The sequence below is a fragment of the Cohnella sp. 56 genome (assembly GCF_037963805.1).
GTDB lineage: Bacteria > Bacillota > Bacilli > Paenibacillales > Paenibacillaceae > Cohnella.
This window is the reverse complement of the sequence record NZ_JAZDQE010000008.1, coordinates 1-57,671: the sequence shown is the minus strand read 5'-3', so window position 1 is coordinate 57,671 and position 57,671 is coordinate 1. Positions and strand designations below refer to the sequence as shown.

At 60.2% G+C, this 57,671-nt stretch carries 32 protein-coding genes (1 of these 32 running past the window's edge); 1 reads left to right on the top strand and 31 read right to left on the bottom strand.

The features are described from left to right. Positions 1–419, bottom strand: partial view of a TetR/AcrR family transcriptional regulator gene (locus VQ071_RS15305; protein ID WP_340514939.1) — the 5' portion only. It extends 169 nt beyond the left edge of the window; the window shows 419 of its 588 coding nt (coding positions 1–419); the start codon lies at positions 417–419; the stop codon falls past the left edge of the window. Continuing rightward, a complete protein-coding gene (locus VQ071_RS15300) occupies positions 397–1,155 on the bottom strand; it encodes an MBL fold metallo-hydrolase (RefSeq protein WP_340514937.1) in 759 nt (252 codons plus the stop codon). The genes VQ071_RS15305 and VQ071_RS15300 overlap by 23 nt, the downstream gene beginning before the upstream one ends. Before the next feature lie 329 nt (positions 1,156–1,484). Here VQ071_RS15300 and VQ071_RS15295 point away from each other — a divergent pair, with 329 nt between their 5' ends. Beyond that, positions 1,485–1,988 carry a M15 family metallopeptidase gene (locus VQ071_RS15295; protein WP_340515146.1) on the top strand — a complete coding sequence of 168 codons (504 nt, stop codon included), beginning with the start codon at positions 1,485–1,487 and terminating at the stop codon, positions 1,986–1,988. Between the two features lie 201 nt (positions 1,989–2,189). Here VQ071_RS15295 and VQ071_RS15290 read toward each other — a convergent pair whose 3' ends face one another. The 29 genes from VQ071_RS15290 to VQ071_RS15150 all read right to left on the bottom strand — a co-directional run. Next, a complete protein-coding gene (locus tag VQ071_RS15290) occupies positions 2,190–7,892 on the bottom strand; it encodes a family 16 glycoside hydrolase (RefSeq protein WP_340514936.1) in 5,703 nt (1,900 codons plus the stop codon). Positions 7,893–7,909: 17 nt separating this feature from the next. Continuing rightward, entirely contained in the window at positions 7,910–8,731 is an 822-nt protein-coding gene (locus VQ071_RS15285; protein WP_340514935.1) for a carbohydrate ABC transporter permease, read from the bottom strand. Between the two features lie 23 nt (positions 8,732–8,754). Continuing rightward, a complete protein-coding gene (locus VQ071_RS15280) occupies positions 8,755–9,633 on the bottom strand; it encodes a carbohydrate ABC transporter permease (RefSeq protein WP_340514934.1) in 879 nt (292 codons plus the stop codon). 122 nt (positions 9,634–9,755) lie between these two features. Further along, entirely contained in the window at positions 9,756–11,168 is a 1,413-nt protein-coding gene (locus tag VQ071_RS15275; protein WP_340514933.1) for an ABC transporter substrate-binding protein, read from the bottom strand. Between the two features lie 71 nt (positions 11,169–11,239). Beyond that, positions 11,240–12,820: an extracellular solute-binding protein gene (locus tag VQ071_RS15270; protein ID WP_340514932.1), complete on the bottom strand. Its 1,581-nt coding sequence runs from the start codon at positions 12,818–12,820 to the stop codon at positions 11,240–11,242. A gap of 37 nt (positions 12,821–12,857) precedes the next feature. Beyond that, positions 12,858–14,696, bottom strand: a complete 1,839-nt coding sequence (locus VQ071_RS15265; RefSeq protein WP_340514931.1) for a sensor histidine kinase — start codon at positions 14,694–14,696, stop codon at positions 12,858–12,860. Next, entirely contained in the window at positions 14,680–16,131 is a 1,452-nt protein-coding gene (locus VQ071_RS15260) for a response regulator transcription factor (RefSeq protein WP_340514930.1), read from the bottom strand. Before VQ071_RS15260 ends, VQ071_RS15265 begins: the two co-directional genes overlap by 17 nt. Before the next feature lie 187 nt (positions 16,132–16,318). Continuing rightward, complete coding sequence (locus tag VQ071_RS15255) at positions 16,319–18,988, bottom strand: GH116 family glycosyl-hydrolase (protein WP_340514929.1); 2,670 nt, start codon at positions 18,986–18,988, stop codon at positions 16,319–16,321. Between the two features lie 13 nt (positions 18,989–19,001). Next, positions 19,002–20,108: a glycoside hydrolase family 172 protein gene (locus VQ071_RS15250; protein ID WP_340514928.1), complete on the bottom strand. Its 1,107-nt coding sequence runs from the start codon at positions 20,106–20,108 to the stop codon at positions 19,002–19,004. Positions 20,109–20,297: 189 nt separating this feature from the next. Continuing rightward, positions 20,298–20,510, bottom strand: coding sequence for a cysteine-rich CWC family protein (locus VQ071_RS15245; protein ID WP_340514927.1), 213 nt, complete (start codon positions 20,508–20,510; stop codon positions 20,298–20,300). 16 nt (positions 20,511–20,526) lie between these two features. After that, positions 20,527–24,348 (bottom strand): phospholipid carrier-dependent glycosyltransferase, encoded by a 3,822-nt coding sequence (locus tag VQ071_RS15240; protein WP_340514926.1) that lies wholly within the window; start codon positions 24,346–24,348, stop codon positions 20,527–20,529. A 158-nt stretch (positions 24,349–24,506) separates the two neighbouring features. Beyond that, the gene (locus VQ071_RS15235) at positions 24,507–31,265 is read right to left on the bottom strand and encodes an S-layer homology domain-containing protein (RefSeq protein ID WP_340514925.1); all 6,759 of its coding nucleotides are present in this window, start codon (positions 31,263–31,265) and stop codon (positions 24,507–24,509) included. A gap of 734 nt (positions 31,266–31,999) precedes the next feature. Continuing rightward, on the bottom strand, positions 32,000–32,830 hold the full coding sequence (gene ypfJ / locus VQ071_RS15230; protein WP_340514924.1) for a KPN_02809 family neutral zinc metallopeptidase: 831 nt from the start codon (positions 32,828–32,830) through the stop codon (positions 32,000–32,002). Between the two features lie 482 nt (positions 32,831–33,312). Next, positions 33,313–36,054 (bottom strand): discoidin domain-containing protein, encoded by a 2,742-nt coding sequence (locus VQ071_RS15225; protein WP_340514923.1) that lies wholly within the window; start codon positions 36,052–36,054, stop codon positions 33,313–33,315. Between the two features lie 128 nt (positions 36,055–36,182). After that, positions 36,183–38,639: a glycoside hydrolase family 31 protein gene (locus tag VQ071_RS15220; RefSeq protein ID WP_340514922.1), complete on the bottom strand. Its 2,457-nt coding sequence runs from the start codon at positions 38,637–38,639 to the stop codon at positions 36,183–36,185. Between the two features lie 103 nt (positions 38,640–38,742). After that, a complete protein-coding gene (locus VQ071_RS15215) occupies positions 38,743–39,438 on the bottom strand; it encodes a DNA-binding response regulator (RefSeq protein ID WP_340514921.1) in 696 nt (231 codons plus the stop codon). 793 nt (positions 39,439–40,231) lie between these two features. Further along, entirely contained in the window at positions 40,232–41,695 is a 1,464-nt protein-coding gene (locus VQ071_RS15210) for an ABC transporter substrate-binding protein (protein WP_340514920.1), read from the bottom strand. Positions 41,696–41,888: 193 nt separating this feature from the next. After that, complete coding sequence (locus tag VQ071_RS15205; protein WP_340514919.1) at positions 41,889–42,758, bottom strand: carbohydrate ABC transporter permease; 870 nt, start codon at positions 42,756–42,758, stop codon at positions 41,889–41,891. Next, positions 42,755–43,678 (bottom strand): carbohydrate ABC transporter permease, encoded by a 924-nt coding sequence (locus VQ071_RS15200; RefSeq protein ID WP_340514917.1) that lies wholly within the window; start codon positions 43,676–43,678, stop codon positions 42,755–42,757. The genes VQ071_RS15205 and VQ071_RS15200 overlap by 4 nt, the downstream gene beginning before the upstream one ends. A 93-nt stretch (positions 43,679–43,771) precedes the next feature. Continuing rightward, positions 43,772–45,088: a response regulator gene (locus VQ071_RS15195; protein ID WP_340514916.1), complete on the bottom strand. Its 1,317-nt coding sequence runs from the start codon at positions 45,086–45,088 to the stop codon at positions 43,772–43,774. Between the two features lie 13 nt (positions 45,089–45,101). Next, positions 45,102–46,898, bottom strand: a complete 1,797-nt coding sequence (locus VQ071_RS15190; RefSeq protein WP_340514915.1) for a sensor histidine kinase — start codon at positions 46,896–46,898, stop codon at positions 45,102–45,104. Positions 46,899–47,158: 260 nt separating this feature from the next. Continuing rightward, positions 47,159–48,358 carry an Rpn family recombination-promoting nuclease/putative transposase gene (locus VQ071_RS15185; protein ID WP_340514914.1) on the bottom strand — a complete coding sequence of 400 codons (1,200 nt, stop codon included), beginning with the start codon at positions 48,356–48,358 and terminating at the stop codon, positions 47,159–47,161. Between the two features lie 494 nt (positions 48,359–48,852). After that, complete coding sequence (deoC, locus tag VQ071_RS15180; RefSeq protein ID WP_340514913.1) at positions 48,853–49,545, bottom strand: deoxyribose-phosphate aldolase; 693 nt, start codon at positions 49,543–49,545, stop codon at positions 48,853–48,855. 67 nt (positions 49,546–49,612) lie between these two features. Beyond that, positions 49,613–50,563: a sugar-binding transcriptional regulator gene (locus tag VQ071_RS15175; RefSeq protein WP_340514912.1), complete on the bottom strand. Its 951-nt coding sequence runs from the start codon at positions 50,561–50,563 to the stop codon at positions 49,613–49,615. A 55-nt stretch (positions 50,564–50,618) separates the two neighbouring features. Next, positions 50,619–51,551 (bottom strand): cupredoxin domain-containing protein, encoded by a 933-nt coding sequence (locus tag VQ071_RS15170; RefSeq protein ID WP_340514911.1) that lies wholly within the window; start codon positions 51,549–51,551, stop codon positions 50,619–50,621. Positions 51,552–51,581: 30 nt separating this feature from the next. Then, positions 51,582–52,493 (bottom strand): TIGR03943 family putative permease subunit, encoded by a 912-nt coding sequence (locus VQ071_RS15165; protein ID WP_340515145.1) that lies wholly within the window; start codon positions 52,491–52,493, stop codon positions 51,582–51,584. Between the two features lie 20 nt (positions 52,494–52,513). Further along, a complete protein-coding gene (locus tag VQ071_RS15160; RefSeq protein ID WP_340514910.1) occupies positions 52,514–53,593 on the bottom strand; it encodes a permease in 1,080 nt (359 codons plus the stop codon). A 21-nt stretch (positions 53,594–53,614) separates the two neighbouring features. Next, positions 53,615–54,841 (bottom strand): HupE/UreJ family protein, encoded by a 1,227-nt coding sequence (locus VQ071_RS15155; protein WP_340514909.1) that lies wholly within the window; start codon positions 54,839–54,841, stop codon positions 53,615–53,617. A 167-nt stretch (positions 54,842–55,008) separates the two neighbouring features. Beyond that, a partial coding sequence (locus VQ071_RS15150) for an S-layer homology domain-containing protein (RefSeq protein ID WP_340514908.1) occupies positions 55,009–57,671 on the bottom strand: 2,663 nt, incomplete at its 5' end.

The following is a 57,671-nucleotide window of genomic DNA, read 5'->3' as shown; positions in this document are numbered from 1 at the left end:
GCCGTGTCTCCTTGCAGCCCGTATGTCTGGATCGTGCGGACGATGAGGCCGACAACCCTTCCGCCTGCGTCGCGGAGCACCCGGTCTTCGGGATCGGGCGCGCGCTGCACGGCTTCGTACAGGCCGGGATGCTGCCGGGCGAATGACAGATATGCGCGGCTCATGGCGCGAAGCGCTTCGTCGCCGGAAGTCTCGGCAAGCACGGACTCGAAGCTCTCGGCCATCTTGACGAGACCCGACAGCGCCAGCTCCCGGCGCAGATCGGGCAAGCCGTTCACGTGGTTGTAGAGCGAGGGCGAGCGGATCTTCAGCCGCTGTGCGAGCGAGGCCAGCGTGACGGATTCGAGACCGTGCGCGTCGGCCATCTCCGTCGCGGCTTGCAGCAGGGCCGCCCGGTCAAGGCCGATTCGCGGTGACATGGCTGGCCCCTCCCTTCTCCGGCGACTGCAGGCGGCGCTCGGCCGCCTGAATCGCGGCGGTCAGCACCTCGCGCGGATTCGCAAGCATTCGGCCGTGTCCGACGGCGAGCAGCGTCGGCTTCAGCTCGAGCAGCCGTCTCGCGGAACGAAGCGCTTCTGCCGGGCTCCAGGTGGCCAGTGCCGGGAACGGGAACAGCGGCTGCATCTGACCCGACACGGCGATGCCGCCGCGCACCTGCAGCGCGTCTCCGGCGATCAGCGCGCCCGTCCGCGTGTCCAGAAAGGACATCGAGCCGGGCGTGTGGCCTGGCGTCGCGACCGCGAGCAGCGAGCCGACCCGGTCCCCGTCCGCGAGCAGCGTATCCGGGCGGGTGCGGATGGCGCCCGGCTTCGGCACGCCTCCGCGCACGGAGGATGGCGTCTCGTCAGGCTCCAGCGTCCGGTCGCCGGCGAGCAGCTTGGCCTCTCTGGCCGATATGAGCACCTCGGCCTCGGGCAGCGCCGTCTTGAGCCGATCGAGCGCGCCGATATGGTCGCCGTGTGCGTGCGTCAGCACGATGCGGCGAATCGGCTTGCCGATGCGGGCCGCTGCCGACAATATGCCCTTGGCGCTGTACGGAAGCGCCGCGTCGATCAGCGTCAGGCTGTCCTGCTCCTCCGTGAAGTAGGCGTTCACAGGGAACAGCCGCGGCATAAAGGATAGCTGATGCAGCATATTGTTTGTTGTGATTTTCATATTCGCAGCCTCCGCTCCATTAACTAATGTTATTAGTTTTAATATAACTAATATCATTAGTTTAAGCAAGCACCTTTTTACAAAATGGATGCTCGTCATCATCGACTCGCGAGCTTGGGAATAGAAACCGCGGCCTTATATAATAAACGTATTGCGGTTGGCCGTTCAGAGAATAATAGAAAGAAAAAGATAGTGTTGGAGAGGAAAAAATGATGAATATGGAATCAATCGCGTCGACACGCACGCGGGGACACGCCGCCCCCTCCCGCGCCAGACTCCGTCTGCTTCTCGCCGCTTGTGTCGCAGTCGTCCTCGTCTGGACTGTCGGCATGCCCCACGTTCGGCGGCTGCTGCCTGCGGACCTTTGGCATGAGGTGCCTCCAGTCTCCGCACTGCACCCGGTTGTGGCCGCGAAGATGAAGACGCTTGAGACGGAAGCCAAGGCGCGGGGCATACGAATCTTGATTACGGACGGCTTTCGCAGCTCGGCCGAGCAGGACGCGATCTACCGTCAGGGACGGAGCGATCCGGGCGCGGTCGTCACCAATGCCAAGGGCGGCCAGTCGTATCATAACTACGGCCTGGCTATCGACTTCGCGCTCCGCAAGAAGAACGGCGACGTCATCTGGGACATGAACTACGACGGCAACGGCAACAAGCAAGCCGACTGGATGGAGGTCGTCGCGATCGCCAAGCGGCTGGGCTTCTCCTGGGGCGGCGACTGGAAGAGTTTTCCCGACTATCCGCATCTGCAGATGGACTTCGGATTGTCTATCGGCGAGCTGCAGCGCGGGTATCGGCCTCCGGAGGATCTTCAAGTCGCTGTACTATAGTGCCCGCAGCAATACCTGCGGGAGACAGGCCGATGGATGGAGCCGACGCAGCAACCGGCATGATCCGGGGAAGCCGAGAAAGGTCTCGCGGCAAAAACGAGAGCCCCCTCTTGATTGCAGGAGGCTCTCGTTCTTGCCAAGTCTCGGCGCCTAAATCCAATTCTTTTTTAAAATCGTTCAATCGTATCGGTGTTCTGTTCTTTACGAATCGATCTTGGCATAATTCAAATTGTCAAAATGGCTGGTACTGCTGTAAGCAAACAGTCCGATCTTGCCGCGCGAATATTGCTTGTCCGTGACATCGATACGCAGGACGTTATTCAAATATACCTTGATTCTCGGTCCGTCGGCCTCTACCTTGATGTTGTAGACGGTATTCGTCGCTACCGGTAAATAGTAGGCGCCCAGCACGGCATAAGGCTTCGTCGCCAGCTTCAAAATACCGCCGCTGTCCAGTCTGTCGAGAATGACGGTATAACCGCCAGTGCTGTAGTCGTTAAGACGGAATCCAAGTCCCGCAGCAGTGCCTGAATCGATGGTTACGTCTGCAGACACGGTCATATTGTCGCCGATCACGTCCTCATAAATTTGCTCGCCGCCTGCAGTCGTAGCGATGCCTTGCCTGTTATTCGAGCCGTTCGACCATGTCCCTCCTACTGCCCGCCAGCCGGTCATGGACGAAGAGGAAAAGCTGTCCGTATAACTTCCGGGCGATTCAAGAAACGCCGCCTTCAGATTGTCCACGGTGCCGGTCGCGCTGTAAGCGAGCAAGCCGAATTTCCCTTCCTTATAGGTGGCCGCCGAATAGGATTCGAGAACTTTCGTGCCGTCCACATAGACCTGGATATGCTCACCGGATGCGATTACTTTAACATGGTAGGTCTGATTGGCGTTCAGCGTGTACGATGCGCTGGCAATCAGGACATAGGGCCGCTCGGCAAGCTTGACCACACCTCCGCCCTGGCTCAGGATCAGATCGTAGCCCTGGGTAGCGGCGCCATTCAGGCGGAAGCTGAGCCCCGCGTCGCCCGAGGCAAGCGCAACGTCTCCTTCATAAATAAAATTGTTAGCGCTCGCCGCGTCGTTCGTCAGGATCGCCGTGTTCCCGGCGCCTGTATTGAACTGCAGCTTGTGCGACGCATTCGTCCATACCCCTGAGGCGGTCCATCCGTCCAGGCTGTTGTCGTCGAAATTGTCGTTCAAAGGAATCCCGGTCGCCTCGACATCGTCGAATTCGGCGGTCGACTGAAAGGCCATCAAGCCGAACCGTCCGCGCGAGTACTGGTGATTCGTTGCTACGTTAATCTTCTCGACACCGTCCAAATATACTTTGATACGCGACTGCTCCGCCACCACTTTAAGCACATACGTCTTGCTGGCGCTGTAGGTATACGAAGCGGTGCCGATCGCACCGCCGTAGGGTCTTGCGGCAAACTGTATATTTCCCCCTGTGTCGATGGATACATCGTAGCCTTGCGTTCCCGCTTCATCCAGGCGGAAGCTTAGTCCCGCCGAAGCGCCGCTTTTCAGCTTGATTTTGGCGCTGTATACGAAGTCGGCGGCCTCCGCCATATTGTTGACGCTGTAGGCGAAGCCTTTCGGACTGGCGACCTCAACGCTTCCGTTCGCCGGAATATCGTACCAGGCCCCTGCATAGATGGACCAAGTGTTCATAAAATAAGCATCGGTGCTGAAGTCTTCGCTCACGAGCTTGACATTGACGGTCGCCGCAGCGGTATAGGCCCCATCGGCTGTCGCAGCCGTAACGACAGCCGTTCCTTCGCGGAAGCCGGTAACGACCCCGTTCGGGGAGACGGCGGCGATCGACGGATCGCTGGACGTCCAGGTCACATTCAGGTTCGCCGCGTTCGCCGGGGCGACGCTGGCCCGCAGCGTCTCTTTGAAGCCCGGCGTCAAGGTCAGCGAGCTTTTGTTCAGCGTGACGCCGGTGACAGGCCGGAGCAGCGTCGTCGACAGATTGTCGAACGCGACGGCGCCGTTGTCGTAGCCAAAGATGCCGAAGCGGTCGCATGCGCTGCACGGATTGTCTCCGTCTCCCGGGAAAAAGTCGGGGAGCGTCGTCGTGAAGACCGGCGTCGACATATTGTCCAGGTAGACCGCCGCACTCGTGCCGCTCACGACCAGCTTGACATGATAAGTCTGTCCGTATGCCAACCCGCCAGCTACAGGGCGATAGTCCACGATGCTGTAGGGCCGCTTGATGATCTTGATCGTGCTGTCGCCCTTGTCGATGACGAGATCGTACCGCTTCGTACCGTCGTCGTTCGACCAGAAGGTCAACCCCGCCGCGCCGCGCGGCGTACCGGACTGGGTAGCGATCGACAGGTCGCCTTCGTACGTAAAGCTTTGCGCCCGAGGTCCCCGGTACAGGGCGTAGGCGTCGTTCGCGCCTGCCGTATCGACCTGTCCTTTGCCGGAAGCGGTGGACCATGTTCCCGAGAACGTCCTCTCCCAGCCCGCCAGATCGCCGGACGAGAAATCGTCGGCCAGCAGCTGCGAGGTCGAGCTCTGCACGCTGCCGTAGCCGATCGCGGTCGAAGCGTTGTGCGGCGAGACGAAGCGCGCATGCACGAGATAAGGCATCGTGCGGCTCCCCGGCACAACGTCGAACGTCTGCGTCACCGTACTGCCGGCGCCAATCGTTATGCTGCCGGTGCCGGACGACAGCGCCGCGCCGTCGGCAAGCAGCGACAGCGTTCCTGTCACACTCCCGCCGCCATAGTTGTGCAGCGTCACCGTTCCCTGCTGCGCATGACCTGTCGTCAGCGCGGCCGGCACTGCAACGGTCACGCCCACGTAATCGGCGAAATCGACGGACCATTCCAGATGGCCCCCGCCGATGACGGCGATCGGGCGTTCAATCGTCGTCGAGCCGTAGGTCACGCTGAGCGTACCCGATTGGCCGAGCGGCAAATTCGTAACTGTTACCTCTCCGCCCGGACCGGTCGATGCCGAGTGCGGCGCCGCCAGTTGTACGTTTACCGATGCCGACACCGGACTGCCATTGTTTTTCGCCGCGACCTTCAGCTTGAACGGGCCTTCCAGAAATGCCAGACCGCCGGCGTAGCCGAGCCCGTGCGGGATATAATCCTCGTTGAATTGCAGCAGCCCGTTCGGACGCAGGATGCCTTTGGGTGCGTCCGGCGCCAGCCGAATGTCCTTCTGCACGAATTGGTCGACGGCGCTGAAGCCGTTGTAGCCGCTCCCGTCCGGCGCCTCGCTCAGTCCGCCGAAGCCTTGGAAGGAACGCTCGCCGATGTTTTTAAGCAGCGAACGCGCGTCCCATGCCGTCTCCTTCGGCGAATTCGGAATGCCGGGATTGAGGCCGACGACGAATTGCAAATTGTTCTCAGCCAGCTTCTGATACTCGGCGTCCCCCAGGAAATTGCCGATTTCCAAAATGTTTTTCGCGATCATGCCGTACAAGGAAGTAGCCCCGTGCGCGATCGACTGAAAATACTTGACGTCCCTGTACGCCGGATCGGCATACGCGGCTACCGGATAGATGCCGAGCGGGTTGTCCGCGGCCGTCTTCTTGATGTAATTCTCGCCGTAGGTGCGCACGACATTGTACCATTTGGCTACGTTCGCATGGCCGGGCTCCAGCTCGATCAGATCGATGAACCCCTTCAGGTTCGTCGGCTCGATGTATCCGAGCAGAATGCCGTACGCCTGTATCCATTCCTTGACGAAGGCGTTGTCGTAGCCCTCGAATTCGTAGAAGTTGCCGTAAGCCGGACCGACCGGATTGTTGAAGTCGGTGAATTGGCGTTCCGCCACGGAGTCGGCCAGCTCGATCGCCGTATTCTTATAGTTCGAATTGCCCGTCAGCCTGTACAGCAGCGTATTGGCCCATAAATAGGTCATTTTTTCTTTGGTTTTCATCGAAGTCGGCATCGTCCACGACGCATCGGGAATGTAATATTCGATGCGGGCGCCGCGCGACGTGAACGTCAAGCCGTTGCCGTCTCCGTGGTAGTCGATCTCGGACAGCGGATTGTAGCCGTCCGGCGAGTCCTGCCGCGCCTGAATCATGTCGTAGGCGGCGGCCGCCGCGTCCAGATAATCGCTGTCCGACGTAACCTGATACGCCCGTGCCAGCGCCGTCATCGCGTAGATAGCGTCATGCAGCGTCAGCACCTCGTAGCCGCCCCAGGGATTCGGATACAGATCGTGCACGAATCGGCCGTCAGGCTGCTGGGCAGCGGCCACATAATCGGCGCCGTCGGCAATCAGATTGTACAGCCGCGTCTGGTTGGCCGACGACAATTGCCCGTTGAAGTTGTCGTAAATGTCGATCAGCGCGTTCGTAGCGATAATCATCGACGTTAACTCGCGAATGTCTCCCGAGCTGTCCAGCCAGCCTTTCTTGCCCGGTACCGCCCGCGCTTCGAGCTGATCGAGCGCGATGGTGATCAGTTGGTTGTTGTCCGTCAGCACATGGTCTCCGATATCGAATTCTGAAGACACAAGGTCGTCCAATTGTACATGAAGGTTGGTGCCGGCTGTCTTAAAATCGCTGAAATCGAGCACCCACCAATAGCTGCCCCACTTCTCCAGGCGGCTCGAAACGGTGCCGCTGCCGAGCGTCGTGCCGCCCGATTTGATCTGGAACGTTCGGCCTGCCGGATCGACATCGGGATTTGCTTTGGCGCTGCGCAAATAAATTCGCTTGATGCCGTCGGTATGATAACCGACCTGGCTCTCCAGCATGCTGACGTCCTTCTCCATCGGAAGCGCCGAGGTCAGCCGGAAATCGTCCGCCACGATATGCGCGCGGCCTCCGCTTCCATTATCGACGAGAGCAATATGGACCGTCTCATTTTGGTAAGCGGTTACATCCCACGCTTTGACGGACATATAATCGTTATTTTCCCCCGTCTCCTTGTACAGCATCACATTGTCGGAATCCCGCACGAGCGCGACGTATTCGTTCGCCGCATCTTCCTGTCCCGCCATGCGGAAGGTGATGTAATTGTTGTCGATCGTAAACGAGTCGGATGCGATCAGGCCGACGAAGCTATCGTCGATAATGGTTTTGTTGCCCGGGAACAGCTTGTAGTTCGCAGCGAGCGAGCTCGAGCTGAAATTGTCGGCATACACGTTCGACACATAGGCGCCGCCGGCGAAGTTGTTGAGCGTCAGATCGTCGAACGTCACTTTTGCCGTGTTGGCGGTAACGCCTGCATAAACGCCGTCCGGCTGGAAATAGAACGGCTGCGAAGGCTGGTTCACATCCGTGTAATTGAACACGTTCGTACCGCCTATGTACACTTTAATGACGACATTGCCGCCCTGGCTGTAGCTCTGCACCTTGACGGTATAATCGGTGCCGGTATTAAGCGTATAGGGCTGCGTATGCAGCAGGTTGCCCTCTCCCATATACGGGAATTTGACCAGCGCCAGCTCGTCCGAGCCCGGGTACAACAGCAAGCCGTAAGCTTTCATATTGCGATCGTCCGCGCGGAACTTCAAGCCGGCGGTCGCCCCGCCGTCCGCAATGTTGATGACGGCCGACAGCTCCATATCTGCCGAAGCGGCCGCATTCAGACGTTGTACGAACATGTCGCCTTCTTCGCTCTGGCGATTCAGATTGAGCTTGCCGCCCGAGATCGTCCAGCGGTCCTTCATGACGCCCGTAGCCAGGAAATAGTCGCCCTGCTTGTTGCTATCGACAGCGGCGAGATTGGCGGATGTCGCGGGCGCCTCGCCGGACGTCGTATGAACCGTCCAGCCATTGCCCGGCCCCGTCAATCCGCCGGTCTCCAAATTGCCGTTTTTGATGATCGACGCCGCATAAACAGGCCGGGAAGACGAAGGGCCGAAGCCGATCGTCCCCCAGGCGAGCAAGGCGCACAAACCGATTTTCAGGAAAGATTTCATTGTCCTGTTCCTCCTTGTTATTTGAGGCCGGAAATCTTCAATCCTTCGATAATGTATTTCTGGAAAACAAGAAATAAAATAATGATCGGCAGCGCCGCGATCGTGCTGCCGGTCAGCCACAAGCCGATCTCCGAGCCGTACTGATTGCGGAAATAAGCGAGCAACTGCATGATCTGGAACAGCTTCGGATTCGAGATCGTCATAATCGGCCATACGAACGAGTTCCACATGCCCAGAAACGAGCCGACGCCGACGATGACGAACGGCGGATGGGACAGCGGCCAAAATATTTTCGTATACACCTGAAAATAGGAAGCCCCGTCAATGATCGCCGCTTCTTCGTAAGAGCTCGGAATGTTCAAATAAAATTGCCGGATGAAAAAAACACCGTAAACCCCGACGATAAAGGGAAGCATGAGGACGAGCACCGAGTCGACCAGGTGCAGCTTGCTGACGATAATGTACGAAGGAATCAGGATGGAGATCGCCGGAACGAACAGCGGTATCATCACGTAAGCCCACAGCAGCTTCTTGAAAGGAAACGTCATCCGCGCGAAAGCGAACGCCGCCAGCGAGTTGAAAAACAGCGACAGCACCGTAGTCACGCCGGCAACAAAAAAAGTGGTGGCCAACGAACGCAAAAACGCTTCGTCACCGAAAAGCGCTGCATAGTTGGTCGGGTCCCAAACCTTCGGGAAAAAGCGGAAGGGTACCGCCAATATTTGCGAATCGCTCTTAAATCCGGCGATAATCGCCCACAGCAGCGGAAACAGCGCCACGAAGGCGATCAACAGGCCGAACAGCCGCAGTACGATTCCGTCGCTAGACCGACTGGTCATAAGGGTAAACCTCCTTCATGGCGCTACTCCTGGGCCTTCTGCGAATTGATCAATTTGAATATAAACGCGGACACCGTCCCGAGAATGACGAACATGACGAGCGATGCGGCAATGGAAAAGTCGAGATCGGAGTCGATCAAATAGCGCCGGTAAATGAGCAGCATCGGCGTTGTCGTCTTGTCCATCGGCCCTCCGTTCGTCAAAATGAGCGGCAGATCGAAAAACTGCAGCGTGCCGATGACGCCGGTCACGATAATGAATACGAACAGGTTGCGCATGAGCGGAACGGTAATAAAAATCGTTTGTCTCAGCGGGCTTGCGCCCTCCAGCGACGCCGCTTCGTAATAAATTCTCGGAATATCGTTCAGCCCGGCGAGAATGAGCAGGGAGTTGTATCCAAGCGAAACCCAGATGGCCGGCAGCACGACGGCAAAATCGACGAACTTGGGATCGATCAGCCAGGCGATCTTCTCGATGCCGAACCATCCGGCAATCGAGTTGAGCAAGCCGCCTTCGTAATAGTACATAAAGGAAAATAGCAGGCCGGTGACGATGCCCGACATCACGTAGGGAATGTAGATGCTTGTCTTGACGAAGGAAGCGGTTTTCCCTTGCAGTCTGCGGAGGAGGAGACCGAACAAAAACGCGAGCAGCACCTGCGAAGGCAGCAGGATCGCCACGAACTTCAGCGATACGAGCATGGCGTCCCAAAATTTGTTGTCGGACAGCACGCGGGCGTAGTTTTTCAGACCGACAAAAGTGGACTCCGTGTAGAAGCTCCAGTTGAAGAAGCTGACAACGGAAGAATAAATGAGCGGCAGAATCACGAATGTCGTAATCGTAATCAGCGCCGGCAGCAAAAAAACGTAACTCTGCAATGCTTGTTTTTGTTTGGCCTTCATGGTTGCCTCACCTCGTTAAAGCGCATAAAAAACAGGGGGGTGAAAACAACGGGCCGGCAGCCGTACACAAGCGGGCTCCGGCCGTTGCTTTCTGGCGTAGAAGTCAGGCTCGAACGATCAGGTCAGGCGTTCGGCCGTTTCGCCTGGACATCGTTCTTCTTAATGAAGTCGTTGATTTCCTTTTCCGCCAGGGCCAGCGACTTGTCGATGTCCATGCCCTCGATGATGACGCGATCGATCGCGCTGCCCATCGCGAGGCGAATATCGAACGGGTAAGACGGCTCCGGCAGCGCGTAAGGAATGATTTTTGCCATGATCGCCTGGAAGAACGGGTCTGCGCTCGCCTCCGGATCGCTCTTGACGGCGTCGTTCAGCTTGTTCGTAATCGGGAACCTGCAGTAGCCCGCCGCTTTGAAGAAATCGAGCATCGGCTCGTTGTTGTCATAGAGCAGCCAGGAGATGAACTCGGCCGCCGCTGCCGGATGCTTCGCTTTGCCGTCGATGCCGAGGAACCAGCCGCCCATCGATGTCGTCGTGACACCTGTCGCGCCGTCCGGCGTCGGCATCGACGATACGCCGATGTTTTTCATATCGACCTGGTCCTTGTAAGCGCCGCGAAGCTGGCCGAGCCCCCACGAGCCGGAGAGCTGCATCGCCACTTTGCCTTCGCTGAGCGGCTTCAGATCGGACCAGCCGGACAGCGGCTGCTTAGGTACGATCTTCTCGTCGTAGAGCCGTTTCCAGAACTGCAAAATTTGCTTGTGCTTGTCGTCGTTGACCGTAGCCGTCGACCAGTCGTCGGAGATGGCGCCGGTACCGAGCATATATTCGAGCTCCCACGAGACGATGCCCGCTTCGGCGGCCGGGCCGGCCATCTGGAAGCCGTATTGGCCTTCCTTGGTCAGCCTCTTGCCGTATTCGATCAGCTCGTCCCAGCTTGCGGGCGGCTTCTCCGGATCGAGTCCGGCTTCGGCGAATTTATCTTTTCGGTAGTAGAACACGCCTGCCGGCTCGACGAACAGCGGGTACGCATAGTGCTTGCCCTTATACGTAACGGCTTGCCGGGCGATCGGGAACAGATTGTCGAACGCATCCTGGCTGAGATAGTCGTCGAGCGGCAGCATCAGGCCGTTCGTCGCGTACTTGCCGATTACGTCCGTCCACGAGCTCTGCACGATTTCGGGTGCCGTTCCGGCCGCTTGCGCCGCTTTCAGCTTTTGCTGATAAGGCTCGCCGTTCGGCACGATTTCCAGTTTGATGATCGTACTGTCGCTTTGCGCATTGAATTCGGCGACCCACTTTTTCCACCATTCGTCCATATAAGGCTCGAATTGCAACGCCCAGAACGATACCTCGACTTTTTCCTTGGGTGTCTGGTCAGTCGTCTTTGCCGTCTGCGCCGAAGCCGGCGCGCTCGCGGACGGGCTTGGGGAGCCGGCCTCGTCGCTTTTGCCGGCGCAGCCGACGAGCAGCGCAAAGAACACAGGCAACGCAGTGACTGCGGCGAAAGTTTTACGTTTTTTATCCGATCTCATATTTTCGGTCATCCTCCATTACATACATATTGATCTCAGGACTCTCTCGCTTGCGGAGAGCCGCGCAGGTGCTAAGGCATGCCCACCGCGCGTTCGTTCGCGATGCGAATCGCTGCGCTGCCGCCCCGCTCGTTCAGCACCTGCCGAACCATCTGCCCGAAGGCGGCGTCGATGTCGGGATATTTGCCCAGCACCGCGTTGTTGAAAAATGCCTGGGTCAGATCCGTGTAATTGAATTGGTCGAGCGCAGGCTCGTAAAGATAGTTGATTCTCGCGCCTTTGTCCTGCTGAATATATTTCTGGTAGATCGCGATATGTTTCTTCTCCAATTCGACGAGCGGCTTCGCCAGCGACGGATTATCCCAGCCCCCGTCGACGTCCCACGAGACGAGCAGCTTCAGATTGGTCGTCGGCTTCTCCACGTTGAGGGATCTCGGCAGTCCGGCAGCGCTTTCAGGTTTGCGAATATCGATGTAGCGGCCGTCTTCCTTGCGGAAATCCTCATTCTCGATGCCCCAACGCATAAGCTCGAGCCCTTTGTCGGATAGCAAGAAATCGTACAGCTTCAGACTGCGATCCATTTTTTCGTCGCTCATATGCGCCCCGAACAATGTCGCAGAGTAGTGGTTGAATTGGTTCGTCATCACCAGATCGCCGTAAGGTCCCTGCGTGATCGGCAATAAATCCACGATCTCATAAGGATCGGACACCGACTTCGCCATCTTGTCGAATAAGGTGACCTGCATGCTGGTCGCCTCCAACTGCGCGCCGACGACGCCGACCTGCCCGGCGGCGAATTTGTCGCTGGCTTGTTCCGGTCCTTCGGTTGCGAAGTTGAGATCGAGCAGACCTTCGTCGTACAGCCGTTTGACGAACTTCGTGTATGCCAAGTATTTCTCCGAAATGTACGACGGAATATAACGCCCGTTTTCCTGAATCCAACCGTTCGGCAAACCGAACAGGCTTTGCAGAAACAGCAGACCGACGCTGCCCGGACTGAAAGGAATCGTATCGGACTTGCCGTTGCGATCCGGGTCTCCGTCGCGCATCGCCGTGAGCAAATTCACGAATTCGTCGAGCGACGTCGGCATATTCGCGAAGCCGAGCTGCCGCATATAATCCGTTCGGACGAGCATGCCGACGGACAGATGCTGGTTTTCCGGCTGCCAGGCCAACCGGGGAATCGAGTAATGCTTGCCGCCGATTTTCATGTAATCGTACTGCTTCATGACTCTCTCAATATTCGGATATTTTCCGAGATCGTCCGGAAGCGGCTTCAGAATGCCGCTCTCCGCCCATTTGATATACACGGACTTCGTCGACAGATCGTCAAGCGCCGGATAGTAAAACAGATCGGGCACGTCTCCCGAAGCGACCATGACATTAAGCTTGTTGGCCGCATCGGACCAGTTCAAGCTGACGAAATCAAAATTAATGCCGAACATCTTTTCGAGCCGATCCGCAATATTGTCCTTCCCCCACTTCGAACTTTCCATCCAGGCGATACGGAGCGTTTCCGTCGGCGCGCGCTCGACGATGCCTCCGTTCGTCGATTCGTCGACGGCGGAATCCGACTTGCAGCCGGCGCCGCACAGCAGCCATGAGACCGCTGCCAACATCGCCAGGCAAAATTTTATAGCACGGTACTTCATGCTGTCCCTCCTTCTTGTGCTACGTCATTATCGTACCTTAACCCGTCTGCTGCGAGGATGGACTGAGTTCTGCTTCGACATGTCTTATTTTCGGTATTTCGATCCTTACGGTCGTACCGCTGCCGGCCTCGCTGTCGATCGTCATGCCGTAAGCCGGTCCGTAGATAAGCGCGATTCGCTTGGCGATGTTCTCGAGTCCGATGCTCCGGTTGTCGCCGTGAACCGAAAAGGAGGATCCGACCGCTTCGAGCATCCGCCTGAGCGACGCCAGCTTTTCCGGCGTCATGCCGATTCCGTTGTCCTCGACGAGAATGACGATGCGTTCGTCCTTCGCGGATACCGTCAGCGTCACCGTTCCTTTGTCGTAGCTTTTTTCCAAGCCGTGATAGAAGGCGTTTTCGACGATCGGCTGCAGCAGCATCTTGATCGTCCGGCACGCAAGCAGCTCCTCCTCGATGTCCGCCACAAAGGAGAACCGCTCCTGAAACCGGATATTCATAATTTTGAAATAGGCATTCAAAATATCCAGTTCTTCCCGCAAAGCAACGAAATCGTCCGCCTTGATGCTGTAGCGAAAGATGTGCGCCATCGCCGAGGAAATTTGCGCGATCTCGTCCACGTCCCGGTACTTCGCGATGCTGCGGATACATTCAAGCGTGTTGTACAGAAAATGCGGGTTGATCTGGCTGTGGAGCGCGTTGACCTCGGACTGCTTCTTCTCGAGCTCTGTGGCGTACAGCCGCTCCTGCGTCTGGAGCAGCGATTCGTTCGCCGCCTCGATTTTCCGCAGCATGCCGTTAATATGGAGGGAGATGATGCCCACTTCGTTTTTGCCGCGCACCTGGAGCCGGTAGCCGCCCTCCCTGCGGCTCGCCTGGACGATGTCCGCGAGCAGATGAGAGATCTGACGGTATATAACGCGAATGAGGAAAAATCCGGCAACGAGAAAAAAGAGCATCTCCAAAATGCTGATCACAAGTCCGCTCTGCTTTAGCCCCGCCGTGTCCGTGGTGATGTCTCCAATCGGGATGGACAAAAAAATCGTCCAGCTCTCATCGTTCATCCGGGTGAACTTCAGCAACTGCTTGTCCGATTGGCCGGATGCTTCTCCCTTGGAACGGATCTGCGCCAGCTCGGCGCTGAAGTTGCTGGTGAGCGAATCGCCCAGCATGCGCACCCGGTTGGTCGATATAATCGTATCGTTGAGACTAAAAGCCAGCACGGAACGCTCCGATACCGATATCGAATCGACGAGCGCCTGCAGATTGTCCGCGCTGCAGATGAAGACGCCGATCGCGATCGGCTCGAACGAGAAATCTCCCGGCATCGTTTTGAAAATAGGCTGTACGTAAGCGTAATAAAAAGCGTCGCTGTCGGGGTCGCGATAGGGTCCCGTGAACAGCGGCTTTTTGAGCGCATTTTCCTTCCCCAGCAGTTGCTGCGCATCGATTGCCTTGACGATGTCGCCGGTCACGTCCTTATATTCATCACCCGCGTTGGCTCCTATATAATGATCGAGACTTTCAAGGACGCGGATGCCTTTGATGTAATCGGTCGAGTGGATAACATTGGAGATGTAATCGACGACAAGCGGAAAATATTCCGCCTGCTTCGACTTGTCCGGCGAATTCAAATACTCCTGCAGCAATCGGCTGTAGGCGATTTCGTTGGATTTGTTCTGAACTTCCTTTTGCGTCGCTTCTACCCGGCCCTGCACCTGCTCGATGATGGACGAGAAGTAATCGTCCGCTTTGTTTCTTGTGATCAGGTCAAAGTTGACGTAATAATACGCCTGAAGGATGACGTTGGTCAGAATGGCCGTTAACGCGAGCAATACAAACAAATAGATCAGCTTGACGTTATAGAGCTTTTTCATGCTGGAATTCGCCCTTCCGGTATTGGGCGGGACTGACGCCGACATTTTTCTTGAACAGCTTGCTGAAATAAAAATAATCCTTGAAGCCGACCTTCTCGGAGATTTCGGCCATGCTGATATCGGATAGCAGCATGTACTCCCTGGCTTTGTCCAGCCTGAGCTCGTTGATGTATTTGGTGAACGTTTGACCCGTTTTTTTGCGGAACAACTCGCATAAATAAGTCGGACTGATATGGAAATCGCGGGAGAGGTCGCCCAGATAGAGGTCTTCGCTGAAATGGGCGTGAATATGGCTGAGCAGCCTGCCGAAATCCTCGTCGGAGGCGGTCGGCTTCGATTGGCCGCTTGCATAGCCGCCGCAGGCGTGACTTAAATAAGCCACGTAGTCGTCGATATTTTTGTGCTTGGCAGCCAATCCGTTGTAGGTGAGCGGCTCCAGCGCCGCTTCGGCAAACCGTTCTCCGTACTTGTAACGGTACAGCACCGACAGGCTGTTGTGAAAATATTCGACTGCTTCGATCCCGAAGCCGGGCTGCTTGAACGTCGCCGGGAGCGAGCGGCACAGATCTCCGAGTTCGTCCGCGCGGCGGGCGGTGGCGGCCGTGAAAAACCTGTCGACCAGTTGCTTCACCGCCTCCGTATCCGCGCGGGTATAGCGGCGCAGCGGACGATCGGCATCGAGAAAGCCGGAGGCATATGCCTTGAAGGCTTGATTCAGCAGCTTATTCCAGTTGGTCAAGCGCGCTGCCGTCTCGCTGAAGCCCGCCCCGGTAGAGCCGTCCGACCGATTGGCCTGGCGCAGCAGCTCGCCGACCGCTTCTTCAACGGCTTGCACGGCCGCAGGCGCGAAGTTCAGCAATACCATGTACTGCCCGTGTCCGACCTTCAGAATGAAGCTGGACACGTCCTTGATCGCCATGGCGGCGGCGATGTCGTTCGGGGCGACGCCCGATAGCAGGCATGCCTGGAAGCTTGCATAGCGGCTGCCAGGTCCGATCTCGCTTTGCTCAAACAACGCCTCGAAGTCGAACAAATCGGCGCCGCGTTCGGAGACCGACTTTTCCGACAGATGGACGACAAGCTTCGAAGCAAGCTTTTGCAATTCATCCTCATTGATGGGCTTGAGCAAATAATCGAACGCGCCGTACTTCAGCGCGCTCTTCGCGTATTCGAATTCAGCATAGCCGCTGACGATAATAAATTCGGAGGTAATGCCCCTCTCGCGGCATATTCTCATCAAGTCCAGGCCCGAATAGACCGGCATGCGAATATCCGAGAACACGACATCCGGCTTCAGCCGCTCGATCGTCTCCAGCGCAGCGACCGAATTCGTCGTCTCGCACACGACGGTCAAACCCGCCCGCTCCCACGCCAGACTGCTTTTTAGCCCCATGAGCGCCCATTGCTCATCGTCCACCAACAACACCTTGAACATGCAGCGTCTCCCCCTTTGTGCTGTAGCCTTTCCCTTCGCTGCCGGAGAGTCTTATGAATGCACACCGATTTGAATGCGCATACATTTTCATTAAAGCATAGATGTCCGATATCGAAAAGACCGCGATTGCCGCCGATTGTGGCTGTATCGCGGTCCTTCGTCCATCTGACTGTCTCCCCGTCAACGCTTAACCGATGCGGATCGCCAATCGCTGGCCTGCCTTCAGCGTGAGCGGCTCCTCGAAGCAAACTTCGCCATCGGCATCCACCCGGCAGGCAACAGGGTGCATGGCGGACGGTTCGGCAAAGGCCGCTCCGTCTCCGACAAAAGCCTGAATGCGGCTCGTTCTCGTCAGCTTGGGACTGCGGAATAAATTCAGCGTCAGCTGTCCGTAGCGCAGATCGAGGCCGATCTCGCGATCCGCGATCGTGGCCTGGCCCCAGCCCTTGCCCATCGACCAGAAGCAGCGGAACGTCGAGACGCCGGCTTCGTCGTCGGACTCAGGCATTGCCGCCGGATCAAAACCGATTGCGCCGGCGCGCATGTCGTAGGAGAAGCCGCTCAACGCCAGCAGCAAGCCGTACGATGCCATCGAGCGAACGTAGTTGCTGCCGCATTCGAATTCATTCCACGGATTGCGACGTTCTCCGTCGTATCTGGCGCGAATCGCTTCCACAATATCGAGCCCCTCCCTCACGAGCCCTTCATGGATCATATGACAGGCTGCCTGGTACTCGAATCCGTTCATGCACTCCCCGGCATAAGGAATCGGGATCAACGGGCTGTTGCCGTGCGGATAGGTGCAGATCATGACGCCTTTCTCGTCGTTCAGCGCATAGATGCGGCAAGCGTTGGCATATTCCCGCATCGGGCCGACAAAGTTGTAGCGATAGATGGCCGACAAAGCCGATCTGACTTTCTCCCGGTCGAAAATATAGCCGAGCCCCGTAGTATGCGCGAACCATTGGCCGATCACCTGATCGATATGACAGCCTTCCGCCACCTGGTACTTGACTTGTCCCAGCTCGGGATCGACCGGATATCGCGTATCTGTCAGATCGAGCTTCTGATAAAAGTAGTCGCCGTTGAACAGATGCCGATCCACCCAGTCGCTGCCGCGCCGGAACAGTTCCCGGTATTCGTTCCCGTCCGGATCGCCGACCGCATCGGCCATTTGCGCGGCGGCCAGCAATGCCGCATGGTAATAACCGTTCAGCCACGAGCTCGGTCCGTACAGCTCCATATCCAGCGTATGATGCTGGGTTCCTTCAAGCACGCCGTCCCGATCCGCATCCCATTTGTCGGCGTTTTCTTCGGACCAGGCGTACGCGAGCGAACGCTTGACCCTCGGCCACTGCCGGCGCAGCCATTCGTCGTCGCCGGATATTTTCCACTCGCGGTAAAAGCGGACGATACTGCCGAGCTGTCCGTCGGCGGCGGCATGAAAGTCGAGCTTGTCGCGTCCCTCGGGCGGCAGCATCATGCGGAAAGCCATCCGTCCGCTCTCGAAGTAGCAGTATCGGTATTCCGCCTCGCGCATCGTGCGGGCGAGATGGGGGAACAGGAACGGCGTCACTTGCTCGTAGTTCCACACATGCGTGCACGAGCCTTCGCAGGAGCCTTCCTTCATGTGATTGCCTTCAAAGCCGTACAGCGTGCCGTCTGTCAGGCGGGCTACGGTCGGCGACTTGATCACCGACAAATTGGCGGATACGGCATCCAGCACCGATTCCGGCAACGAAGAGGAAAATAGCGTGTCGCGGAAGGAGAAGGTGTGCGCTTCGAGCTCGTCCAGCCGGCTCCATACGTGGGCGGCGATATCGATGGAATCGCCAAAACGCGTTGCATAGTGGTTTTTCCAGACGGGAGGCTTGTCGGCTCCCGGGTTCCAGTAGTTGGCGTAATTCGGGTAATGCCACGTCAGCACGTAGCGGAAAATCCGGCTCTCGCCCGGCGGAATCGACTGCCTGCCCGCCAATGTCGCCGTATCCTTATGGTTGTGAATGACGTGCTCCTGCTTCTTCCGTTCGTCGTCGTAGTCTCGCGGCTTGAACGGTCCGGGCTGGTTGAACTCCTGCCAGAATACGGTGACGTTGTCGAACCAGATGCCCCGGAACCAATAGTTCTGATGGCTTGTGTCGTCCATATCCGTACTGATCGTCAAGCTGCCGTACTCCGGCTCTTCTTCGCTTATCGTCGACGTGCCCAAGCGGACGCCGCGGAACCCTGCCCGCTCCTCATAGCTGTTGACCGCTCCGCCTGCGGCCGGATTGGCCATGCAGCCGGCCACCGTCACGTCCAGCGTCTCGTCGGACACATTTGTGATCTCGTAAGCGAGCACGGCAGCGGGGAGCGACGAATCGTCGTCCGCGTGCGGAATGAACGGGCTGTACGCCGTCAGCTTCGCCTGCAGCGGAGACGTCCCGCATGAAGCCGCACGGCCGCTCCGTTCTGCCCTGTGTCCGGACGTTCCCGATTGGTCTTCGTCGTCCGAAAATGTCACTTCCGCCACCGGGTACTGCCCCTTGAACGCGGCTGTCCGAAAATGCGGAAAGCCGGACATCGACTCCCGCTGCACGCCGTGCCCATAGCCCGCGTAAGGCGTATCTCCCGTTCCGTGATACGGCGGCGCCAAATCTCCGTGCAGCACCTTGGCGAAAATGACCTTTTCCGCCCTTTCGGCCTTGACTGCAAAAAAGGAAAACCCGTTGCTGCCGCCTTTATTGGGGCGATTGAAAATTTCCCAATCGACGAGCCGGCCGTTGCCGGCCAGTCCGATGCTGCCCGTACCGATGCCGCCGAGCGGGAACGATATTTCATTTGTATTTTTCCCCGTATACGTGAATGGTTGTCTCATCGACGTCAGCTCCTTAAATGACTTCGATCTCGTCCCGGGTCGGGAACGGCGGGAACGGCGCGCAAGGAATCGTCTGGTACCAATAGGCGACCGAAGCCATATCGTCCTGCCGCGGCAAATACCGCGTCTCGCCCCGCCAGCCAAGATCCTGAAGCGTCACTCTGAGATCGCTGTCGAATCGGATCGGGTCCATCACATGCCAGCGATACATGGAAAACCGCTGCTGGGAAACGTACAGCCCGTCGGCGGGAAGAATCTGGTGAAGCCCCATGTACGGAGTCGTATAGGACGTATACTTTCCTTCCACATCCCAATCGTAGGCGCCGCCGAAGTAATCCTCCGTCCCGGTTCCGCAGATCGTCGGAAACTCGCCGTCCCCGTCCATAAAAAATTTGATTTCTCCCTCGCCCCACCACTTGCCCGCGCCGTTCAAGCCGACAAAAAGCGCTGTCCCGACATAGTGCCCTTCCCCTCTAATGCCGTCGACAATCGTATAATCCTGCATATAAGGAACGGGATTGGTCCGCCGAAATTGCGCATGAAAATAAGCCGCATTATCCGGCACTGCAGTCAGCGTATAGTTGATTTGGAAGTAAAGACCGTTTTCCTTCGGCCCGATATTTTCGATCGTCATCTTGCAATGCTCGCGGAACGGCATCTCCCAGAAGCAATTCAGGCCGCGATTCGGATTGACCGCGACAGGGACGGAGCTGATCTGGGCGTGCGGCCCCGTAAAAGGTCCGCGTGTGTTCGATTCCCAGCCCAAAGCAAAAAAATCGCTCAACGGACTTTCCACCGAAGGCGATTCCAAGCCATCCCAATAAATACGCAAAATAAAGTCGCGGCCGACATAGCCGCCGAACCACATGCTCTGAATCGCTCCCGGTCCGTCAACGTCCGCGATGACTGCCGTCGTACCTGCCGGAATGGCGATGCTGGGCGATATTTTCCAGCCGCGTCCCAGCTCCCGCGCACAATGCGAGCCGGTTCCCTGCTCGGCCATCCCGCCTTTCCCCTTCTCCCCTGTCGGGTTCTCGGGACTGATTGAACGCGTTTTTGCTTTGGATAAAAGGGACAGGCTGCCGAGATTCATGCCCAATCCGTTGAACGATGCCGTCATACAATAACCCCCGTTTGTCAGTGTTGAACTCTAACTTATTACACGGACAAGGGGGATTCCATGGACTCGATTCGGAAAGGACATGTAATAAATTCGGCTAGTTGTTCCGGCTGGCGCGGCGGCTTAGCGGCGGCCATGCCGGAGGCGCGCCTGAGTCACGACGAGGGAAACGGGCCGGCGGACAGGCGGCTAGACCTCGGATCGACCGCGCTGCGCGCCGGCGCAGGCGGCGCAGATGCAGACTCGGCCTTGCAGCGCGTCGGGTACGCGCGCCAGCACGTCTGCGCATATCACTACGCTCATGCACCAGCAGGACGTCGCTGCTCTCCCCTCCGCGATCGCGCAGCCGTTCGGCCCGCCGCAGAGCGGGCAGACGGCCGCTTTTATTTCCGACCGGTCCATATCCGCCCCTCCCCGCTCAACTGTTGAAGATCCACGACTGGAACCAGCGCAGCGTGTGCGCGACGTACGACTTGTCCACGGTCATGCCCGAGAGGATCGGATAGAACAGGACGAACAGCAGCAGCACGACGCCCAGATAGCCGTAGACGTGGCCGCGCCTTATCCAACCGTGATCCCTGCCTGCCTTCAATACGTAGACGATCAGGAGGATTACAAAAGGTACGCTCGCAAAGAAATGGTAGATAAACGTCAAGCGGGACACGCCGACCCACGGCAGGAACTGGGCGGCCAGGCCGATCAGCAGGAAGACGAGCCGCGGATCGCGCGCGCGGCCTCTGAACAGCAGGGCGACCGCAGCCGCGACGGCTGCGATGCCGGTCCACCATACCGCCGGATTGCCCATCGACACGATGCTCGACACCTGGTCGGCACCGACGCTGCCGCCGTAATACCAGATCGGCTTGACCATGAGCGGCCACTCCCACCAGCTTGAGGCGAACGGATGGGTCGCGACGAGGTGGGCGTGATAGTTGTACATGAACTCCTGATATGTCAGCATGTCATGGAAGCGGTGGCCCGACCCCGGGACGAGGAAAAACGGAATGTAGCTCGCCGTGTAGATGAGCGCGGGCACGATCAGGAAAAACGGCACGCACCACAGCACCGTACGCAGCAGAAACGCCCGCTCCGCGCGGCGGCGCCACAGCGTAATCGCGAATATGACCGCCAATCCGCCGCCCGCATAAATATCGATCCACTTGCTCGCGGCGCCGAGTCCGAAAAACAGCCCGGCCAGCGCGAGCGGCACGGCGACGCGGCGGAAGCTCTCTCCTGCGATCGCCCGGACGTAGTACTTGTACATGTAAAGGTACATCAGCAGAATAAAAAATACGCCATAAACGTCGACCGTCGCGATGCGCGTCTGCGCGAAGTGCATGAAGTCGAACGTCATCAGAAACGCCGCCGCAAAGGCGAATTCGGTGCGCCCGAACAGCCGCTTGGCCAGCAGATACATGAGCGGAACCATGGCGATGCCGAGCAGTGTGCCCATAATGCGCCATCCGAACGGATTCATGCCGAAGATCGCCACGCCGAGCGCCATGATGCCTTTGCCGAGCGGGGGATGCGTGTTCTCGTACGGCTCGATATGATGCAGGAATTCGTAGGCGGTGCGGCCGTGGTAGATCTCGTCGAAATACATGCTGTTGAGATACGAAGGTTTCTTCGGCACGTCGCCCGGCTCGTCGAGCAGCGCGCCGCCGCCTTCGCTCGTCTTGACCGGGGTCACGCTTCGTCCGGTCGCGTCGCGGAAGGCGAGCTCGTATAGCGTCCAGCCGGGATTCGAGGCCGTGACGCGCACGTACCGCTGGTTGATGGCGACGGGCTGTTCCTTCCACTGGAAGACGGAGCCGCCGTTCAGCGCGAACGACAGCGCGCCGGTCCAATTCGCGCCGTCCGCCGACTGGGACAGCTCGATCGTGCTGTCGTCGGCGCGCCCTTCGTCGCGCGTCCCGCCGAACCAGAGGACGGAGGCGACGGACTGCGGCTCGCCGAAGTCGTACACGATGGCGCTCGCCGGTGCGACCGGCGTCCAGCCGGATTCGGGCGCGCGCATCGTGCCGAGGTTGACGAGCGCGATGATGCCGTAGGCGAGCGTCAGGCCGACGACGAGCAGGCGGTCGAGGCGGGACAGCTTGCCGTCGCCGTCTGACGACGTTATGTCGAATGCCGGTCGGACCGATGCTGGGCTCGCGGGCATGCCCTTGCGGGCTGCGGCCGGGCCGCCCCGGCGGCCTTGAGACGGGGCGGTCGCCGATGCAGCCGACACGGCGCTCGCAAGCGGCTTGCCCTTGCCCAGTGTCCAGCCGACCTGGACGGCATAGGCCGCGATGATGACGTTGCACAGCGACAGCAAGCGGAAAAAGCCGTCCGTCTGGGACAAATAGTAGTTTTTGTCCAGTCCGAAGAAGAGCACATAGGCGGCGTCCACGAAGTTCGTAAACGTGAGCCCGAGGAACATCCACAGCAAGCGGCGGTCCCGTAGCAAAATAAACGCGAGCAGCGCCAGCGCGACCGCAGGATAGCCGTAGCGCTCATGCATGCTCGTCTTGAGCGTGAACACGAGCAGGAATGTGAAAAACGCGAGATACGTCCACAGCGGCGCGACCGCCAGCTTGCGGTGCCGCCAGGCCAGCCAGACGATATAAGCGACGATGAGCACGACCGACAGATTGCTCCAGAACGCCATCGCGGCCGTGACCTTGACGCCGTTGAGCCCGAGCAGGCCGTACAGGTTGGCGGCGTTCAGCGTGGCATACGGATAGCTGTCGAACATCGCCCGGTAGCGCTCGGCGATCCAGCCCGGGTCCTGCCGCAGAGAGAACGGCAGCACCAGCAGCACGAAGACGGCAACGCCGTAGAGCGCCGCTTCGCCCCAGGCTTTGCGGCTGCGGCGGACGATGAGCGCGAGGAGCAGCACCGGGATGATCACGACCGCCTGCGGCTTGATCAGCACGGCGGCGACGACGGCGGCCGCGGCATAAGGCAGCTTGCCCGCGGCGATCGCCCAGACGGCGAGCAGGATAAACAGCGCGAGGAACGAGTCGATCTGGCCCCAGACGACGGAGTTGTGGAACACCATCGGGTTGAACAAATAGAGGGACGCGATCGCCATCCCGGCCGCGGCGCCGAATCGCGGACGCGCGAGGCGCAGCAGGATGTACGACGCCGCCAGATCGGCCGCGATGGACGGCAGCTTGAGCAGCAGCGCGGCGCCGGCGGACGGATAGCCGATATGCATCAGCTTCTGCAGTGCGCCGACGACGTACAGCACGTAGATATAGCCGGGCGGATAGTCGACGAAAATATCGGCCGTATAGAAGCCGTGCAGTCCCGCTTCAAAGGCATGATTCGCCCAGAAATAAAAGTCGAGCGCGTCGATGGGATGCCCCTGCATGATCGGCGCGCAGACGACACGGATGAGCAGCGCGCATCCGAAGAGGAGCATGGCGGTCCCCTTGCCGCGAGCCCCAGCTCCGGCAGGCAGCCGCGCGCCTCCTTGGCCGGTGCTGCCGCTGACGCTGCTGCCGGACGATAGCGGCGTCTCCGCGCGGCGCAAGAAGGAGACGATCCCCCACGCGAGCGCGGCATAGACGGCGGCGAGCAGGAACATCATGGCCGTATACGTGCCGCGGCCGTCGGCGGCCTTCTCGCCGCCAGACGCAGCGCCGGCGTAGGCTTCGGGCCATAGCGGGATGACGGAGGCGCCGGCCGGCGCCTCCGCGACGCGCTCGAGCGCGATGTCGTCGAAGTCCGCCCGGCCGCCGTTCAGGCTGCCGTAGCTGCCGAGCCGGGCTGCGACGGTGATGCTCGTCTGGTCCGGCCCCGTCCTGCCGTACCACTCGACCTGCTCCCACTGGCCCCCCGTGTCGGTCAGGGCGGGGAATGGCGCGGCGATGCCGAGCACCGACAGATTGCCTCCCGTGCGGCCCTCGAGTCCGCCCGCGACGCGAATCCAGCCGGACAGCTTGTAGACGCTGTCCGGCTCGACCGCGACCGGCTGAATCCAGCGCGCATCGTTCTCCGCGGTGCTGGCGACGCTCAGGTAGCCTTGACCGTCGTGTCCGCCGTCTTGACCGAGCGTCAGCGTACTGACCGGCGTCCCGTTCGCATCAGCTGCGTATATGTCCTGCGTCCAGCCCTCCGGTTGTCCGGTCCCTCCCCCGGCCAGCTCCGCTCCGCCGTTCACGATCAGCGAAGCGGCCTCCTCTGCCGCCGCGACGCCTGCGCCGCTCCAGCCCAAGCCCGCGCCGGTCAGCAGCACGACCAGCAGCGCCATCCAACATCCCCGCAATGTTCTCCTCATATTTCCCCCCGACAATGCTTGTCATCTGGCGCAGACGGCAACCGGACTGCCGAATTTGCCTTACGTCGCAAGAAATGCGCATCCCCGCTTCGGAGCGAAGACGCGCATTCCTTAGGTTCGTGCCGCGACGATTATTCGGTTGGCTTCGACAAATCGGCAGCCGCCAGGACGCGGGCCAGCATAACCGCCGCCTCGGCGCGGGTGGCCGCGGCGCGAGGCGCGAAGCCGCCGTCCGGCAGCCCCTTCACGATGCCGAGCGCCGACGCGGCGTCGACCGCTGCGGCCGCCCAGCCGTGAATGTCGGCGGCATCGCCGAACGCGGTCTGCGGCTGTGCGCCTGCCGCCTCCAGGGCGGCCGCGTTCGCCAGCTTCAGCGCCTGCGCCGCCATCACCGCGATCTGCTCGCGGGTGATGTCCGCCTGCGGCCGGAAGGTGCCGTCGCCGTTGCCCTGCACGAGGCCGTAATGCGCGGCCGTGCGTACGTCGGCTGCGTACCAGGCGGCAGCGCTCACGTCGTTGAAGCCGGTGTCGCCGCCCGGATCGCGCAGGCCGAGCCCGCGGACGAGCAGCGCTGCGAATTCAGCGCGCGTGATGCTGCGCTTCGGTCCGAAGGCACCGTTGCCGTCGCCTTTGACGATAAGCTTCGACGCGAGCCGCTCAATATCCTGCTTGGCCCAATGATTCGACAGATCCGCAAATGAAGCCTTGTGCTCCGCGATGACGTACACGCTGTTGCCCGGGCTGCGAACGGTGACGAGTGTGCCGCCGTCCGCAGCCGTCTTGAACAGCGCCGGCACAGGCGCGAAGCTGCCCTCTTGGCCCGCTGCGCCCGGCTGATAGACAGCCGCGACGGAGCCGGCCTCGTCGAGCTTGCCGCCGGCCTTGATCGTACGCTCGACGTAGATACCGCCGAAATCGTCGATCGTCTCGGTCTTGCCGCTGCCGCTATGCAGCGTGATGCCGAATTGGACCGGCGGCGCGGCCAGCTTCAGCCCCTGCCGCTGCGCATCCGCCGCGATCGGCGCGGCGGACGCGTCGTCCAGTGTGCGCGCCTCGAACGTCCAGACGGCAGCGGTGTCGCTCTCCAGGCTGCGCGCCTTGAGCAGCTTCGCCGCGAGCGACAGCGGGAAGACGTAGGCGACATCGCCGCTGTCGATGCGCAGCACGGCATCCGGGCGGCTCTTCGCCGCAGCCAGCAGCGCCTGCGCCGAGAAGGACGCTGTGCCGTCCTGGCCCGCCTGGATGGCGATGATGTCTTCGCCGGCCGCAGCCTTCAGCTTGAGCCGGGCGTCATTGTCGGCCGTGGAGGCCGCCCCGCCTGTGCCGCCGGACGAACCGGAGCTGCCGGGACCCGGCGAATCCGGCGTGTCCGCCGCCGCGCTCACCTGCACCGTATAGATGCGCTCGGCTCCGCCGTAGGCAACCTTGAGCCGCGTCGTCCCTGCGGCGACGCCGGTCAGCAGGCCATTGGCGCCGACGGTGGCGATCGCCGCATCGTCAGTGGTAAACGCAGCCTGCGCCGTGACCTCATGCCCTTCGCGGTCCGTGACCTTCAGCGCGGACGCCTTGCCGGCCGTCAGCGCGAAGCCGTTCGGTCCGCCTGCGGCCGCCGTGACGGCGAACGGCTTGGGCGACGAGGCGAAGCCTTCGTTAATCTCGCTCAGACGGAAGACAGATGAAGCGTTCGCCACGTTCTCGATGCGCGCGCCGCGCACGATTACATTGTCGACCTCCGCCGTACCGGATACCGCCTGGCCCACACTTACACCCGAGACGCCCGCCCCGTCCAGCACGATATTTTGCAACAGCAGCCGGCCCGCGGCGGATTGGGTGCCATTTACGACAATGCCGTTGTACGTGCTGTCCTGCGCGACATTATCCCGTACGACCACTTCGCCGGTCATGTTTTTCGTATCGAGATACAGCCAGATCGCGCCGAGGTTTTCCAGCAAACCAGTGTCGTAGCTGCCGGTGCGGACCAGTGTATTGCGCTCGACGACCGTCGTGCCCGCGAACGGCAGCGGGTTGAAGCGCGTCGATACGGTGATGCCCGAGCCGTTGACGATCGTGTCCTTGGCTACATTGTCCTGAATTTTGTTGTCCGTGCCGCCGAATACGGCGATGTTGTTGGCGAGCCACGGCAGGCTCACGTTGTTGAAGCGCGCCGTATTGTTCACGCTCGAGCGGCCGTCGGTCGACCACATCGCGATGCCGTCGTCGCCCGGATAGCGGACATCGCTCTGCTCGAGCATGCTGTCCGTCGTGCCGACGCTGAAGTTGATGCCGTCCGCCATCAGGTCCCGCATCCGCAAGCCAGCCATATGCAGTCCGCTCGTGTATGCCTCGCCGTCCTTCACCTTGGTCAGCCAGAGGCCGGCCTTCGTGTGCTCGATCCACACGTTTTGCAGCACCGAGCCGGGGCCGAAGCCGCCGTGGAAGGCGTTGGTGATCGCCTCGTCGTCCCGCACGTTGATATCGCCGTCGATCAGCAGATCGTAGACGCCGATCTCGCTGCCCCGTCCGACGAACTTGGCGCCCGTGAGCTGCGTATGCCACATGCCCGCGCCGCGAATCTGGACATGGTCCAGATCGAGCAGGCCGTCGCCGAGTCCGAACTCGCCCGCCGGGAACCATACGCCCTTGCCTTCGGCCTTTGCGGCCGCCATCGCCGCCTTGAATGCGGCGGTGTCGTCGCTGCCGTCGTCCGCCGTCGCCCCGTAGTCGCGTACATCGACGAAGCCTTCGGGCTTCGCAAGCGGTGCTGCCGCCAGCTCGAAGTCCGCCAGGTCGATCGTGTAGTAAGGGGAGAGGCTGTCGCCGTCCTTGACGAGCGACACCTTGGCTCCGGCCGGCACATCGCCGATCAGGGCGTGCATCTCATCGAAAAAGCGGTGGCCGCTGCCCTGCGTCGGGTCGTTCGACCACGGATAGCTGCCATACTCCCAGGCGTATTTGGACGAGAGTGTCAGCTTCTGGCGGAACTGTCCGTTGACGTACAGTCCGAGTGTCTCCGTGCGGCCTGCGCCGTCCGCGCTGTCCGGAATCGAATAGCGCAGCACGATCGAGTTGGCCGGATGCGCCAGCGTGAAGGCGACGTAATCGCCGGTCGCGCTCAGCTTCACGGCCTGGCGGCCGGACGCTTCGGCGGCCGGATCGTACAGCGCGCGCGAGGCGCGGAGGATGGCGGCGTTGGTGTCGGCCTGCTCCGCCTCGTACGTCGTGTACGGCGTCGTCGCGCCGCGATAGGCCGGAGCCACGCTGTCCGCCAGCGTGAGCGAGTCGACCGCGAGCTGCGCCGCTCCGCCTGCGGTTGCGGGCTGGACGGAGATCGTGTTGATGCCGGCCCGCAGCTTGATCTGCTGCCGCAGCGTCTGCCAGCCGCCGCCGGTCGTCGGCAGCGCGAGCTGGCCTGCCGGCAGGCCGTTGACGGAGAGCGCCAATGCTGCTTGGGCGCCGCCTGCATTGGCGGCGGCATAGCGGATGACGGCGTCGTAGCTGCCTGCGGACTGCGCGTTGACCGTGAAGGTCAGCTTGCCCGCGCTGCCGTCTGCGCTCCAGCCGGCCGCGTAGCCGGTGCCGGTGTAGCCGCTTTGTGCGGACTGCGGCTTCAGTCCGCCGTCCATAAACGCGTCCTCGGCCTCGTAGCGCACATCGCCGGGCAGACGCTCATAGGTCCAGCGCTGCGCAGCAGCTTCGGCCGAGGTCGCGGCCGTGGCTGTCGGTGCCGCCGCCGGGCCGTAGCTCGCCTGGTTGCCGGCGTGCAGCAGCCTGCCGCCTGCGGCTTCGCTCGCGGCGTTGCTCAATTCGAGCAGGCCCTGCGTTTCCTCGATCGCCCACTGCGCGGCGAGGGCGCGGCTCGCGGCGGAGACGACGGTCGGCGCGCCGTTCGCGTCCAGCGCCAGCAGCCGGCCGCTCGCCCGGTTTTGCACGAGCTTGCGCCCGTTGAAGTCCTGCAGCAGCCACTGCGCCTTGGCGTCCTCGGCCGTCGCCGGCGTCAGCTTGACGGCACCGGCGTCCGTCGCGGTTCCGGTGTCGGTCAGCCATGCGCCTTGGCCGCCGCTGCCGAGCCGGATATACGCCGTATCGTTCTGCACCGGCGTCCCGGTATTGGTGTTGATGTCGCCGCCTTCGCTGGGCGTCGTGTACGCTTCGGGCGCCGCCGCGAAGCTCCAGCGCGCCGTCGCGAACGTGGCCGGCACGAGGCCGCGCTCCGCATAGCCCGCCGCGCCGCCGACGTTCACGTATTCGTCGTCGAAGCCTGCGGCGAGGCTGCGGATGAGCCATTTGCCCGCGGCGGAGGCCGATGCCTCGACCGACCAGGCGGACGCGGTGTCGCCGTTGTTGCCCGCGCTGCCGTTGCTGCCGCCCGTCGTCTCGATATAGCGATAATCCGGGGTTAGCGTCATCGCATGCCCGGTCGCCCGGTTCACGATCCTGGTTCCGCCGCCGCCCGTGCTCTCGAGCTTCCAGTGACCGTAGCCGTTATCCTCGGCGATGCTGCCGTACAGGACGACGCCGCCGCGATTTTCGTACAAATACTGGCCGTTCGCTTCGTTCTGAATGCGGATGTAGCCGTCCGGCAGCGATGACGGCAGCTCGACGGGCTCGCCCTTGAACAGCGCGCTGTCCGCGAAGCTGCCGTCGCCGCCCTTGGCGGTTTTGCTCACCTTCGTCCCGCCCGCGCCGTCGGTATAGACGTAGTGGCCCGCCCAGCCGCTGCGCAGCGCGATCCGGTCGCTGTCCGGTGCCGTCTCGAGATACCATTTGGCGCTGCCCCAGGAGTCATAGATGACCGCCTCGGTGCCAAGCGGCAGCTCGGGAGCGTCCTCCGTCTCGTGCCCGGCCATATTCTCCATCGCCATGTAATGGCCGGTGGCTGTATTTTTCAGCCGCTTCGCGCCATTGCCCGCGTCCTCGATATACCAGACGGCGCTCAGATCGGCATTGTCTTTTTCCCCGTAGCGCACGAGCCCGGCCTTGTCGCCCGCCGTCGCCTCGTACAGCGCCTGCCCCGTCCCGTTTACGAAGCGCAGATGCGATGGCCCTGCATCCTTGCCGACCGGAATCAAGGTCCAGCGCGGACTGCCCCAGTTGCGGTTGATCGCCGCGTATTCCGCGTACTTGTTCAGATTTTGCAGGTTGATCAGCTTCTGCACATCCTGGCCCTTCACACGGTCGGCCACGTTGTAGAACAGCTTGGAGCCGGCGCCCAGCGTCTCGACGACCCAGATCGCGCTCGTCCAGTCGTCCTCGACGTCGGTCACGCGAATATGCCCGTCCGTCATGTTTTGCAGGTTGACGTAGTGGCCGGTGGCGCGGTTTTTAATCCGCTTGCGCCCCTGGAACTTCTCGATCAGCCATTGATCGCGCTTGTCCTGCCGCGAATTGCCGTACTTCAGATCGCCGTGCTCGTCCTCGTACCAGACGAACGGCTGCCACTCGTTCTGGATGCGCACGTACTGATCGGCGGAGACGCCGGCGTACGGGTCCTCCAGCAGCCACTGCGCGCCATCGGCTTCGGGATTGGCGGCCGCCGTCTTCAGCGCGCCGTCCTGCAGCAGCAGGTAGCCGGAGCCGTCGCCTGCGGCGATGTTCAGATAATCGTCGTAAATGTCGGACGGCGCGAGCTGCCATTGATAGACGCCGGCTGCGACCGAGGTCGGCTCTCCGGCCGTCAGCGGATCGCCCGCGCTCAAGTAGCGACCCGTCCCGAGATTGCGGAGACGCTTGGCGCCGTCGTAGTCCTCCGGCACCCATTCGTAGGACAGATCGGCGCCGAGCGCGCCGTGCGACATCGAGCCATCCATTGCCGCGGACAGATAATCGGTGCCGACCTGGGCCGTCGTGTAGCCCACGATGCGCATCGGCCGCGTGTCCGGCGCAGGCAAGATCTGCCACTGGGCGTATACGTTGTCATAGCCGTCGCCCGCCCAGTCGTTGGTGCGCGCGTAGGAATCGCTGCTCTCCTGCGCATGCAGCAGGTTGCCGGGCTGCCCGACGTTGCGCAGCCGTACGAAGCCCTCCGAGGCCGAGCCCTCGAGCTTCCATCTGCTCAGCTCGGCGCCGTCGGCGGCGGTCAGTTCGACGGCGCGCCAGACGTCTTCGGTCATCTGCGTCAAATATTTGCCTGTGGCATGGTTGCGCAGACGCACCGAGGAGGCGCTGCCGTCTCCCGGGTCGACGACCTCCATGTCCCACTGGGCGGTCGGACTCGTCGGATCGACCCGGCCGTATGCGGCGACATCCGCAGGCCGGTCCTTCGGATACGGGTTGGCGGCCTCATACAGGAATTGGCCGGCCCTGCCCTTGCTGGCGATGACGACCGGCCGCTTCCCGACCGGCTGCAGCATCCATTGCGGACTCTCGAACGTAATGTTGATGTCGTCGCTGACTTCGGCATAGCCGAGCTGGTCCTCCTCGTGAATGACGAGGTTGGCGGCGGAACCGGCCGTCGCGCTTTTGATGACCTTGTAGCCCGGCCTGCTGGCGTCCTCGATGAGCCAGCGGTCGGCCGCCGTGCCGGCATCGATGGCGCGCGCCTTCAGCGCGTCTCTGCGCTTCGCGGTCTCCGCCACCGTAATATAGTGGCCGGTCGCGCGATTGCGAAGACGCGTGCCGCCGTCCGCGGTCTCCAGCTGCCACTGCGACGTCTCGTCGTCGTATGCGGTCCGGCCGTAGCGGACGGTGCCGTCCGAGGCCTCGTACAAATAGTTGCTCTGCCATTTGTTCAAAATGCGCACATAGTCGGCAGCCGCAGCTACGGCGCCTCCCGCGGCGCCGTATTCGGGCTGCGGCTCCTGCGGCGCGCCCTCGGCCGCATACACCGGTGCCGACGTCAGCAGCAGCAATGCAGTCATACAGGCTGCAAGCCATTTTTTCCAGCTAGACATGATCGATAGTCCTCCCCTATCGTATGGAATCTTTACCATCGTAAGATGAAAACGGTTCCATGACGATGTGCGATTATGAGCGGACTAGGCGTAAAATTACGGAGTTGCGAATTGCGAGGGGATGGGGGCAGTGTCAATGTTGTCAGGTTAACTGCAAATATACAGTTACTCTCCGTGGTGGCGGCATTTATCGGAGCGATAGCTGCGAATATACAGTTAATCTCGCGAAAATCGACCGTCATCCGGCTCAGACTCGAAAATAACTGTATAAATGCAGTTATCGCCGCCAGATGTCCTGGCGCAGGAGAAAATAACTGCGGTTTGGCAGTTATCTCCCCTTTCAAGGCTGTGTTGCACGAACGGTTTGGGGAAGAACCTCAACGTAGCCGCATCCCTGTCGTCCAGGATCGCTCGTTCAAACGCAACAAACAGACCAAGCACAATTTATTCATGAAGACCACGCGCCGGGGAGCGGCAGGGTTCTTAACCTGACAACATTGGGGGCAGTGTGGCCAGGTTAGGTACCCGCGCGCGCCCCGAACCGCATGAATTGCGCGGTTCTCCGTCCCTCCCCCGCAGCGCCGCCTCAGCCCGGCACAATCGCAAATAACCGCACAACGAATTGTACGGTTATTCCACACTCGCGCCGCGAGGCGTCCTCTTGCACTTCGCCCGCCCTGTCCGACCGCTGCTCCACCTTAAAGCAGCGGGCAGCCGGCGCATGGCGGCGAACCTTACAGATTTTTGGCTTTGAACGTGTCGCCGCCTTCGATCGTGCCGCTGTCGAAGCCCTTCTTGAACCAGCGCATCCGCTGCTCGGACGTGCCGTGCGTGAAGCTCTCGGGCACGACGTAGCCCTGCGCCTGCTTCTGGAGCGTATCGTCGCCCACGGCGCTCGCCGCCGTGATCGCTTCCTCCAGATCGCCCTGCTCCAGCACGTTCATATCCTGCGCGTGATGCGCCCACACGCCCGCGAAGTAATCCGCCTGCAGCTCGGTGCGCACCGACTGTGCGTTCGACTGCTTCGCGCCCATGTTCGTCGTGCCGAGCAGCGTCTGCACATGATGGCCGACCTCATGCGCGATGACGTAGGCCATCGCGAAGTCGCCCGGCGCCTTGAACTTCGTCCGCAGCTCGTCGTAGAAGCTGAGGTCGATATACAGCTTGTGGTCGCCGGGGCAATAGAACGGCCCGACCGACGAGCCTGCGGTGCCGCATGCGGATTGCACGCTGCCGTTGTACAGCACGAGCTTCGGGTCCTCGTACGTCAGTCCCCTTTCGGCGAACAGCTGCGTCCATACGTCCTCGGTATCCGCGAGCACGACCGAGACAAACTGTGCCAGCTCCTGCTCCTCCTGGCTCGCCTCGTACGGTGTATCGCTGACCGAGCTCGTCGTCGTGCCGGTCATATTGTTCAGTATGCTGCCTATATCCCCGCCGCCGAACAGCAGCGCGATCACCAGCACGATGATCCCGCCGATGCCGCCGCCGACGAGCTTGCCGCCGCCGCTCATGCCGCGCCGGTCCTCCACGTTGGCGCTGCCTCTTCTTCCCTGCCATTGCATATCGGTTCCTCCTGCCGTCTTCAATCGTCATGTCGCGTGTAGCGAATTGCTTATTACGTCTATACCCGGCTGGCCGCCGCTCGCAACTGACAAGACGAGCCATGCCTACTGCCGCTGCAAGTGCGGTGCAGGTGCAGTGCAGGTGGGCTGCATGCTCACACTGCATTCGCATTATTGTCCCTCGAAACTGGGAAAAGCGCCTTTTGGACAAAATTAGATGCACTTTAACGACTATTTGCCGCAAACGGAGAGAAGATCACCAGATTTAGTTGCGTTTTGACACTTATTTCTCCCGCGCGGCTCGCTTGAGAGCGAGACTTCTTCTCTCAAGATTTTATACTTTCCGGAGCGGGAACAAAATACGGTTGCGCAAATTCGACCCTCATTTATCCTGTCTTTGACGCCGAAAAAGGATCGGGCCGCAGGCTGGCTGCAGGGCCGATCCTATTTTTCAAGCATTGCATATCAATCCGGCTGCTCGCTTAACCGTAAACTTCGAACTCTGCAAGCTGCGCAGCGGGCCAAGCGGTATTGTCCGTGACGACGACCCGCACGTAACGTGCCTTGGCGCCGTCCGCGAGCTTGATCTCGGCGACGTTGCCTGTCGCCGGATCGAAGGTCGCCGCCTGCGCCGGCGCGATGGAGGCGAACTTCTCCCCGTCCTCGCTCCCGAGCACCTCGACCTGCTGGTCGCGCTTCTCCCAGGCGTCCTGCGGCGGCAGCTTGAGCTTCACGGTCTTGATATCCCGCGACTCGCCGAGATCGAGTGTGAGCGACTGCGGGAAGTTTTTGGCCGCGCTCTCCCAATACGTATACGGATCGCCGTCCGTCGCCAGCGCCGCCGGGAATTCCTTCGCCGTGTCGGACGTCGACAGCGCCTTCTTGCCTAGCGCCAGATTCGTCTGCGGCTTCACCTTGTCGAAGCCTTGGGTCACGCCGCTCGGCGCGGAAGCCGATGTCAGCGCGACATAAGCCGTCTTCTTGTCAAGGATGAGCGCGACATAGTCGACGCTGGCGTATCCGTCCGCTTCCTTGACGGGAAGATCGGCGATCTTCCCGCCGTCCGCCGTATAGGCGGCGGCAGCCGCATGCCGCCACTTCGCCCCCAGCTTCACGCGGATCGTCGTGTCTTCGCCGTACGGCTGATACACCCGGATCTCGTCTGCTTGGCGCACCTCCGCGAGGATGTGCTCGCCCGGATCGAGATCCGCGCCATTGTAGCGGACATAGCTGCCGGCACGGTACGAGCCGTCGTCCGCAGCAATATCGAAGCCGCCCGGCGCGAGCGCCGTATTCGCGTCAACCTCGTATGCCCCATCCTTGCCCGCGTTCGCCGTGACCTTGACCGTCTCGAAGTCCGTCCGCGTCACCTGCGGCGCCAGTTCCTCGAAGCCGGTCACCTTTTCCGCCACGTATCTGGACAGCACTTCCCGCTGCAAGACGCCCGCCAGATCGACCCAGGGATTGGACGCACCGTTGAACAGATCGGCGCTCAGATTGAAGCCCATCGCGGCGTTCCAGCGCAGCATATCGGGATTGTCCGTCATCGTCTCTGCGGCCAGGTCGTGCTGGTAGAGCATCACCTTGTCCCGGACGAGCATCCCGATCATCGGATAATAGTCGGTGTACGAGGCGGTCTTCGGCCGATAGCCGAGCAGGTCCCACAAGTAGTTGGAGCCCATGAAGCCGAGCGCATGGTCGGCCAGCACGTCGAAGCCGTCCTCCGTATACAGATTGTAGTCGGCGGCCGCGAAGTAGTCGCGTACGCCGGCCAGATAGGCGGTCGAAGCGTCCGTACCGCCGGGGAGCGACGGATTGTAGACGAACGGCGCGTTGCGAATGCCCCACTGATCCTCGAATACGCCGTCGAAGCCGGCCGCCTTCATTTTCGCATGCTCATCTGCAATCCGCTTGATCGTGAAGGGATGGGACGGATTCATCACATAACCGCTGTGCGCTCCATAATCTTCCTTGATCGCAGTACCGTTCTTGTCTAGCACGGCGATGTCCTGAAGTGTCAAACCCTCCGGCAGCGCCGCCAGCGTAGGCGAGTTCACGCCCCACCACGAGAAGTTGGTATACGGCACAATCTTGTGACCGCGAGACTTCGCGTCCCGGACGAACGCGGCGAGCGCCTCGTCCCCGCCCCACTTCGGGTCGGGTGGCAGGAAATCCGGATAGTTCTCGTCGTGGCCTCCCTTCTGGAAGCCGACAAGATGCAGCACGCCGTCATAGTTCAGCGCATCCGCGTACTTTTGCCGGAGCGTATCCCAGCTGCCGTCCTTGACCGCCGAGATATCGAGCTTGTAAAAAGGAAGCGCTGCGTAGTCCGCGAGCGACTGGCCCAGCTTGGCATCCAGCGTCTTGTAATCGTCGATCCCGTTCAGCTTGCCGTACCCCGCGATCGACTGCGGATAATCGACGCCGAGCTCGACGATAATCTCGGGCGTCTGCCACTTGGCGTCCTGGGCGACGGCCGTCTGAAAATCGTGCACAATCCCCGTCTTGCCCGGCTCCTTGACCTGGGACTTGAAGCCGACGTTCACGGTAGCTGCCGTCTTGACGTTGACGTCGTACACTGCAAGCGCGCCGCCGTTCGTCGTCCGCAGCGCCGTGTACGCGGCGAACATGATGCCCGGATACTGCGCGTCGTAGGAGTTGCTCTCCCGGAAAAAGGCGCTTCGCAGCTTCGCGCCCGGCAGCATCGGCAGCAGGCCGTCCTTGATCTCGGCGGTGTCGACCTTGAGCTCGTAGGGGAAGCGGAACGACTTCAGCGTCTTGCCGGTCCCGTTCGCCACTTCGGCGGACAGCGCGATGCGGTTGTCTTTGCCGAAGGCGACGGTCGCATCGACGCTGAGCGGCCCGCCGTAATGCAGCGTCAGCTTGCCGGTCCGCTTGCTCCACTTGTAGGAGAAGCTGTCCGCCTTCGAGGCGTTCACCGCGCTGTCATCGTCCAGGAACGCCCACCACAGCGCGCCGTCGCGGTTGCCGCTCGTCAGGTCGCGCTGTGTGTTTTTGTCTTTGATGTAAGCGATTGCACCGCTGTTCGCATCGAAGGCGGCTTCATAGCTCGCGCCGGAGAAGACGAGCAGCGAGTCCCGCTTGAGCATCTTCACGCCGCTGCCTTGAGAGACGGACGGTCCCAGCAGCAAGGCAGCGGTGCCGGCCAACAGCACAACCGCCGCGACGGCGGTCCATATCCACTTCCTTTTTCTGTTGTCCACTACATCTCCTCCTTTAGTGGAAAAGCAGCGGGATGCGCTGCGCGCCGCTTGTAGCGGCTAGCGGCTGGCAGCTTTGGGAGCAGCCGCGGCGCGGTCGCGCATCCTGCTTGGTTGTTCATCAGGCCCTTTTAGCGTCCCGCCTCGCCCAACTGGAGCTGCAGCTCAAAGCTGCCGGCCGCTTCACCTTCCACGTCGGCGACGAGCCGCCGCGCCGCTGCGTCGTACGACCATTCGCGCAGCGCAGCGCCATGGCTCATCGACACCTGCGACGGCTCGCCCCGAAGTTGTTCGACGACGATTCGCAGTGTGCGCGGGGATGTCGGCAAGTCGGTGCCCTCCAAGCCGTCATGCGTTAATTCGCAGCGCAGCATCGCAGACTCTCCCGTCTCCGAGTAAGCGAATTCGCGCAGACGGTACGTCCCTTGCTCATACGCGTACGTCAGGCCGTCGTCCTCGTACAGGCGGAAGCTCCCTTCGCCGCCGGCATAGACGGTGAGCGCGAGCGGCCCCGCCTTCGCGGCTTCGTCGCCTGCGTACATCGCCAGCGGCTGCTCCGCCAGGATGCCGCCCGCCCGCATGTACATCGGCATCGTCTCAAGCGGCGCGGCCGCCAGAATCCAGCGGCCGCCTTCATGGCGCTCGCCCGTCCAGTAGTCGTACCAGACGCCCGCCGGCAAGTAGACGGCGCGCGAGCGCGTGCCGGGCCGCAGAATCGGAGCGATGAGCAGGTCCGGGCCGTACAAAAACTGATCGCACAAATTGTAGACTTCCGCGTCGTCCGGGTACTCCATGAGCAGCGGCCGCACGATCGGCATGCCCGTGACGGACGTCTCGTAGAACAGCGCATACAGCGTCGGCATCAGGCGGTACCGCAGGCCGATGTAGGTGCGGCAGACGTCCTCCACCTTTTCCCCGAACAGCCAAGGCTCCTGCCGGATCGTATCGATGGCGCTATGGTTGCGGCAGAACGGCGTGAACGCGCCCACCTGGGTCCAGCGCGCCAGCAGCTCGCCCGTCGTATGATGCGAGAAGCCGCCGATATCCGGCCCCGCGAACGCAACGCCCGACAAGCCCAGATTGAGCACCATCGGGATGCTCATCGCCAGATGCTCCCAATAAGCCCGATTATCGCCGGTCCATACCGTCGCATACCGCTGGATGCCGGTATAGCCCGCGCGCGTCAGCACGAACGGCCGCTCGCCTTTCAACTGCCGCTTCATCCCCTCCTGGGTCGCCTTCGACATCAGCATGCCGTACAGATTATGCCATTCTCCGTGCGTCTTCGGATTGCCGTTGTTGGCGTGGACGACATCGAGATCCATCGTCTTGGATTCATTGAAGACGGACGGCTCGTTCATGTCGTTCCAGATGCCCTTGATGCCGTGGTCCGCGTAGTGAACATGCAGATCTCCCCACCACTCGGCCGCACGGTCGTCCGTGAAGTCGGGAAACGCGCTCTGACCCGGCCATACCGGACCGATAAAAATCTCACCCTCGAGCTTGCGGCAGAAATAGCCGTTTTGGACGCCTTGCTGATAGACGGGATAGGAAGGGTCCTTCTTCACGCCTGGATCGACGATCGGGACGAGGTTGAAGCCGAGCGCTTCCAGCTCCCGCATCATCTCCTTCGGGCGGGGGAACGCCACGGGGTCCCAGGTGAACACGCGGTATTCGTCCATATAGTGAATGTCGAGATAGAGCACATCGCAAGGAATCCCTTTCGCACGGAACGTCCGCGCGACCTGGAGCACTTCGTCCTGGCTCATGTAGCTGTAGCGCGACTGCTGGTAGCCGATCGCCCACTTCGGCGGCAGCGGCGTGCGGCCGGTCAGCGCGGTCAGATTGGCGACGACGTCCTTCAGCGTCGGGCCCTCAACGATATAGAGATCGAGCGCGCCCTTCTCGGCCGAGATCTGATAGCGATCGGCGCGCGTACGCATATCGAACGCCGTGCGGCCGGGGTTGTCGAGCAGCACGCCGTATGCCGGACGGCCGTAGCGGAAGTGAATGCTCCAGGGAATCGACTGGTACAACGCGTCGATATCCGGCACATGGGGCGCATAGACGTCGCTGTTCCACATCTCGTAGCGCTCTCCCTTTTTATCGAGGAAGCCGGTCTTCTCGCCCAATCCGTAAAAGTGCGACGCCTCGTCCATCGCCAGTGCGATCGTCTGCGTGCGCTTCTCGTTCCATTCGATATTGAGCGCGCTGGCCAGCAGCTCTTCGTCGGCGTCGTACACGTGGATCCGAAACGGGGACTTGGCAACGACCGCACGCAAACCGCATGCCATCAGCGTATAGGCGTCTTCGTCTTCGGTCAGCGCAGCTTCGTTCTGTTGCGGGAGCGCGAGGACGGCCGGCGTCGTACCGAGATCGGGTACAGCCTCGCCGAAAAAGACGCGGAGCCTCAAAATGCCCGGCGCCACGGCGATAAGCGCCAGATTCGCATTGTCTCCGTAAAAAATCGCGCCTCGTCCTTCGAACGGCACGGCGCCGGTCAGCCTTCCGATCCGGCTGAGCGAGTGCTTGAACGGGTCCTTACCCGGACCCTGATGATCGGGATGTATCTCTTCGCTGGTCAACATGTTGCTTAGCCACCTCTATAATCCAAGATGGCTCTATAATAGCAACGGCCAGCTCGTATGAAAATTGGCGGGGCTACGCATTGTATGCGCAGGATTACGCAGTTTAAAGCTGGTGTTTAAACAGCTTAGGCAGCACAGTATAACTCGTAGTTTTTCCGCCCAGGGTGCGATTGGCTTGAATGAAGCCTCTGTCCCCGAGGTCCTGCAAACCCTTAGAGGCGGCGGCATACCCGATTTTTAAAGCAACCATCACTTCTCTGACCTTGATCGAGCGCCTTTGTTTGCCGCACCAATGAAGAATCGCACGTTCCTGCATGCTCAGTTCTATCGAGTTCGCAGAGCCGCCGCCGCCGTAACCCCATGCCGTCATTGCCGCTAACAACGTCTGTTGGCAGCGCTTCGGTTTTTCCAACATATCGTCCCTGCCGAACCTGAGCATATGCCAGCCGTCGATCAGCAGGAGATTCTGCCGCTCCAGATTGTCCCCGAATCGGAACCGGCTTACGTCTCTCAAATGCGTCCCATAGGCGTCCGATTCAACGAACAATCCCCGGTAGCAGCCCGGCGGTACATAGGCGTTGTCCACGAACCGGATGACTCCGTTATAATCGACGACTTCATATTCGGGATGCACATGATCCAGATTGCCGATTGCCGGCCACCATACGTTTTCCAGCGCCAACCGCTCGTTAAACCGATCGACTTCCTTCAGCCTCCGCTTCCTCTCGCCTTTACTGTTGCGTATGGCCTTCTCCATCATAGCTTTGTAGGCCGTGTCAAACGAGCGATCGATCGTCAATCGGACTTCCTCCCTGCCAAATAATAAAGGCCGCCCATCCGAAGTGTTTTCGGAACAGACGGCCTGTGCTTCAGGCTGCAACTTTATATTTGATGGTAATAGTTTATCAGACACTTCGCGAGACGACAAGCTGCATTCTACCTGAGATTACTTTGACCGCACTCCGCCGCCGACTCACCAGTTTGTTCCTACCCGAGACTACTTTGCCCCCACGCTGCCGCCGACACGCCAGTTTGTTCCTACCTGAGACTACTTTACCCACACTCAGCCGCCGACCCGCCCATTTGTTTCTACCTGAGACTACTTTTCCCACACTCCGCCGCCGACACGCCAGTTTGTTCCTACCTGAGACTACTTTGCCCCCACTCCGCCGCCGACACGCCAGTTTGTTCCTACCTGAGACTACTTTGCCCACACTCCGCCGCCGACTCGCCCATTTGTTTCTACCTGAGATTACTTTTCTCGCGCACCACCGCGGACATGCCCATTTGTTCCTACCTGAGACTACTTTGCCCCTACTCCGCCGCCGACTCACCAGTTTGTTCCTACCTGAGACTACTTTGCCCCTACTCCGCCGCCGACTCACCAGTTTGTTCCTACCCGAGACTATTTTGCCTCCACTCCGCCGCCGACTCACCAGTTTGTTCCTACCTGAGACTACTCTGCCCCCACTCCGCCGCCGACCCGCCCATTTGTTCCTACCTGAGACTACTTTGCCCCCACTCAGCCCGTCGACTCCGGTCAATAACAAACGCCGCGCGGACATAGCCCGCACGGCGTTCTCCTTCACAAACTATTCGACCTTGATGGCGTCGTAAAACTTGGATTGCATCGTCTTGGCGGCGGAGTCAAGCTGCGATTTGACGTCGGTGCCCTTCTTGGAGAACACTTCTTGGATGACGTTCGTCATCGTCGCATAGTAATCCTGCGTATTGTATTGCGCTTCGGGCTTGCCGTCCAGCAGCGCCTGGGAGTCGGCGTTGTATTGGTAGACATTGTCATGCTTCGCGTATACGGCTTTGACCTTCTGACCGTACTCGGAGTCGTCCTTGAAGTACTGGATGACCGGCGGGATGAAGTATTTGTTGTCCTTCTTGCGCGCTTGAATGTTCTCTTCGACGGAAGCCAGACCCTTGTCGGAGAAGTAGTCGAACACAGCGTATTGGAAGGCAATCGCTTGCTCATCCTTGGTGGCGTTCGGGTTGATGACGAGGAAGTCGCCGCCGAGCACGCCGGTGTGCTTGCCGCCTGCTTCAGCCGCAGGCATCGGATACACGAGCACATCCTCCGGCTTCATGCCGCCTTGGTTCAGCGCTTGGTCGACAGGGCCGTCCGGACCTGCGATGACCATCGCCGTGCGTCCTTGCGCGAACGCGCCTACCGCGTCGCCCCATCCGAGCGCCCAATCCTTCGGGATGGCTTTGGCTTCCCAAGCCAGCTTGTTGTAGAAGTCCATCGCCTTGACGCCGGCGTCGGAGTTGAATGCGGCCGTTACTTTGCCGTCCGCCACGTTCTGGATCTCGCCGCCCGCTTCGAACAGGAAGTTGGTCCAGTTCCAGCCGGCTTCGTTGCCCTTGCCCATCGGCGCGATGCCCGCGATGCCCTTCGCCGGATCGGCGACGGACTGCGCCGTCTTCAGCATGTCGTCCCACGTCCAGTCGTAGGACGGCACCGCGACGCTCTTCGCGTCGAGCAGCTTCTTGTTAAGCACGGTGCCTGTCACATAGCCTTGCTGCGCGATGCCGTACACCTTGTCTCCGATGATGAATTGATCCTGCAGGATCGGGTTCATCTGATCCTTGTATTCGTAATTGTTGAACAAATCGGTGATGTCCGCCGCCCAACCCTTCTCGGCGAGGAACTTGCCTTCGGTTGCGTACGTATTGAACAGCGTCGGCGCTTCGCCCGCGCCCATCTTCATGCCTATTTCATTCGGATTGTACTGCCAGTCGCTCTTGACGATCGTGACGTTCGGGAACACTTCGTTGAATCGCTTGATCTTGTCGTCTTCAAGCGCACGCCTCTCTACGAGATCGGGTGTCGGATAGTAGATGCTGATCGTGACTTTTTTCTGCGTAAGGTCGTCGGTAGGCGCCGCGCTGGCGCTTCCGCCTGCATCTGTCGAAGCGGCGGCCGATGACGAAGCCGGTGCGGCAGAGGAAGAGCTGGCTGATTTGTCGCCGTTATTGCTGCCGCAGGCGGACAGCAGCAATGCCGATGCGGCCAGGGTGGCCAGGGTGATCGATGTCTTGCTCATAGGAACTCCCCTTCTCGATATGGATTGATTGGTTACACGCTCATCATAATGGAGGCGTTTGCATCCGGGCGATGTGCATTCCTACTTCGATTGTGTGCAGGTTTACGATCCGGCCATGTGCGTAATATCGCACATTCGTGCAGCGTAGAAGCGCACATGACGGATGCACATAAGCCTCTTCGGACAATCTCGCTTACCCCTTGACGCCGCCCAGATGCAGGCCGCGCACGATGAAGCGCTGGAGGATCAGGAAGATGACGATCGGCGGAATCATGATCATCGTCAAGATCGCGAAGCGGATGTTGAGGTCGAGCCGTCTGGCGTCGATGACAAACTTCTTGATCGCCGTCGCCAGCGGATAATGCTCGCCCCCCATGACCATGCCCGGCCAGAACCAATCGTTCCAGGAAGTGGCGAAAACAAATATCGCCAGCGTCGCGAAGATCGGCAACGACAGCGGGAACGCCAGCTGCCAGAATACACGGGGCTCGGACGCCCCGTCGACGCGGAATGCCTCGAACAGCTCCTGGTTGATGCCGTCGAAGAAGCTCTTGAGCAGCAGCAGGTAAAACGCATTGGCCCCGGCCGGCAGCCAGAACGCCCAGAACGTGTTCATCAGGTGCAAATCGCGCAGGTTGATGAAGTTCGGAATGATGTACGTCGTCGGCGGAATGAACAGCGTCGCCAGGAAGAAGTAGTACATGGCCTTGCGATACGGCCAATCCAGACGCGACAGGCTGAACGCCGCGAAGCCGATGACGATGACAGTGACGACCATATTGCCGACGAAGATGAAGAGCGTATTTTTCAAGTACATGGTCAGGTCGATGAAGCCCCAGCCCTTCTTGTAGTTGTCGAAGTGCCATTCCTGCGGCAGAAAATGCGGCGGGAAGCTGTTGACCTCCACGTTCGCCTTCAGCCCGTTGAGCAATGCGGCGGCGATCGGGTACAGCATGCTGAGGCACATGACGGCTACAAGGATGCACATCAGGATGTAGACCGTCTTGTTCAGCGGTTTTTTCATATCGTAGCTCGAGATAATGCCGCGCTCTGCGTTTTTCATACCGCATTCCCCCCTCTGTTCGACAGCCGGTGCTGAATGACGGCCAGCACGCCGAGGACGAGGAACATGAGCACCCCGAGCGCCGAAGCGACGCCGTAGTTAAAGCTGTTGAAGGCGTACTTCACGATGTACAGTGCGTACGTCAGCGTCGTGTTATTCGGTCCGCCGTCGAGTAAAGCGAGCTGGGACTGATAGCCCTGGGAGGTGCCGATCAGCTGGAGCAGCAGCATGAGACCGATCTGATTGCGGATGGCCGGCAGCGTGATATGCCAGATGCGGCGCCAGACGCCCGCGCCGTCGATCTCGGCAGCCTCGTACCAGTCGCGCGGGATGCTGAGGATCGCGGCCAGATAGATGAGCATCGCGGAGCCGAATTGCTGCCATGTCTCCATGATGACGATCGAGATCATCGACCAGCTCTTGTCGGTCATGAAGCTGATCGGGGCAATGCCTAGCTTCTTCAGCACTGCGTTGAACGGTCCGACCGAATCGTACAGCCAGCGCCACAGGCCGTAGAGCACGACGACCGGCACGACGTACGGCAGGTACGCCGCGACGCGGGCGAACCCCTGGAAGCGCCTTAGCTCGGATATGGAGATGGCGAACAGGATCGGCACCCAGAATCCGATGACGATACACAAAAACATATAATACAGCGTGTTCTTCACGGCTGTCCCGACGTCAGGGTCCTTGAAGATCACCTTGTAATTGTCCAGTCCGACATAGGAATTGCCCTTGACGAAGTCGATGTGGTAGAAGCTGAACACGATGCCCTTGACGATCGGCAGCCACAGGAACAGCAGGAAAATCGCCACGGCAGGCAGCACGAAGGCATAGCCCCAAGCGTATTTTTTCCATCTTCCCCGCGGTTTGGACGCGTCCGCGCTCAGCGGGCCGGCTACGGCGGTTGTCTGATTCATACGGTCTCCCTCTTTCTTTGTGTGCCTCCTCCCTATTGTAGAAAAAGGGTCCGCCGCTGAATATGTGCGTATCTATTCGGATCGTGAGTGATCTTACTTCTTCAGCTCGCTGGGCGTAATTCCATAGTATTTCTTGAATATTTTGCTAAAATGTTCCGGCGATTCGTAGCCGACGCGCTCGGCGATCTCATAGCGCCGCAAGTCCGTCTGCTGCAGAAGCCGCTTGCTCTCCTCCATCCGCAGCTTGATGACGTATTCCCATAGGTTGAAGCCCGTGTTTTTTTTGAAAAGGTAGCTTAAATAGTTCGGACTGACGTGATTCCGCTGGGCCACCTCGTGCAGTGTAAGTCCTTTTTGCGCATAATTTTGCTGAATATACGCCATCGCCTTCTCCACGATCTGGTTGTTCTGCTCCGTCCATTCTTCTTCAGTCGGCTCCTCGCCGAACAGGCTCCACTTGAAGTCCCCGTAGTAGAACACATGATGGTCCTTGTGCTGGCGGTTCCACAGGATTGCCTTGCGGGCTTGCTCGCCGAGCGCGGGGAGGAAGGCTCCGCCCTTCAGAATCTGACTGATGCCGACGACACAGGGCAAGTTCAGATACTTCGTAATATTGTGATGGAGGCTGCGGCCGATCATCTCGAGCTGGCTCATCTTGTCGACGCTGGAGTCGCCGAACGCTTCGTCATCCCATTGAATGACGACCGAGATCTCCATACTCGGCGTGTAGAAGGCGTCGTGATGCCAGTCTCTGCCGAGCAGCTCGTTAACGATGTTGAGAGCGGCATACTGCAGAAGCTTCTCGTCCTCGCTGCCGTAACGGCGGCCCGACTGCTCGCGCTCCGGATCGAGCTTCACCTTGATCGCGGCGAAGTAAGGGCCGGCCAACCCGAGCTCGCCTAGCTCCGAATCCGGCAGCACCGCCTCTTCCCCCGACAGTACCGCGTTCAGCCGATCCGTACGGTGCTGCCCCGGGGTCTCCATATGAAAATGCTCGCGGAGCTGGGACAGCAACTCGTCCTCCGCCGGAATCGGCTTATCCATATGAAGCAGCACGCTCCGCACCGAATCGAGGAACTGCTCGCTCTTGATCGGCTTGATGATATAGTCCTTGGCGCCGAGCTTGATCGCCAGCTGCGCATATTGGAACGTCTCGTGCGCGGAAATGACGATGGCCTGCACCCAGGGCTTGAGGATCTTGGCCTGATGCATGAGCTCGATGCCGTTCATGGCGCCCATCTGAATGTCCGTGATGAGGAGATCGATGTTCTCCATCCGGAGGTAATCGAGCGCTTCATGACCGCTCGTAGCTGTATAGATGTCCTGAATATTCAGGCCAGAAGATTGCAGAAGATTGCTCAGCCCTTTGCAGATGAGCGGTTCGTCGTCGACGATTAAAATGTTGTACATCCGTGCTCCTCCTCTACTCTTGGCGCTGAATCGGCAAGATGACCTCAGCGACTGTGCCGCCGCCCTCGCGGGCCCGGTACGCCAGTCCGTAGTCCGGACCGAATTGCAGGCGAATGCGCTGCTGGACGTTCCGGATGCCGTAGCCGCCGCCCGGGCTCTCTCCTTCGGTATCGAGCAGCCGCCCGATCGCTTCGTAGTCGGTCTCCTTGTAGCCGTTGTCCTCGACGCGAATGACGACGCCGCGCGGCTCCAGCCGCGCGCTGACCGCGATCTCCCCGTCTTCGCCCATGTTCCGCACGCCATGGATAATCGCATTCTCGATCAACGGCTGGATCGTAATCTTCGGGATGAGATTCGCGAGCGTCTCGTCCTCAATGTCCCAGCTCACCGCAAATCCGTATTCGTAACGCTTCTGCTGCAGGCTCGTATACGCCTTCGCATGGGCCAATTCCTCCTCCAGCGTGATCAGATCGCGTCCGCGGCTGAGCCCGATGCGCATCAGCTGCGCGAGCTCCTTGATCATCTCGCCGGATTCGGATGGCCCCTCGAGCGTGCTTTTCCAATAGATGCTCTCGAGCGTATTGTACAGCAGATGCGGGTTGATCTGCTGATAAAGCAGCTGCAGCTGCGCTTCCTTCTGCTTGATCTCCAGCAGGTAGCGGTCCTCGATCAGCGAGTTCAGCCGTCCGGCCATGCCGTAGACCGAGTGCATGAGCACGCCGACCTCGTCGTTGCGGCCCTCCGCGGGCTGCTCGGGCACCTTTTTGCCCGGCACGTACGACCTCGTAAATACGGCGAGCCGCTGGAGCGGCGTGAGCAGCGAGCGCCAGAAGTAGGCCATGACGATGATGCAGAAGACAAAGTAGACGATCGAGATCAGTTGAATGACAAACTTTAATTCGTTCTGCTGCTGAAGCAGCGAACGTGTCGGAATCTTGTAGATCAGCTTCTGCTGCGTCAGGTACTGATAGCTCTGGACGTAGATGTATCCGTCCGTGATCACGCCGGTCAGCCCCTCTACGTCATCGCCGGCGCGAAGCTGCTCGGGCAGTTGGAGCCGGTCGCCGATCGGTCCGGCGGACGAAGCCAGCACCCTGTCGCCGTAGTCGGTGAGGTAGATCTCACCCTTGTCGGGGAGGGAGACCGAACGCATCGACTCCACGAGCTTGCGGTTGATATTCGTGGCGACGAGGACGCCGACGACCTCGTTGCCCTGCGACGTGCTGTACACCGCCCGTACGTAAGCAAGCGTGTCCGGCCGTGAGGACGAGCCCAGATCCTTCATGATGCGAAGGTAGCCCTTGCCGTGCTTGCTCAGAATCTCGTCGATCCATTCAGGCTTCTGCTTGTCATTGTAAAAGTAAACGCCGCCCACCGCCTTGAACTTGGAGGAGGGCGTCGGCGCGAAGTTGTACCGGTTGTTCGGATCGTAGGCGTAGAGGTAGTAATAGACCGCTTCGCCGCCGTTCACCCCCATCGAATAGGAGGAGAGCAGCTTGTCGGCGTCGGCGTACTGACGGACGCGGTCCGCAGTATCGCCGCTCATCGGATTCAGCGACTGGATGAGCGTGTGCTGAATCAGCGTCGTCATCACCCGGTTGACCGTATCCATGTCGCGGTTCATGAGCGACAGATTCTGCTTGTTCAGCTCGGCGTATGCGCTCGTCACATGCTGCTTGAGAATTTCTTCGGCCTTTACATTGGCGTACCAATTCAGCGCAAATACGGGACTGACCAGCAGCAAGAACAGAAGAATCAGCTGCTGCTTGACCTTCATTCTCGTGAGCGGATTCGTTAGATGAAGCTTCAATGCCGGCACCCCCGTCTTTCAATCGCTTCATTTAGTATGGCGGATCGGCCTCGTCCAAGTGTATGCGTCGGTGCAGATTGCGTGGAACCGCGCCTGATATTCGTAAATATGCACACGATAGTTCCTTTATTGTAAGTGCGCTTTTGGCCCATCGTCCATGCCTTTTAAGATGACCTCGGCGACAGGCGCCGGGCTATAACAAAGAACAGGCCGCCGAGGCAGCCTGTCGGGTAAAGTATGAATGCGCAAGCTCGCCAAAATTAATCTGCTAACGCCTCCGGGGCAAGCCCCGTCATCCGCGCGACCTCCTCCAGCTCCATGCCGCTTTGCAGCAATCTTCGGCCGGTCTCCAGCAGTCTCGCCTGCATGCGCTCTTTTTCCGATTGAAGCGTCTCGGCCTCGGACTTGAGCGTCTCGGTCTCGGACTTGAGTGCCTCGGTCTCGGACTTGAGCGTCTCGGTCTCGGACCTGAGCGTCTCGGTCTCGGACTTGAGCGTCTCGGTCTCGGACTTGAGCGTCTCGGCTTTGGACTTGAGCGTCTCTTTTTCGAGCTTCAGTGTCTCTGTCTCCTGTCTCAACGTCTCGGTGGCCGTTTTCAGCATCTCCGTCTGAGACTTCAAACCGTCCTTCTCAGCCTTTAAGGTCGCCGTCTCAGCCAATAGCTGCTCCATCTCCGCCTTGTAGGCCGCGTCATCCATCATGGTCTTGTGCCACGTCTCGTACCTGGCCCACACCTTCGGATCGCGGCTCATATCCTCCCACCGCTCGAACGCCTCCATCAGCTCCGCATCCTTGCTCATCGCGATCGCCTCCAGTTCCTTCATCAGCTTCATCTGCACTTCTCCGGCCTGCACTGCGCCGAGCAGCAGCAGCCAGCGGCTCTCCGGATCGGCCCAAGGATCTGCCTGGCTGCTCGCGGCCCGCTTCAGCAGCTTCTGCAACTCGATGACATGCAACTCGATCACGTCGGTCAGCGGGAAATGTTCCTCTCTCTCGTAGAGCCCGAACACGCTGTGATATCGCTCGGTCCGGGGCAGCATGTCCACGTTCGAGATGAGGATGGATATCGTGCGGCGAAGATCCGCATACGGCCTGCCTTTTTCCATTTGCTTGGCATAGATTCGGCTCCAGTAGTAGAGCTGCCGCTTGGCCAGATGCGGGCTGCCCGTTACCTGAATCTCGACGTTCGCCAGCTCGCCGCCATTCATCCGCGCCAGCAGATCCACTACGGCCTTCTTGTCCCCTTCATGCTCCCGCTCGAGATCCGTGTTCAAGATGGTCGCAGAAGTAATTCGCGCCTCCGCCGTCAATCCCAGCAGCGCATTCAGAAACGCCACCAGCACCGCTTCGCCGTCCGGCTGTCCGAACATGCGCTTGAACGCAAAATCCGCCTTCAAATCTACGTACGTCCTCGGCGAATAAACGTCCTTTTCTTCCTTCAGTATAACCGATTGCCACATCCCGTCCATCCCCTTTTCCGAATCAGATCGAACACGCCGCTGCTGAATCAAGAGTAAAAAAGGGAACTGGTGTTCTTATAAATTATAACACATGAACGATGCGAATGGTATCGAGAAAGACAAGGAATACCTGCTCTACAGCCGCCGCGGGTGCTATCGCGCAAAAGTGCGGGGTAGAAAGTCTCAGCAGCGATATTTAGTCCGAGTAGCGTTATCCATCATGCAATTTTATGCGGTACGGTCGGGAACACACAGCGCAGTGGAGCACAGCACTGCACACCTAATCGCAGCGTCGCGAAAATAAGAAAAACCGCCGGAAATCATCCCGGCGGTCTTAAACAAAGGGAACAGCTTGGCGCATGCGTTATTGAAAATGTGCGCGGGCGGAAAACCGGAAGCTACGACGCGCCATACCTCGCGTCCTGGCGCCACATCTCGCGTCTCCGTGGCCGCGCGAGATGCATGTGCGCGCCGCCGGGCGGCGGCCGACGCCCTCAGTAGCCCTCTCCCGTACCGCCGGACACGATAGCGACGCTAGAGCTCGCCCCGATGCGCGTGGCGCCGGCCGCGATCATCTCGCGAGCGGTCTGCGCGTCGCGTACGCCGCCCGAAGCCTTCACGCCAAGCGCAGGCCCGACGGTCCGCCGCATCAGCGCGATATCCGCCGCCGTCGCGCCGCCGGGGCCGAAGCCCGTCGACGTCTTGACGAAGTCCGCACCGGCAGCGACGCACAGCTCGCAAGCCTTGACCTTCTCCTCATCCGACAGCAGCCCCGTCTCCAGAATGACCTTGAGCACAGCACGGCCTGCGCAGGCTTCAGCCACGCGCGCCACGTCCCGCTCCACCTCGTCGTACAGGCCCGACTTCAAGGCGCCGACGTTCAGCACCATGTCGATCTCGGTCGCACCCGACGCGATCGCGTCCCGCGCCTCCGCCGTCTTGGCGAATGTGCTCGTCGCGCCGAGCGGGAAGCCGATCACCGTCGTGATGCCCACGCCCGAGCCGGACAGCAGCTCCGCCGCCGGCCCGACCCAGTACGGATTGACACATACGGTCGCGAAGCGGTGCTGCCTCGCCTCCTCGCATAGCCGGACGATGTCGTCCCGGGTCGTCTCCGGCTTAAGCGCTGTATGGTCAATATAGGATGCGAGCAACTCAGGGGCAGGGGACGTCTGGTTGGTTGTCATGCAGTCAGTCTCCTTCGTCTTAAAGGTCTATAAGCAGGTTGATCGTCCGGCTGCCCGGAGTGACCGTTCATCTCTCTAACAAGTATTGCGCCGTATATTGATCGGTAATCAGCACGTTGGCATATTCTCCGCGCAGGGCGCCGTAGATGCCGTCCGCCTTCTTGCGGCCGCCGGCGACGAGCACCGAGCGCTCCTTGAGCTTGAGATCCTCGAGCTCGATGCCGATCGTACGCTCGTTCAGCTCGTCCGAGCAGAGCTTGCCGTCCCGGTCGATATAGCGGGAGCATATATCGCCTGCGCCCCGCTCCCGTATCACAGCCAGATCGTCCTCCGTAAAATAGTTCGCCTTGATGAGCACCGAATCGTCGGTCGGCGAGCCTACGGTGATAACGGCGATATTCGCCTGCTTGCCGAGCTGCAAGATACGCCCGATATGCCGATCCGCCTCGATCGTATGCCGCACGATCGGGTGATCGACGATCGCGGGCAGATGAATGAAGTAAGGCACCGTATGGAACGCCTTGCCGAACAGCTGGACGATCTCGTAAGCGTAGGTGTTCGTCTCCGAATGGCTGACGCCCCCGTTGAGCTGCACGACACGAACATCCTTGAGCTGCCGGTCCTGCAGATGGCAGGCGACATCGTAGAGCGTCGTGCCCCAGGTCACGCCGATCGTATCGCCGTCCTCGACCGTATCGTGCAAGTATGCGGCCGTCGCCTCTCCGAGGTACTTTTTGACGACATTGTCCTCATATTGGGGCACGGGCACAACCACCGCCTTGCGCAGCTTGAACTTGCGCTCCAGCCCTACGGCCAGCGATTCGTTGCTCTCGCGCGGGTCGACGATCTGGATGCGGACGTAGCCCTCGTCCTTCGCCTGCTGCAAAAATCGGGACACGGTCGGCCGCGAGATGCCGAGCCGCTCCGCGATCTCCTGTTGACTGTAATTCAGCTGGTAATACATCTTGGCCGTATCGATCATGCGGGCCAGCCGGTCGCCGCCTGTCTCTGCGTTCATGCGCAACACTCCGTCCGGGATTTGGAACCATCATAATCGATTAGCGGCCTTAAGTTCAACCGTTATTCTCCGAAGGATCTGCGCTTTGCAGCACGGTGAAGGTGCCGGTATGACCGCCAACCTGGAACTCGAAATCCCCCGGCTTCGGGTTTTTAACGAGGAAGATGTTGTCCCCTTTATGAAGCGGGGCCTTCAGGCCGAGCGACGTGGATTCGAAAACCTGGTCCGAAGCGGCGGTGTCTCCGACCTCGATGACGAGCTTCATCATGACGCCCGGCTGAAAATCGATATGGCGCGGATTAAACCCGGCGGCATTCACCTGTACGCGAGCGGTCTGGAGGTCATTCGTCTCGTCGTAAGCGGCGACTGCACTGGCTGCCTGCCCGATCCGTCCGGTGTCGTCCGGCTCGAACCGGGCGAGCAGCGCCGCGCCGGCTACGGCAATCAACGCGAGAGCGGCTGGCGTAAGAACGCCTCCGCTTTTCGATGCGCCTGTCAGTGCGCCTTTCGATTGGCCGGCCTCCTTGGCAGCACCGGCTCCCTTGGCGGCGCCTGCTCCCTTGACGACGGTGGAAAGGCTGGCCCCCTCAGGCTGAGGCCGTGCGCGATGTTCCGAAGCTCGCTGCAGGATGTAGAGCAATGCGACAAATGCCAGATCCGCAGCAAAAACATATCCGGTCGATATATACAAACGGTAACCGCCCGCGATGCCCGCTTCGGCGAGGACGATGACGGTCAGCGCGACGCTCCCCGCCCTGCGAGCGCCGATCCGGTAGAACGCGGCCGCAGCCAACCCTGCCGCAATCGGAATCGAAGCCAGCGCGGCACCGGATATAGCATAATCCAGCGCCTGTACGGCTAAAAATCCCGTCGTCACCCCGGCAAGCGCGGCAACCGCCAGGGCGAAGCGGTACATGGTGTGAACGGACCGAATCGCCCAGATCGAGCCGAACGCGACTAACAGATAGCTGCCCATATATAATATCATACGATCTCCTCCGTCTTTTGGCGGATGTCGTCACAGCTTGGATGCGAACGAGCGATCCGGATAGACATAAGGCACGGCGGCAGGCTTCGCTTCCGTCACGGATTCGGCCAACACCTTCATGACTTCCCGATCTCCGAGGCTCTGGCGCCCGATCGTTCCTTTGACGGTCACCCATTGGTCGTCTTTCAGACCCGCAGCTTGCGGCGCATCTACGATCATTCCATAAGGCGCAATATCCGCGATGCAATGCGTCATCGCCATCCGGCCTACGATGATAAGGCCGTCCGCCAATCCGTCCTGCCTGTACACAAAGCCCGTGATCTCGATCGACTTGCCCTGGAACGGGTCCAGAAATTTGTTGATCGTCTCGAGCTTTTCCAAGAACCAGTCTTCCTTCATCTCGATCATGTCCTGTTGATACAGCAGCATCCCCAGCTTCGCGAAATCGCGATCGTACGCCCTCGAACGGAACATCGCCCGAAGTTCGGGGCTCTCGTCGCCTTCCAGTTCGATCAGCTCTGCGTCTTCTTTGCCGTTGTTGAATGCCGTAGACGCCCCCAGATTCATGCCCTTGCTGTCCGCGATCGTACCGGCAAAAGCCGCGCTCGGCAGCATAAGGCATAACGCCAGCGGCAACACGAATAGTCCGTAGAGACCGGTGACGCGCATCGGCGTCGCAGGCATCTCGTGGCTATGCCCCTCATGGTCGTGGCCGCAAGCGCAAGCCGGTGCTCGTCCGGCAAACGAGCGAACCGCAAAGTATAGTTGGAAGCCGCCCAAGATCAGCAATCCTCCCGCCGCGATCTCTGCGTAAATCACCAGATGCGGCGCAATGTACAGCAAAATATCGCCGGAGAACGTTAAGCGAACGACCAGCAGGGCGAAGCCCCATACGATGAGACCGCGCGCAAGATGGTGCAAGGCTTCCGGATTCCATATCATCGTCTTCAATCGAAGTCGCCTCACTTCAGTGCAATGTAGGGGAGAATCCACGAGCCAGCAAGCACCAGCACGGTCACGCAGGCCGCCAGCAGAACGACGAACTTCGTCTTGAAGACGGCCAGCATCATAATCAGCCCCTTCAGGTTCATCATCGGCCCGAATACCATGAAGGCGACGAGCGAGCCGGCGGAAAACGTAGCGGCAAAAGACTGGGCGACAAAAGCGTCGGAGGTTGAACAGAGCGACAGCACGAAGCCCAGCCCCATCATCAGAACATTCGAACCAAGCTCTCCCTGGCCGAGCTTGACCAACATCGCATTGGATACGAACGTCTGCAGCAGGCCGACCAGCGCGGCTCCAATCAGCAAGTACTTGCCCATGTCGAAAAACTCATTGGCCGCATGTCCCATGACATCCTTCGTTTTCCCCGCGATCATGGAACGAATGGCCCTCCTGCCGTGCCCACCATGAGCCGGACTTGTATGATGGTCGTGTGCGTGTCCGCGATGGTCATGTGCGGCGACGGACGGCCCGCGTTGGCGAAGCGGATCTCCTCTATAGCCACGATAGACGATCAGGCCGACGATCAGCGCAATCGCGAATGCAAGCCCCATCCGGGTGTAGGCGATCTCGGGACGGCTTCTGAACGCCATAAGCGTCGACCAGAATACGATCGGATTGAGGATCGGTCCGACGAGGATAAAGGTCGAAGCGACATAAGTCGGCATGCCTTTGCGGATCAGATTCCGAATCGCGGGAACCATGCCGCACTCGCATATCGGAAATACAATTCCGAGTACGGCCGCCGTTAAAATACCGAGGACCGGATGGCGTGGGATGAATCTGCGGATCATCTCGTCCGTCACGAAAACATGCAGAAGCGCCGCGATCAGCACGCCGATCAATATAAACGGAAGCGCTTCGAGCAGAATGCCGACGAACAGCGTTTTAAACAGCTGCAGCTTGGCGTCGTGCAGCAGGCGTCCGGGCGATTCCGCCGTTACGAAGTACAGTCCGGCTATGCACGCAAGGCCGATCAGTGCGGCGAGGTTGGAGCGGGAAGCAGCTGTTCTGCGGTCTGCCGCCGTCGTTGCATTCATGTCGCGTCACTCTCCTGTTGTTTAGCCGAATGTCCGCTCGATCAGCCAGAGGCCGCCTAGCAGCAGGGCCAGGCTCGAAGCCGCATAGACGATCTTCCTTGCATGCTTGTACCGATGCAGGGCGTACAACAAAGGCAGGCAGATCGCGATCAGTCCCAGCTGGACGGCCTCGATGCCGAGATTGAAGCTCACCAGATCGACACCCAGACTCGCCCTCGGCAGGTGCATCGCAACCAGAATATCCGCGAATCCCATACCATGAATCAGCCCGAACAAAAATGTCAGCACCCAGCGGTATCGCACCTGCGGGCGGATCATGTTGTCGACAGCGACGTAGCAGATGCTGAGCGCGATGAGCGGCTCCACGATCCAGCCGGGGACGGAGATCCAGCCGAGTACGGTCAGCGTCAGCGTGAGGCTGTGCGCGACGGTGAACGCGGTGACCATCGCCGCATACTGCTTGAACGACTGCCGTGCGATAACGAGCGAGAATAAAAACAGGAGATGGTCGTAGCCGCCCAGGATATGGTTCATTCCCAGCTTGAAAAAGCTGAACCAGCCGGACAAAGCACCGCCGGAGGCATGCGTGCCGGCACTCTGCCCCGTGTTCCCGGAGTCTGAACTCGTCGATGGTACGTTTGCGGGTTCATCCGCGCTGCCCGGCGACGCCAGTGCCGACAGATTCGCGGGCAGCGCTCCGTATTCCTCGTCGGTCATGCGCAGCGACCAGGTCCGATCCGATCCCGACAGTGCCGCGGTACTTTCGCTAGAACCGTATTTTACCTTGAGGAGGTTCACGTAATTGGTCTTTTTATCGTCCCGGTAAAGCGTATCCGTCAGGGATACCGTACCGTCGTCCGCGAGCGAAGGATAGATCAGTTCCAGGATGACGCTCGACGCGTCGCCTTTGCGCTGAAGCGTATAGCTCTCTATTTGCGACCACTCCCGCCGGGCGCCGCCCGATTTAAGCACAAGATGCTTTTTCAGTATTTCGGCGAACGGCTCCTTCACGGATTCGAACTCCGTTTGATCGAGCATCTTGTCGTCGTTCGCGTCGCCTCCGGCCCACTCGATCACGGACAGCTCGTCAATGGAATACTCCAGACGAAGCTCCGCCTGCGTGATCGTTAACGTCGAATAACTGGCGCTGTAGGCGTGGGCAAACGCGGAATTGCCGAAGGGCAATAGTGCAAATGCAAATACCGCAATCGCCAAAGCGAATCTGAAGACCGAACCTTGCTTGATCATCATGAGGGCCTCCCCGAAGTCATATCATCGTCATACCAACGCCCAACAATAGGTTCACAGCACAGTAGGATCGCTGCCGGCTATGAATCTATTGTTCGAAGTTCGTATGCGCCAAGGCCGGGATGCCACTCCTTCGAATGGCATCCGGTCCCGGTGCTTCCTATCCTTTATTGCGAAATGAGGTTAAAGATCGCTTGTGCGGCTTCTGCGCGGGTGGCCGTGCCCTTCGGAGCGAACGTCCCGGAGGCGCGCCCTTTGAGCAGTCCAAGCGCGGAGGCCGCGGCCACGTCTTGCTTGGCCCATGCGGCAATGCTGTCCCCGTCGGCGAAAACCGTGCCGGCAAGTCCTTCGGCGTTTGTGCCCGCATGAAGCACCTTGTACGCCTTCACGAGCATCGAGGCCATTTCTTCGCGGGTGATTCGTCCGTTCGGATCGAATACGTCCGCGCTCTTGCCGGATACGATTCCGGCTTTTACAGCTATTGCGACGCAATCCGCATACCAGGCATCGCTTGCGACATCCTTGAAGGTCATCGCTCCCTTGTCCGTCAGTCCGAGCGTACCGACGAGCAGCTTGGTGAATTCCGCTCTTGTGACGGTGCGGCCCGGCTCGAACGTCGTATCCGTGACGCCCGAGACGATCTGCTTCGCGGCGAGCGAAGCGATCGCGCGTGACGCCCAGAACGTATCGGCTACGTCTGCGAATGTGCGCTTCACTTCCAGTACGGCGTACTTGCTGAAGTGCTTGACTTCGGCCGTCCATACGCCGTTCGCCAGCTTGCCGCCGACGTATTCCAGTTTGCCGTCGTCGCCGATGTAATAGACGCCTGTCAAGTCGTTGTCGGCCCCTGCAAAGGCAGCCAGACTGAGCGTGATCGGAGCGCTGAATCGGCTCAATGTAGCGGTATCGCCGCTCACTCCGCTAGCCTTGAGCGTGAATTCGTACGCTCCGCCGGCCAGCTTGATCTTGCTGCTGCCGCTTGCTGCGCCCTTCGCGATCGTCGCTTCCGCATCGGAAACGGCGATCGGACTCATGCGCAGCTCAACGCTTGCACCTTCACGCGCTGCGGACGGCAGTTGAGCAATCAATTGCGCGATCACCGAGGAAGGGACTTGTACCGTCAGGCTGCCGCTGCTAAGCACGAGCGCCCGCTCGCCTACCGCAGCGAGGGCGTCGGCAGTCAATTTGACATCCGTCGTGTCCGATGCCAACTGAACGATTGCTTTCCCATCTACGGTTTTCACACTGTCCTTGGTAATCGAAATTGTGCCCGCCGGCGTCGGCGTTGGCGTCGATGTCGTTGGAGGCGGCGTCGACGTCTCGCTCTTCGCCGGTACGACGACGCTGATCTCCGCCGTATCCGCCACGGAGGCATCCGATGTGCGTGTTACCGTCAGCACCAGCTTCACTGTTGCAGCAACTGCCGAAGGAACGATCTTACCGTCCAATCCGATGATCGCTTCGTTGCTGCTGCTCTTGATCGCCACCGTGAAGCCGCTTGGCATGCTTGGCAGCGTCAGCTGCGTCGCGTCCTTCTCCGGTGCCGCGATGTCCGCAATGCCGCCGGCGATTTCAGCCGCCGTCTTCTCGACCGGAGCCGTCTCGCTCTTCGCCGGTACGACGACGCTGATCTCCGCCGTATCCGCCACGGAGGCATCCGACGTACGCGTTACCGTCAGCACCAGCTTCACCGTCGCATCAGCCGCCGGAGGCACGATCTTGCCGTCCAATCCGATGACCGCTTCGTTGCTGCTGCTCTTGATCGCCACCGTGAAGCCGTTTGGCATGCTTGGCAGCATCAGCTGCGTCGCGTCTTTCTCCGGCGCCGCGATGTCCGCAATACCGCCGGCGATTTCCGCCGCCGTCTTCTCGACCGGAGCCGTCTCGCTCTTCGCCGGTACGACGACGCTGATCTCTGCCGTATCCGCCACGGAGGCATCCGATGTGCGGGTGACTGTCAGCACCAGCTTCACCGTCGCATCAGCCGCCGGAGGCACGATCTTGCCGTCCAGTCCGATGACGGCTTCGTTGCTGCTGCTCTTGATCGCTACCGTGAAGCCGTTTGGCATGCTTGGCAGCGTCAGCTGCGTCGCGTCTTTCTCCGGCGCCGCGATGTCCGCAATGCCGTCCGCGATTTCAGCCGCCGTCTTCTCGACCGGAGCCGTCTCGCTCTTCGCCGGTACGACGACGCTGATCTCTGCCGTATCCGCCACGGAGGCATCCGATGTGCGGGTGACTGTCAGCACCAGCTTCACAGTCGCATCAGCCACCGGAGGCACGATCTTGCCATCCAATCCGATGACCGCTTCGTTGCTGCTGCTCTTGATCGCCACCGTGAAGCCGTTTGGCACGTTTGGCAGCGTCAGCTGCTCCGCGTCTTTCTCCGGCGCCGCGATGTCCGCAATGCCGCCGGCGATTTCAGCCGCCGTCTTCTCGACCGGAGCCGTCTCGCTCTTCGCCGGTACGACGACGCTGATCTCTGCCGTATCCGCCACGGAGGCATCCGACGTGCGGGTGACTGTCAGCACCAGCTTCACCGTCGCATCAGCCGCCGGAGGCACGATCTTGCCGTCCAATCCGATGACCGCTTCGTTGCTGCTGCTCTTGATTGCCACCGTGAAGCCGTTTGGCACGCTTGGCAGCGTCAGCTGCTCCGCGTCTTTCTCCGGTGCTGCGATGTCCGCAATGCCGCCGGCGATTTCCGCCGCCGTCTTCTCGACCGGAGCCGTCTCGCTCTTCGCCGGTACGACGACGCTGATCTCTGCCGTATCCGCCACGGAGGCATCCGACGTGCGGGTGACTGTCAGCACCAGCTTCACCGTCGCATCAG

Coding starts and splice junctions, on each gene's coding strand:
- VQ071_RS15200 (WP_340514917.1), bottom strand. CDS start 43,678: ATGAATCAGACAACCGCCGTAGCCGGCCCGCTGAGCGCGGACGCGTCC.
- VQ071_RS15260 (WP_340514930.1), bottom strand. CDS start 16,131: ATGTTCAAGGTGTTGTTGGTGGACGATGAGCAATGGGCGCTCATGGGG.
- VQ071_RS15295 (WP_340515146.1), top strand. CDS start 1,485: ATGCCCCACGTTCGGCGGCTGCTGCCTGCGGACCTTTGGCATGAGGTG.
- VQ071_RS15195 (WP_340514916.1), bottom strand. CDS start 45,088: ATGTACAACATTTTAATCGTCGACGACGAACCGCTCATCTGCAAAGGG.
- deoC (WP_340514913.1), bottom strand. CDS start 49,545: ATGACAACCAACCAGACGTCCCCTGCCCCTGAGTTGCTCGCATCCTAT.
- VQ071_RS15235 (WP_340514925.1), bottom strand. CDS start 31,265: ATGTCTAGCTGGAAAAAATGGCTTGCAGCCTGTATGACTGCATTGCTG.
- VQ071_RS15255 (WP_340514929.1), bottom strand. CDS start 18,988: ATGAGACAACCATTCACGTATACGGGGAAAAATACAAATGAAATATCG.
- ypfJ (WP_340514924.1), bottom strand. CDS start 32,830: ATGCAATGGCAGGGAAGAAGAGGCAGCGCCAACGTGGAGGACCGGCGC.
- VQ071_RS15250 (WP_340514928.1), bottom strand. CDS start 20,108: ATGACGGCATCGTTCAACGGATTGGGCATGAATCTCGGCAGCCTGTCC.
- VQ071_RS15205 (WP_340514919.1), bottom strand. CDS start 42,758: ATGAAAAACGCAGAGCGCGGCATTATCTCGAGCTACGATATGAAAAAA.
- VQ071_RS15280 (WP_340514934.1), bottom strand. CDS start 9,633: ATGAAGGCCAAACAAAAACAAGCATTGCAGAGTTACGTTTTTTTGCTG.
- VQ071_RS15210 (WP_340514920.1), bottom strand. CDS start 41,695: ATGAGCAAGACATCGATCACCCTGGCCACCCTGGCCGCATCGGCATTG.
- VQ071_RS15245 (WP_340514927.1), bottom strand. CDS start 20,510: ATGGACCGGTCGGAAATAAAAGCGGCCGTCTGCCCGCTCTGCGGCGGG.
- VQ071_RS15265 (WP_340514931.1), bottom strand. CDS start 14,696: ATGAAAAAGCTCTATAACGTCAAGCTGATCTATTTGTTTGTATTGCTC.
- VQ071_RS15185 (WP_340514914.1), bottom strand. CDS start 48,358: ATGTGGCAATCGGTTATACTGAAGGAAGAAAAGGACGTTTATTCGCCG.
- VQ071_RS15240 (WP_340514926.1), bottom strand. CDS start 24,348: ATGGCGCTGCTGGTCGTGCTGCTGACCGGCGCGGGCTTGGGCTGGAGC.
- VQ071_RS15175 (WP_340514912.1), bottom strand. CDS start 50,563: ATGAACGCAGAGACAGGCGGCGACCGGCTGGCCCGCATGATCGATACG.
- VQ071_RS15160 (WP_340514910.1), bottom strand. CDS start 53,593: ATGAATGCAACGACGGCGGCAGACCGCAGAACAGCTGCTTCCCGCTCC.
- VQ071_RS15165 (WP_340515145.1), bottom strand. CDS start 52,493: ATGATATGGAATCCGGAAGCCTTGCACCATCTTGCGCGCGGTCTCATC.
- VQ071_RS15170 (WP_340514911.1), bottom strand. CDS start 51,551: ATGATATTATATATGGGCAGCTATCTGTTAGTCGCGTTCGGCTCGATC.
- VQ071_RS15300 (WP_340514937.1), bottom strand. CDS start 1,155: ATGAAAATCACAACAAACAATATGCTGCATCAGCTATCCTTTATGCCG.
- VQ071_RS15285 (WP_340514935.1), bottom strand. CDS start 8,731: ATGACCAGTCGGTCTAGCGACGGAATCGTACTGCGGCTGTTCGGCCTG.
- VQ071_RS15275 (WP_340514933.1), bottom strand. CDS start 11,168: ATGAGATCGGATAAAAAACGTAAAACTTTCGCCGCAGTCACTGCGTTG.
- VQ071_RS15220 (WP_340514922.1), bottom strand. CDS start 38,639: ATGTTGACCAGCGAAGAGATACATCCCGATCATCAGGGTCCGGGTAAG.
- VQ071_RS15290 (WP_340514936.1), bottom strand. CDS start 7,892: ATGAAATCTTTCCTGAAAATCGGTTTGTGCGCCTTGCTCGCCTGGGGG.
- VQ071_RS15270 (WP_340514932.1), bottom strand. CDS start 12,820: ATGAAGTACCGTGCTATAAAATTTTGCCTGGCGATGTTGGCAGCGGTC.
- VQ071_RS15155 (WP_340514909.1), bottom strand. CDS start 54,841: ATGATCAAGCAAGGTTCGGTCTTCAGATTCGCTTTGGCGATTGCGGTA.